At 71.2% G+C, this 57,671-nt stretch carries 43 protein-coding genes and 1 tRNA gene (2 of these 44 only partly in view); 25 read left to right on the top strand and 19 right to left on the bottom strand.

The genetic code is table 11. The annotated features are described in order from the left end of the window. From OV090_RS23000 to OV090_RS22990, 3 genes are all read right to left on the bottom strand, one after another. On the bottom strand, positions 1–639 hold the 5' portion of the coding sequence (locus OV090_RS23000) for a divergent polysaccharide deacetylase family protein (RefSeq protein ID WP_267706297.1). It extends 273 nt beyond the left edge of the window; 639 of the gene's 912 nt are visible here — the first part of the coding sequence; it begins with the start codon at positions 637–639; its stop codon lies off the left edge, out of view. Between the two features lie 42 nt (positions 640–681). Next, on the bottom strand, positions 682–2,070 hold the full coding sequence (locus OV090_RS22995; protein ID WP_267706295.1) for a S41 family peptidase: 1,389 nt from the start codon (positions 2,068–2,070) through the stop codon (positions 682–684). 133 nt (positions 2,071–2,203) lie between these two features. Then, entirely contained in the window at positions 2,204–5,842 is a 3,639-nt protein-coding gene (locus tag OV090_RS22990) for a vitamin B12-dependent ribonucleotide reductase (protein WP_267706293.1), read from the bottom strand. Positions 5,843–6,577: 735 nt separating this feature from the next. Here OV090_RS22990 and OV090_RS22985 point away from each other — a divergent pair. Next, positions 6,578–7,108, top strand: a complete 531-nt coding sequence (locus OV090_RS22985) for a hypothetical protein (protein WP_267706291.1) — start codon at positions 6,578–6,580, stop codon at positions 7,106–7,108. A gap of 428 nt (positions 7,109–7,536) precedes the next feature. On the opposite strand, the gene OV090_RS22980 is transcribed toward OV090_RS22985, so the two are convergent. Both OV090_RS22980 and OV090_RS22975 read right to left on the bottom strand, forming a co-directional pair. Then, a tRNA-Asp gene (locus OV090_RS22980) sits at positions 7,537–7,613 on the bottom strand. 141 nt (positions 7,614–7,754) lie between these two features. Further along, a complete protein-coding gene (locus tag OV090_RS22975; RefSeq protein WP_267706289.1) occupies positions 7,755–8,798 on the bottom strand; it encodes a class I SAM-dependent methyltransferase in 1,044 nt (347 codons plus the stop codon). A 108-nt stretch (positions 8,799–8,906) separates the two neighbouring features. On the opposite strand from OV090_RS22975, the gene asnB reads away from it, so the two are divergent. Continuing rightward, the gene (asnB, locus tag OV090_RS22970) at positions 8,907–10,784 is read left to right on the top strand and encodes an asparagine synthase (glutamine-hydrolyzing) (protein WP_267706288.1); all 1,878 of its coding nucleotides are present in this window, start codon (positions 8,907–8,909) and stop codon (positions 10,782–10,784) included. A gap of 74 nt (positions 10,785–10,858) precedes the next feature. Here the strand turns inward: asnB and OV090_RS22965 are convergent, their stop codons facing one another. Beyond that, entirely contained in the window at positions 10,859–14,407 is a 3,549-nt protein-coding gene (locus OV090_RS22965; RefSeq protein ID WP_267706287.1) for an AAA family ATPase, read from the bottom strand. 111 nt (positions 14,408–14,518) lie between these two features. Then, positions 14,519–15,826, bottom strand: a complete 1,308-nt coding sequence (locus OV090_RS22960) for a DNA repair exonuclease (protein ID WP_267706285.1) — start codon at positions 15,824–15,826, stop codon at positions 14,519–14,521. 906 nt (positions 15,827–16,732) lie between these two features. Between OV090_RS22960 and OV090_RS22955 the strand changes: the two genes are divergently transcribed. Both OV090_RS22955 and OV090_RS22950 read left to right on the top strand, forming a co-directional pair. After that, positions 16,733–19,714 (top strand): carboxypeptidase regulatory-like domain-containing protein, encoded by a 2,982-nt coding sequence (locus OV090_RS22955; protein WP_346660373.1) that lies wholly within the window; start codon positions 16,733–16,735, stop codon positions 19,712–19,714. A gap of 127 nt (positions 19,715–19,841) precedes the next feature. After that, positions 19,842–22,754 (top strand): carboxypeptidase regulatory-like domain-containing protein, encoded by a 2,913-nt coding sequence (locus OV090_RS22950; RefSeq protein WP_267706283.1) that lies wholly within the window; start codon positions 19,842–19,844, stop codon positions 22,752–22,754. 99 nt (positions 22,755–22,853) lie between these two features. On the opposite strand, the gene OV090_RS22945 is transcribed toward OV090_RS22950, so the two are convergent. From OV090_RS22945 to OV090_RS22930, 4 genes are all read right to left on the bottom strand, one after another. After that, the gene (locus tag OV090_RS22945; RefSeq protein ID WP_267707145.1) at positions 22,854–23,801 is read right to left on the bottom strand and encodes an acyl-CoA desaturase; all 948 of its coding nucleotides are present in this window, start codon (positions 23,799–23,801) and stop codon (positions 22,854–22,856) included. Between the two features lie 62 nt (positions 23,802–23,863). Further along, on the bottom strand, positions 23,864–24,613 hold the full coding sequence (locus tag OV090_RS22940) for a response regulator transcription factor (RefSeq protein ID WP_267706281.1): 750 nt from the start codon (positions 24,611–24,613) through the stop codon (positions 23,864–23,866). A gap of 101 nt (positions 24,614–24,714) precedes the next feature. After that, the gene (locus tag OV090_RS22935; RefSeq protein WP_267706279.1) at positions 24,715–25,674 is read right to left on the bottom strand and encodes a HAMP domain-containing sensor histidine kinase; all 960 of its coding nucleotides are present in this window, start codon (positions 25,672–25,674) and stop codon (positions 24,715–24,717) included. A 10-nt stretch (positions 25,675–25,684) separates the two neighbouring features. Beyond that, entirely contained in the window at positions 25,685–26,533 is an 849-nt protein-coding gene (locus tag OV090_RS22930; RefSeq protein ID WP_267706277.1) for a hypothetical protein, read from the bottom strand. A gap of 29 nt (positions 26,534–26,562) precedes the next feature. On the opposite strand from OV090_RS22930, the gene OV090_RS22925 reads away from it, so the two are divergent. Together OV090_RS22925 and OV090_RS22920 are read left to right on the top strand one after the other, a co-directional pair. After that, complete coding sequence (locus OV090_RS22925) at positions 26,563–27,165, top strand: tRNA-(ms[2]io[6]A)-hydroxylase (RefSeq protein ID WP_267706275.1); 603 nt, start codon at positions 26,563–26,565, stop codon at positions 27,163–27,165. Between the two features lie 7 nt (positions 27,166–27,172). After that, the gene (locus tag OV090_RS22920; RefSeq protein WP_267706273.1) at positions 27,173–27,646 is read left to right on the top strand and encodes a VOC family protein; all 474 of its coding nucleotides are present in this window, start codon (positions 27,173–27,175) and stop codon (positions 27,644–27,646) included. A gap of 27 nt (positions 27,647–27,673) precedes the next feature. Here the strand turns inward: OV090_RS22920 and OV090_RS22915 are convergent, their stop codons facing one another. The 3 genes from OV090_RS22915 to OV090_RS22905 form a co-directional block, all read right to left on the bottom strand. Beyond that, the gene (locus tag OV090_RS22915; protein WP_267706270.1) at positions 27,674–30,385 is read right to left on the bottom strand and encodes a bifunctional diguanylate cyclase/phosphodiesterase; all 2,712 of its coding nucleotides are present in this window, start codon (positions 30,383–30,385) and stop codon (positions 27,674–27,676) included. A gap of 397 nt (positions 30,386–30,782) precedes the next feature. Continuing rightward, positions 30,783–31,190 (bottom strand): response regulator, encoded by a 408-nt coding sequence (locus tag OV090_RS22910; RefSeq protein ID WP_267706268.1) that lies wholly within the window; start codon positions 31,188–31,190, stop codon positions 30,783–30,785. A gap of 113 nt (positions 31,191–31,303) precedes the next feature. After that, a complete protein-coding gene (locus OV090_RS22905) occupies positions 31,304–32,134 on the bottom strand; it encodes an MBL fold metallo-hydrolase (protein WP_267706266.1) in 831 nt (276 codons plus the stop codon). Positions 32,135–32,217: 83 nt separating this feature from the next. Here OV090_RS22905 and OV090_RS22900 point away from each other — a divergent pair, with 83 nt between their 5' ends. The 8 genes from OV090_RS22900 (at position 32,218) to ttcA (ending at position 37,838) form a co-directional block, all read left to right on the top strand. Beyond that, positions 32,218–32,988 (top strand): arginyltransferase, encoded by a 771-nt coding sequence (locus OV090_RS22900; protein WP_267706264.1) that lies wholly within the window; start codon positions 32,218–32,220, stop codon positions 32,986–32,988. 276 nt (positions 32,989–33,264) lie between these two features. Then, entirely contained in the window at positions 33,265–34,038 is a 774-nt protein-coding gene (locus OV090_RS22895; protein WP_267706262.1) for a GntR family transcriptional regulator, read from the top strand. Further along, positions 34,025–34,714 carry a sterol desaturase family protein gene (locus OV090_RS22890; RefSeq protein WP_267706260.1) on the top strand — a complete coding sequence of 230 codons (690 nt, stop codon included), beginning with the start codon at positions 34,025–34,027 and terminating at the stop codon, positions 34,712–34,714. Before OV090_RS22895 ends, OV090_RS22890 begins: the two co-directional genes overlap by 14 nt. Before the next feature lie 67 nt (positions 34,715–34,781). Further along, entirely contained in the window at positions 34,782–35,465 is a 684-nt protein-coding gene (locus OV090_RS22885) for a succinylglutamate desuccinylase/aspartoacylase family protein (RefSeq protein WP_267706258.1), read from the top strand. 118 nt (positions 35,466–35,583) lie between these two features. Next, on the top strand, positions 35,584–36,171 hold the full coding sequence (locus OV090_RS22880) for a hypothetical protein (RefSeq protein WP_267706256.1): 588 nt from the start codon (positions 35,584–35,586) through the stop codon (positions 36,169–36,171). Between the two features lie 106 nt (positions 36,172–36,277). Then, positions 36,278–36,523 (top strand): DUF1244 domain-containing protein, encoded by a 246-nt coding sequence (locus OV090_RS22875; RefSeq protein WP_346660396.1) that lies wholly within the window; start codon positions 36,278–36,280, stop codon positions 36,521–36,523. Beyond that, positions 36,520–36,945 (top strand): secondary thiamine-phosphate synthase enzyme YjbQ, encoded by a 426-nt coding sequence (locus OV090_RS22870; RefSeq protein WP_267706252.1) that lies wholly within the window; start codon positions 36,520–36,522, stop codon positions 36,943–36,945. Before OV090_RS22875 ends, OV090_RS22870 begins: the two co-directional genes overlap by 4 nt. After that, positions 36,942–37,838 carry a tRNA 2-thiocytidine(32) synthetase TtcA gene (gene ttcA, locus OV090_RS22865; protein ID WP_267706250.1) on the top strand — a complete coding sequence of 299 codons (897 nt, stop codon included), beginning with the start codon at positions 36,942–36,944 and terminating at the stop codon, positions 37,836–37,838. Before OV090_RS22870 ends, ttcA begins: the two co-directional genes overlap by 4 nt. Positions 37,839–38,052: 214 nt before the next feature. On the opposite strand, the gene ssb is transcribed toward ttcA, so the two are convergent. Then, the gene (gene ssb / locus OV090_RS22860) at positions 38,053–38,706 is read right to left on the bottom strand and encodes a single-stranded DNA-binding protein (RefSeq protein ID WP_267706248.1); all 654 of its coding nucleotides are present in this window, start codon (positions 38,704–38,706) and stop codon (positions 38,053–38,055) included. Positions 38,707–39,124: 418 nt separating this feature from the next. Between ssb and OV090_RS22855 the strand changes: the two genes are divergently transcribed. The 4 genes from OV090_RS22855 to OV090_RS22840 all read left to right on the top strand — a co-directional run bounded on the left by OV090_RS22855 (position 39,125) and on the right by OV090_RS22840 (position 44,725). After that, positions 39,125–39,712: a hypothetical protein gene (locus OV090_RS22855; protein WP_267706247.1), complete on the top strand. Its 588-nt coding sequence runs from the start codon at positions 39,125–39,127 to the stop codon at positions 39,710–39,712. A gap of 25 nt (positions 39,713–39,737) precedes the next feature. Next, positions 39,738–40,826: a M50 family metallopeptidase gene (locus OV090_RS22850; protein WP_267706246.1), complete on the top strand. Its 1,089-nt coding sequence runs from the start codon at positions 39,738–39,740 to the stop codon at positions 40,824–40,826. Positions 40,827–41,011: 185 nt separating this feature from the next. Next, positions 41,012–43,399 carry an excinuclease ABC subunit UvrC gene (gene uvrC / locus OV090_RS22845; protein ID WP_267706245.1) on the top strand — a complete coding sequence of 796 codons (2,388 nt, stop codon included), beginning with the start codon at positions 41,012–41,014 and terminating at the stop codon, positions 43,397–43,399. A 15-nt stretch (positions 43,400–43,414) separates the two neighbouring features. Beyond that, the gene (locus tag OV090_RS22840) at positions 43,415–44,725 is read left to right on the top strand and encodes a hypothetical protein (protein WP_267706244.1); all 1,311 of its coding nucleotides are present in this window, start codon (positions 43,415–43,417) and stop codon (positions 44,723–44,725) included. Between the two features lie 241 nt (positions 44,726–44,966). Here OV090_RS22840 and OV090_RS22835 read toward each other — a convergent pair whose 3' ends face one another. After that, a complete protein-coding gene (locus OV090_RS22835; protein WP_267706243.1) occupies positions 44,967–46,223 on the bottom strand; it encodes an MFS transporter in 1,257 nt (418 codons plus the stop codon). Positions 46,224–46,336: 113 nt separating this feature from the next. Between OV090_RS22835 and OV090_RS22830 the strand changes: the two genes are divergently transcribed. The 3 genes from OV090_RS22830 to OV090_RS22820 all read left to right on the top strand — a co-directional run bounded on the left by OV090_RS22830 (position 46,337) and on the right by OV090_RS22820 (position 49,961). Next, positions 46,337–46,762 (top strand): ribonuclease III domain-containing protein, encoded by a 426-nt coding sequence (locus tag OV090_RS22830; RefSeq protein WP_267706242.1) that lies wholly within the window; start codon positions 46,337–46,339, stop codon positions 46,760–46,762. Between the two features lie 65 nt (positions 46,763–46,827). Then, positions 46,828–48,375: a hypothetical protein gene (locus OV090_RS22825; RefSeq protein WP_267706241.1), complete on the top strand. Its 1,548-nt coding sequence runs from the start codon at positions 46,828–46,830 to the stop codon at positions 48,373–48,375. Between the two features lie 8 nt (positions 48,376–48,383). After that, entirely contained in the window at positions 48,384–49,961 is a 1,578-nt protein-coding gene (locus OV090_RS22820; RefSeq protein ID WP_267706240.1) for a hypothetical protein, read from the top strand. Positions 49,962–50,014: 53 nt separating this feature from the next. Here the strand turns inward: OV090_RS22820 and ybaK are convergent, their stop codons facing one another. Genes ybaK through OV090_RS22805 form a run of 3 tightly spaced genes read right to left on the bottom strand, consistent with a single transcriptional unit; the run spans position 50,015 to position 53,938 of the window. After that, positions 50,015–50,488: a Cys-tRNA(Pro) deacylase gene (gene ybaK, locus OV090_RS22815; RefSeq protein WP_267706239.1), complete on the bottom strand. Its 474-nt coding sequence runs from the start codon at positions 50,486–50,488 to the stop codon at positions 50,015–50,017. A gap of 7 nt (positions 50,489–50,495) precedes the next feature. Beyond that, on the bottom strand, positions 50,496–51,998 hold the full coding sequence (locus OV090_RS22810) for a PQQ-dependent sugar dehydrogenase (RefSeq protein ID WP_267706237.1): 1,503 nt from the start codon (positions 51,996–51,998) through the stop codon (positions 50,496–50,498). Positions 51,999–52,042: 44 nt separating this feature from the next. Beyond that, positions 52,043–53,938, bottom strand: a complete 1,896-nt coding sequence (locus tag OV090_RS22805) for a serine/threonine protein kinase (RefSeq protein WP_267706235.1) — start codon at positions 53,936–53,938, stop codon at positions 52,043–52,045. 140 nt (positions 53,939–54,078) lie between these two features. Between OV090_RS22805 and OV090_RS22800 the strand changes: the two genes are divergently transcribed. From OV090_RS22800 to OV090_RS22785, 4 genes are all read left to right on the top strand, one after another. Continuing rightward, entirely contained in the window at positions 54,079–55,308 is a 1,230-nt protein-coding gene (locus OV090_RS22800; RefSeq protein WP_267706233.1) for a trypsin-like peptidase domain-containing protein, read from the top strand. Between the two features lie 21 nt (positions 55,309–55,329). After that, the gene (locus tag OV090_RS22795; protein ID WP_267706232.1) at positions 55,330–56,298 is read left to right on the top strand and encodes an Hsp33 family molecular chaperone HslO; all 969 of its coding nucleotides are present in this window, start codon (positions 55,330–55,332) and stop codon (positions 56,296–56,298) included. A 95-nt stretch (positions 56,299–56,393) separates the two neighbouring features. After that, on the top strand, positions 56,394–57,302 hold the full coding sequence (locus OV090_RS22790; protein WP_267706230.1) for a pseudouridine synthase: 909 nt from the start codon (positions 56,394–56,396) through the stop codon (positions 57,300–57,302). 190 nt (positions 57,303–57,492) lie between these two features. Further along, positions 57,493–57,671 carry the 5' end (the start) of a hypothetical protein gene (locus tag OV090_RS22785; RefSeq protein WP_267706228.1) on the top strand. It continues 187 nt past the right edge of the window, so only the first 179 of its 366 coding nucleotides appear in the window; the start codon lies at positions 57,493–57,495; its stop codon lies beyond the right edge, outside the window.

The following is a 57,671-nucleotide window of genomic DNA, read 5'->3' as shown; positions in this document are numbered from 1 at the left end:
GCTGTGCGCGGTCGTCCGCGAGTCGAGGAAGAACAGGCCGCGCGCCCGCAGCTCGGGCATCAGCGCGTCCATGGCGGCCCGGTCGGCGGTGAGCCGCGAGCCCATGTGATTGTTGATGCCGACCGCGACGGGGACGCGGTCCAGCGCCGCCCGCAGCGCCGCCCGCAGCTCGTCGGCCGAGGCGCCGAGGCGGAGGAATTGCTCCCGCGCCTCGGGACCGGCGGTCATCTTGCCGGCGTCGAGCGGCTCGCTCGGGAGATGAAGGAGGATCTCCCGCGGCCGGCGACGGTCGCCCCGCAGCCGGAGCTGGGCGCCCACGGCAAAGACCCCACCCGGGACGATGCTGAAGGTCAACGGGAAGCGCAGCGCGAGCAGCTGGTCGAAGTAGTGCAGCTCGCGGCCGATGTCGTCGATGACGATCGCAAGGTGGCCGCGCGCTGCGTCCCAGGGGATCTGCAGGTCGCCGCGCGAGTCCTGCCAGCGACGCGTGCGCGCGACGGTCTCGTCGACCTGGCGCTGGAAGATCGCCTCGTCCTCGGCGGCCGCGAGCGGGGCGAGCGGCGGTGCGGGCGCGAGCCAGAACAACGCCGCGGCGAGCACCCACCACGCGACCAACGAGGCGCGCGCCCACGACGGCATCGCGGTGGGCCGGAGCGACGGAGCGCCGGGCGAGTCCAGGCGCTACCTCCGCCGACCGCCGCGCGCCGGCACGCGCACGAGGCCGCGCAGGTGCTGCACTGCGACGCGCAGCTGGGCGTCCTCGGCCGCGGCGCGCACTGCCTCGCTGTCGTCCTGCATGGAACCGGCGGGGTAGCCGAAGTCCTCGGGCTTGAGGTGTCGCGGCTGGGCGCGCTCGGGCTCGAGCTCGGGCTGGCTGTCCTTGTAAGGTCGGAAGTCGGCGCCGACGACGACGTCGGGCTGGATGCCGCTGGCCTGGATGAGGCGATCGTTGGGGGTGTAGTAGAGGGCGATCGTCAGCTTGAGCAGGGAGCCGTCGCCGAGTTCGAAGGGGGCCTGGACGGAGCCCTTGCCGTAGGTGCGCTCGCCGACGATGAGGGCGCGCCGGTGATCTTGCAGAGCGCCGGCGACGATCTCCGAGGCGGAGGCGGACGACTTGTTGACGAGCACGACCAGCGGGAGCTTGGACCAGGCCTGGCCGGGGACCGCGCGGGCCTCGTCGAGGAGCTCGCCGCGGCGGCCGCGGGTGCGCACGATCGGGCCCTCGTTGACGAAGAGATCGACGATGTGGATCGCCTGGTCGAGCAGGCCGCCGCCGTTGTCGCGCAGGTCGAGGACGACGCCAGCGAGGCCGTCGCGCGACTGGTCGCGCAAGGTGGCGAGCGCGGCCGCCAACTCGCGGCCGCTGGTCTCGGAGAAGTCGCGCAGGCGCACGTAGCCGAGGCCCTCGCCGAGCGCCTTGCTGGTGACCGCGGGGCTGTCGATGTACTCGCGGGTGACGACGACGTTGCGCACGCTCGGCTTGCCGGGCTTGCCGTCGACCTTGGGCGCGGGCCGCTCGAGGGTGAAGGTGACCTTCGTGCCAGGTGCGCCGCGCATGGCCATGATGGCGCGCCGCAGGTCGAAGAAGTGGCTGATCGGCTTGCCCTCGATCGAGGGGATGAGGTCACCGACGACCACGCCGGCGCGCTCGGCCGGACCCTTGGCGACGACCTCGCGGACCTCGAGGACGTAGCGCGCCTGCGGCTCGGTCTCCTGGCGCAGGATGACGACCATGCCGACGCCGCCGAAGCTGCCCTCGATGTCCTCGCGCAGCAGCCTCGCCTCGCGCGGCGGGAGGAACTCGCTGTGCGGGTCGAGCTCGGCGACCAGGCCGGCGATGGCGCCGTAGATCAGCTTCTCGCTGTCGACCGGGCGGACGTAGTGGTTCTCGAGGATGGTCAGCGCCCGCGCGAACATGTCGAGCTTGCGGTAGCGCGAGTAGTCGGCCGGCGCCGACTGGGCGACCTGCGCGCCGGGCTGGGCGATGGCCGATTGGACATATCCCGAGAGACCTGCCCCGAAGAGCATGCCCATCCCGACGAGCGCGACGGCGCGGAGCTTGGCTGTCATGGTGCGTCCCTGCGCGGCGACCTGGCCGTCATCATCGGCCAAGAGTACCGCCCAGGGCCCGGCGGGCAACAGTGGTGCAGCGACGCGATGCGCGGATCCCGCTGGGAAGCAAGATCCGCGCACGGCGGGCGGTTCAGGAGCAGCCGCTGGTGGCGCCGCAGCTGACGCACTTCAGGCACGAGCCGTTGCGGACCATCGTGAAGCTGCCGCACGAGCCGCAGGCGTCGCCTTCGTAGCCGGACATGCGGGCGACGCGGACCTGCTCGCTGACGCTGGGGGCGGCGGCGGCGGCCGGGCGCGGCTTGGCGGCGCGGGCGGGTTCGGCGGTGGCGGTGCGGTCCTCGACCTCGATCGCGTGGCGCTTCTGGCCGGGGACGGGGCCGCGCGGGAGGTTGGCGCTGAGCTTGAGCGGGCCGGGGGTGACGATGCGCTCCGAGACGACCTCTTCGTCCTGGAACTCGACGTTCTCGTTCTGGCTCTGGTCGCCGAGCGTGTCGGGCTCGAGGTCCTCGGGGTTGACGTGGGCCAGCTCGTTGCGGTCGAGGTAGGTGACTGCGAGCTCGCGGAAGATGTAGTCGATGATCGAGGTCGACATCTTGATCCGCGAGTTGCCGACCACCGGGCCGGCGGGCTCGAAGCGGCTGAACACGAAGGCGTCGACGTACTCCTCGAGCGGGACGCCGTACTGCAGGCCGAGGCTGATGGCGATGGCGAAGCAGTTCATCAGGCTGCGGAAGGCGGCGCCCTCCTTGTGCATGCCGATGAAGATCTCGCCGAGCGAACCATCCTGGTACTCGCCGGTGTGGATGTAGACCTTGTGGCCGCCGATGGTCGCCTTCTGCGTGTAACCGCCGCGGCGGTCGGGCATGCGCCGGCGCTTGGCGAGGTAGCGGTGGACGATCTTCTCGGTGACCTTCTCGATCACCTGCGGCTGCGTGGTCGCCAGGGCGTCGCCCATGTCGTCCTCGGCCTCCACCGCGAGCGCGGAGCTCAGCGGCTGGCTCAGCTTGCTGCCGTCGCGGTAGAGGGCGTTGGCCTTGAGCGCGTACTTCCACGAGGCGACGTAGACGCTCTCGACCTCGCGCACGCTGGCGTCGCTCGGCATGTTGATGGTCTTGCTGATCGCGCCGGACAGGAACGGCTGGGCGGCGGCCATCATGCGCACGTGCGCCATCGGGGCGATGTAGCGGGTGCCGTAGCGGCCGCACTTGTTGGCGCAGTCGAACACCGGCAGGTGCTGGGCGCGCAGGTGCGGGGCGCCCTCGACGGTCATGGTGCCGCACACGAAGTCGTTGGCGCGCTGGATGTCCTCGGCCGAGAAGCCCAGGCCCTCGAGGATGTTGAAGGTCGGGTCGTTGAGCTGGGCGTCGCTGAACTCGAGGACGTCGCGGCAGAAGCCGTCGCCGAGGACGTAGCGGTTGAAGACGAAGCCGATCTCGAAGGCGCCGGCCAGCTCCGACTCGATGCGCGCGAGCACCTCGTCGGTGAAGCCCTTGCGCTTGAGGTCGGTGTGGGAGATCCGCGGGCTGCCGACGAGGGTGCCGGCGCCCTTGCAGTAGCGGACGATGTCGGCGATCTGCGTCTCGGTGTAGCCGAGAGTGGCGAGCGCGGCGGGCACCGACTGGTTGATGATCTTGAAGTAGCCGCCGCCGGCGAGCTTCTTGAACTTCACCAGGGCGAAGTCGGGCTCGATGCCGGTGGTGTCGCAGTCCATCAGCAGGCCGATGGTGCCGGTCGGGGCGATGACGGTGACCTGGGCGTTGCGGTAGCCGTGCTGCTCGCCGAGGCGGAGGGCGGCGTCCCACTCGGCCTGGGCGGCCTTGAGCAGGTAGCTCGGGCACACGTGCTGGGCGATGCCCATCGGCGCGATCGACAGGCCCTCGTACTCGGCGCGGGCGGCGTTGTAGGCGGCGCGGCGATGGTTGCGGATGACCCGCAGCATCGGCTCGCGGTTGGCGGCGTAGCCGGGGAACGGGCCGTGCTCGCGCGCCAGCTCGGCGCTGGTGCTGTAGCAGGCCGCGGTCATCAGGGCCGTGACGCCGCCGCAGATCGCCACCGCGAGCTCGCTGTCATAGGCGATGCCGCGCAGCATGAAGTAGGTGCCGAGGTTGGCGTAGCCGAGGCCGAGGGTGCGGTACTTGTAGCTGCGGACCGCGATCGCCTCGCTCGGGAACTGGGCCATGAGCACCGAGATCTCGAGCACCATCGTCCACAGCTTGCAGGCGTGGCGCACTGCGTCGACGTCGAGGTCGAGGTCACTGGCGCCGCTGCTGCGCGAGAGGAACTTGGCCAGGTTCAGCGACGCCAGGTTGCAGGCCGTGTCGTCGAGGAACATGTACTCGGAGCACGGGTTCGACCCGTTGATCCGGCCGTCGTTCGGGCAGGTGTGCCACTCGTTGATGGTGGTGTCGAACTGCAGGCCGGGGTCGGCGCAGGCCCAGGCGGAGAAGGTGATCTTGTCCCACAGCTCGCGCGCCCGCACGGTGCGGTGGACCTTGCGGTCGCTGCGGCGGATGAGGTCCCAGGTGCTGTCCTCTTCGACGGCGCGCAGGAACTCGTCGGTGACGCGCACCGAGTTGTTCGAGTTCTGGCCGGAGACGGTGGCGTAGGCCTCGCTGTCCCAGTTGGTGTCGTACTCGGTGAACTCGATCTCGCGCGCGCCCTGCCTGGCGAGGGCGATCGCCCGCTGCACGTAGCTCTCGGGGATCTCGGCGGCGCGGGCGTTGTGGATCGCCTTGCGCAGGCCCTTGTTCTTGCGCGGGTCGAAGCGGTCGTCGCCGGTGAGGGCGACGTCGTGACATGCCCCGAGGACCAGGTTGAGGTGGCGGCTGCACAGGCGGCTGCCGGCGACCAGCGCGGCGACCTTCTGCTCCTCGATGACCTTCCAGTCGATGAACTTCTCGACGTCGGGGTGGTCGACGTCGACGATGACCATCTTGGCGGCGCGCCGGGTGGTGCCGCCGCTCTTGATCGCCCCGGCGGCGCGGTCGCCGATCTTCAGGAAGCTCATCAGGCCGCTGCTGCGACCGCCGCCCGACAGCGGCTCGCCCTCGCCGCGCAGGGTGGAGAAGTTGGTGCCGGTGCCCGAGCCGTACTTGAACAGGCGGGCCTCGCGGACCCACAGGTCCATGATGCCGCCGGGGCCGACGAGGTCGTCGCCGACCGAGGAGATGAAGCAGGCGTGCGGCTGCGGGCGCTCGTAGGCGTTGTTCGAGAGGGCGAGCTCGCCGGTGGCCGGGTCGCAGTAGCTGTGACCCTGGGCCGGACCGGTGATGCCGTAGGCCCAGTGCAGGCCGGTGTTGAACCACTGCGGGCTGTTCGGCGCGACGGCCTGGTCGGCGAGCATGGTGGTCAGCTCGTCGTAGAAGACGCGGGCCGAGTCCTCGTCGCTGAAGTAGCCGTGCTTGAAGCCCCAGTAGGTCCAGCAGCCGGCCAGGCGGTGGAACAGCTGGCGGCTGTCGGTCTCGCCGACCATGCGCTGCTCGGGCGGCAGGACGGCGAGCGCGTCGGTGTCGGCCTCGCTGCGCCACAACCACTCGGGCACGCCCTCTTCCGCGACCTTGCGCAGGCGGGCGGGCACGCCCGCCTTGCGGAAGTACTTCTGCGCCATGATGTCGACGGCGACCTGCGACCAACCCTGCGGGACCTGGATGTCGCTCGCTTCGAACACCACCGTCCCGTCTGGGTTGGTGATCCGCGAGCTACGGCGCTCGAAATCGACGCCGGAGAAAGGACGGGGTTGATCCTTGGTGAAGAGCCGGGACAGCTTCATGACGGGGCGGACTCCGGGGGCAGGAGGCTGAGTTGTCGGGGGGGGGGCGGGAAATGCGCGACCGGCCAATGCGAAAGCAAGACCGGCCAGCCGCGACCAGGCTCCGCGCGCACCCAGGGCCGGGGCGAGCGAAGTCGAGCAGCAGGGGCGAAATTGTAAAGTCGGGCAGAGATGGACCGAGGAGCACCCGGATGCAAGCCGGACGGAAGCGCTCCTCGACCCCCACATCTTGTGGGTGAGGGGCCTTGTAGCACGACATGTTGGGGCAGAGAACTTCCGCGCTCCGCGCTGTTTCGCCGTCAGCAGGCTCTAGGGAGGGGGCTTGCGGCCCTCCCGCATCCACAGGAATTCCGCAGTCGAGCCCGCCTGTCCTGCGCGAATCTGGAATGGTGTTTAGTCGAGCGGGGAGGTGCCTCGAAGCGTTCGCGCGGTCCGCACAAGGCGGCGGGCTCGCCGAGCGGCGAAAACAGCGCTGAAGTTGTCCACATGGGCTGTGGGGGCGCCGAGACTCGTACCTGTAGGGGCATTTACGTACATTCCCGGGCGCGGCTTCACGCCCCTGTGCGGAGGCGGTGAAGAGATCTCTCCGCGCGCAGGTGAATCCCGGAGGCGGTTGGGACAATGATTCCCCGATGTCCGGCCGATCGCGGCTTGCGCGGGCCGATCGGATGAGCAATACCCGCCGAAGCGCGCAGCGCCGGCTGGAACGCCCGCAGCGCCCGATCTGGAACATCCATGACACGTGAAGCCAGTGCCATTTTCCGCGCCGAAAGCGGCGCGCTCGAGCGGCTGAGCGCGCTCGAGACGCTCAAGGGCCTCAAGAACCGCGACACGGTGTCGCTGGGGGACCTGGTCCACTTCCTCGAGGCGCGCGGGCTGTGGGCGCAGTTCGGGAAGATCACCCTCGGCGACCTGCGCGACGGCTTCGGCCCGCCGCCGGAGCCCGTCGCCGCCGAGCCCGAGCCGACGGGGCGCAAGAAGAAGCGCCGGATCCTCGAGGAAGAGCTGGCTGAGGTCGAGGCCGAGGCCAAGGCGCTGAAGAAGGAGAAGGAAGAGGCGCCCGAGGACGGCGGCCTGTCCACCGACGAGGTCGCGCGCCAGGTGCTGCCCTTCATCGAGGGCAACGGCGACGTGACCATCGAAGACATCGCCGAGTACTCGCGCATCGATCGCAAGGTGCTGCGCCACCACCTCGGGGCGCTGGTCAAGCAAGGCCGGGTCGAGCGCATCGGCGTCGGCAGGCACGCGGTCTACTCGACGCTGTGAGCCGCGAGCGCCGGCGCGGGGCGTCGGCGCTGGGGTTTTAGAGAGTAAGAGGCAGGCCGGCTCGGATGGGCCGACGCCGGCTCGCGGGCGAGCTGGCATGCGGTGGGTCTGCGCCGGGGACCTGCGGCGCGAGGTTCGTCTCGGGGAGCAGGGTCCGCGAACTCGGCGCGAGGCCGCGTCCGGGCGGTGTCCCTCGGCGGCGAACTTCGGCCGCTTCTGGGGCAGTGCGTCCTCGATGGTGAACTTCGGCTGTGGGCGCGTCGGGGCGGCGCAGGGTTCTCGGCGGCGGATTTCGCCGCGAGGGGTCCGTCTCGGCTGCGGCGGCGGACTGTGGCTGGCCAGCTCGTCGCTCCGGGTCGGCTCGTGGCGCGCGACCAAAACAAGAAGCCCCGAAACCGGGTGGTTTCGGGGCTTCGCTTCAGTTTCTCTGGCGGGGCGGACGGGGCTCGAACCCGCGACCTCCGACGTGACAGGCCGGCGTTATAACCAACTTAACTACCACCCCTGAGCCCTCGCGCCGTTCGGTGCGAGGGGCCAGGAAGATGCTCCGGTTCGGAGCGGAAGTCAAGCACGATCCGAGGGTCCCAGCACCCGAAAGCGAGGGCGGCAAAGCCCGGGTGAGGACGGGGAGATTGGGACCTGCTTTTCAGGTCGCGTGGGCCCGGGCGACGACCACGAGGTTCGCACCCCAGGCGCAGTGGGCTCCGAACACGCCTTCGAGCCAGGGGCCGAGGGCGCTGTCGAGGTTGTCGAGGCCGCGGACGACCAGGGGCCCGGCGAGGCGCTGCCAACGCCGGCCCTGTTTGGAGGACTGGAGGCGATCGCCGGCGACGCCGGCGACGGTCGGGGCGGCGGGGCCGGGCCGGAGCTGGCGTCGGAGCTCGAGGGCGAGGTCGGCAGCAGTGAGCAAACTCGGCGCGAGCGAGGTGCCGATCTGCGGGGCGCTCCACAAGATCTCCGGCTCCAAGCCGGCGCGGGTGAGGGCGGCGGTGAAGGTGGCGCGCTCGAAGAAGCTGATGTGATCGCCGAGCTCGAGCGGGCGGAAGCGGCGGCCCCACAGCGGTCGCAGGAGATCGCCCCAGTTCGGGACCTCGATCACGGCCAGGCCGCCGGGGGCGAGGTGGCGGCGGATCCACACCAGACCGCGCACCGGCTCGCGCAGGTGCTCGAGCACGTGGGTCATGGTGATGAGGTCGAAGCGGCCGAGGCCCAGGTCGGTGACCTCGATGTCGAGCGCGTGGACCTCGTGGCCGGCGGTCTGGGCCTGCGCGCCGGCGGGGGAGCGCTCGATGCCCTCGGTGCGGTAGCCGAGCTCGCGCAGGACGTCGAGGAGGAGGCCGGTGTCGCAGCCGATGTCGAGGGCGCGGGCGCCCGCGCGGGGGCGACCGAGGCGGCCGCCGCTGAGGCGGTCGTAGAGCTCGACGTTGCGGCGCTTGCGGTCGATGTCGCGGGCCGACGGCTGCGTGGGCGACTGGCGCTGCCTGGCGCGCGTGCCGTAGTAGGACTCGCTGAGGTAGGTGGCGGCGTAGTGGCCGGTGGCGTGGACGAGGTCGCAGCCCTGGCAGCGGACGACGCCGATGCGGTGGACCTCGGGGAGGAGGGGGCGGGCATCGCGGGCGCCGCAGACCGGACAGGAATCGACGGGTTCGACGGTGGGGGCGTCGGTGGGGGCGTCGGTCGCGGCGGTCATGAGGCGGCCTTCAGGCGAGTCGGGCCATAGTATGCCAAGCTCGCCCCTGATGCCGCCCTGGCGACCCGAATCTGGCCGACGCGCGCGCGCGCAGGGGGGCAGGTCCTGATGTGCGGGCTCGCCGGCATGGTGGGGGCGTGCGACGCGGCTCTGGTGGCGAGCATGACCGCGGCGCTGCGGCACCGCGGGCCCGACGGCGACGGCGTCCACCTCGAGCCGGACCTCGGGCTCGGCCATCGCCGCCTGGCGATCCTCGACCTCGCCGGCGGGGCCCAGCCGATGGTCGACGCCAGCGGCGACCTCGTGATCGTCTACAACGGCGAGATCTACAACTTCGCCGCGCTGCGGGCCGAGCTGCTGGCGGCCGGCGTCCCGCTGCGCACGCGCGGCGACACCGAGGTGTTGCTCGAGCTGTGGCGGCGCGAGGGCCCGGCGGCGCTGCAGCGGCTGCGGGGCATGTTCGCGTTCGCGGTGTGGGACCGGCGGACCCGCGAGCTCCACCTCGTGCGCGACCGTCTGGGGCAGAAGCCGCTCTACTACTCTCAGGTCGCCGGGGGCGTGCTGCTGTTCGCGTCGGAGCCGAAGGCGCTGCTGCAGTGCCCGGCGGTCGACCGCTCGCTCGACCTCGCCGCGCTCGACGGCTACCTCGAGCTCTACTATGTCCCGCCGCCGCGCTCGATCTTCGCCGGCATCAAGCAGCTGCCGCCGGGGCATCGACTGACCTGGCGCGAAGGACAGGTGACGATCGCGCGCTGGTGGGACTGCGAGCCGCGGCCGCCGGACCCGCGGCTGCAGAGCGTGGAGGCGTGGGCCGAGGCGGTGGCGCCGACGCTGGCCGAGGCGATCGAGCTGCACACGGTGTCGGACGTGCCGGTGGGGGCGTTCCTGTCGGGCGGGCTCGACTCGTCGACGATCGTCGCTGCGCTGGCGCGGCGCGGCTCGGCGCTGCAGACGTTCTGCGTCGGCTACGGGCCGGAGGGGGCGAGCTACGAGGAGCGGCACCATGCGCGCGCGGTGGCGCGGCACTTCGGGCTACAGCACCACGAGCTCGAGCTGAAGATCGACATCCTCGACGACCTGGCGGCGATGGTGGCCGGCTTCGACGAGCCGTTCGGCTCGTGGACTGCGCTGCTGGCGTATCACCTGTCTCGCTTCGCGCGGCAGCGGGTGACCGTGGCGCTGGCGGGCGACGGCGGTGACGAGGTGTTCGGCGGCTATCCGCGCTACCGGGGGTTGCGGATCTCCGAGCACCTCGGGCACGTGCCGCCGACGGCGATCGCGCTGGCGGGCCGGGCGCTGCGGGTGTTCGGCGAGCCCACCACGGCGCTGAGCCTGCGCCGCTGGGGCCGGCAGTTCCTCGACAGCCTGGCGCTGCCGCCCGGCGAGCGCTACGCGGCGTGGGTCGGCAAGGGCTCCGAGTCGGCGCGCGACCGGCCCTACGCGCGCGAGACGGCGCGGCGGATCGCCGAGGTGCGGGCGCCGAACTTCATCGCCGAGGCCTTCGATCGCCCCGTCTTCGGCGACCTCGTGGCGCGGGCCTGGTACGCCGACATCCACGGGTTTCTGCCCGAGAACGTGCTCCGCTGCACCGACCGCATGAGCATGGCCCACGGGCTCGAGGTGCGGGTGCCGTTCTGCGACCACGTGCTGCTCGAGCAGATGGCGCCGGCGCCGTCGTCGATGCGGGTGACCGCGCTGGCGTCGAAGCGGGTGCTGCGGGCGATCGCCGGCAAGTGGCTGCCGCCCGCGGTGCTGCAGCGCAAGAAGCTCGGCTTCTCGGCGCCGTTCGGGGCGTGGCTCAAGGCGGCCGAGGCGCGCATCGTCGCCGACTGGCTGCACCCCGACGTGATCAAGCGGCGCGGGCTTTTTGATGTCAACGGGGTGGCGCGCATCGTCGGCGAGCACCGCCGCGGCACCCGCGATCACGCGCTGCGGATCTGGTCGCTCATCGTGCTCGAGCAGTGGCAGCGCATGTATTTTGATTAGATAGCTGACCGATCGGGCATGTTTTCCAGAGCATGCCCGATCGGGCATGTCTCCCGGGGCATGTCCGAAAGAGCTCAGGCCTCGGCGGCGCGCGAGAGGGTGGCGGCGGGCGGGTCGGGGAGCTCGACGATCTGCAGGGCGGCGCCGGTGTCGGTGGTCTGGCGCGCGAGGTGCATCAGGTGGCGGTGGCAGGTGAGGAAGAGGATCTGGGTGGTGCGGGCGACGTCGCGGAGGGCCTGCAGGGTGGTGGCGGCGCGGTCCTCGTCGAAGTTGACGAGCACGTCGTCCATCACCAGCGGGAGCGGCTCGTTGCGGTCGCAGTAGTCGAGGACGTAGGCGAGGCGGAGGGCGAGGAACAGTTGCTCGCGTGTCCCGAGGGACAGCTCGCTCGGGAGCCGCAGGCGACCCTCGCGGCCGACCGCGGCGAGGGTGCCGGCCTCGGGCTGGGGGACCACGCGGAGGTGGCGGCCGCCGGTGATCGTGGCGAGCAGGTCGGAGGTGTAATGGAGGATCGCCGGCTGGTTCTCGCGGGCGTAGCGGTCGGTGACGCGCGCCAGCACCTGCTGGGCCAGCTGGACCAGGACGTAGCGGTCGACGTGCTGGGTGAGGTCGGCGTGGAGGGCCTCGCACTCGGCGTTGAGGCGTGCGGCGCGGTCGCCCCCGAGGTGCTGCAGCTGGTTGTCGAGCTTGCCCTTCTGCTCGACCGCGGTGGTGCGCCGCCGATCGAGGTCGGAGATCCGCCGGGCCAGGTCGTCGCGCTCGGCGAGCAGGGCCTCGCGCCGGGCGGCCTGCAGCTCGGCGTCGTAGCTGTCGCGAGCGGGGCCGTCGCCGAGCGCGCGAGCCAGCCGCAGCGCGAGCTCGCTCTGGCGCTTGTGCAGGCGGGCCCGCTGGAGTGCCCGTTCGGACATGTCCAAGAGTTCAGCCGTGTCGCGGGCGCCGGCGCGGGTGGCCAGGGCCGCGAGCTCGGCCTGGGCGGCGGCGCGGAGCTCCGCCAGAGCGTCGCGCTCGCGCTGCCGGGTCTCGGCCTGCTCGCGGGCCTGGGCGGCGGCGGCGGCGGCGGTGCGGGCCTCGGCGAGGCGGCGGCTGAGGCGGTCGACGGTGTGCTCGGGCGCCATGTCGTCGGCGGGGCGGCCGAGGCGGGCGAGCAGCGCGGCGTACTCGGCGTCGAAGCCGGCGAGCAAGGCCTCGCCGCGGGCCAAAGCTTCGCGGCGGGCCTCGAGGTTGACTAGCTTTTGGGACATGTCCTCGAGGGCATCGATGCGCGCGAGCGCGGCGTCGGGCTCGAGGTCGGCGGGCAGGCCGAGGTTGACGAGCAGCGCGGAGAGGGCGGCGCGGATGTCGGCGAGCTCGCGGGTGAGGGCGGCGTGGGCGGCGTGGCCGCGGCCGACGGCGCTCTCGAGGCCGGCGAGGCGGGCGGAGGCGGCCTCGAGGCGGGCGCGCGCCGCCAGGGCGCTGCGCTCGCGGTCGCGGAGGCCCTGGGCGAGCGCGGGCAGGCTGGCGCCGGGCCAGGCGAGGCGGCGCTGCAGGCGGGTGGTGAACTCCTCGAGCGCGGGGCGGAGGCGGCGGACGACCTCTTCGCGGCGGAGCTGCTCCGCGGCGAGCTCGCGCAGGTTCGAGGCGTCGCGGTACCACGGGATCATCGCCGCCGGTGGCCCGGGCACGATCTTGGTCGGGCGCCACAGCGCGGCCCACTCGGCGGCCCAGCGCTGCTCCGCGCGGGTGGCCGCGGCGACCCGCTCCTGCGCACGGGCCACGTCTTGCTCGGCGCGATCGATCTGCCGCTGCAGGCCTGTCTTTTTGGCCAGCTGATCGGCGGCGTCGCGCAGGCGATCGGCGAGGTCGTCGGCGTCGGCCTGGGCGCGTTCGAACCGGCGCGTGAGCTGCTTGCGCGCGGCGGCGGTGTCGGGCCCGAGGTCGGCGTCGGCGCCGGCGAACAGGGCCCCGAAGCCCTCCTGGGTGTGCAGGCGGCGACGGACCTCGTGCCAGACCTCGTCGCGGCGGGCGCGGGCAGTCGCGAGGGCGTCGGGGTCGGGCAGGTCGGCGGCGGCGAGGGCCTCGAGCTCGGCGCGGGCGCGGGCGAGCTCGTCTTGCTCTCGGGACAGGTCCGAAAGGGCAGCCCGACGCTCGCGCTCGAGGTCGAGGCCGCGGGCGTGGTGGTCGTCGAGCTCGGCGGGGCGCGGCAGCGGGGCGGCGGCGAGGTCGGCGGCGGCGAGGGGTGGGTGCAGGCGCAGCAGGCCGAGGTCGAGGTCGGCGCGCAGGCGGGTGAGCGCCAGCTCCTCGCGCTCGAGCTCGGCGCGGCGGGCGAGGGCGTCCTCGAGCTCGGCGAGCAGGGCGCTGTCCTCGAGGTCGGGCGCGGCGGCGGCGAGCTCGGCCACGCTGGCGCGCAATGCCGCCAGCTCGGCCTCGTCGTCGGCGAGGCCGCGGGACGACAGCATCAGCTCCTGGCGGGCGCGCTGCCAGCGGGTGGCGAGGGCGCGCAGGCGGTCGAGCTCGTGCGGCTGGATGACCCATCGGACATGGTCCTCAGGGCGTGTCCCGGGGGACATGGTCGAAAGGATAGACTCGAGCGCGTCGGTCTCGCGGGCCAGGCGCTCGCGCTCGCGCGGGACGACGAGCCGCTGCTCGGCGACTGCCTCGACGCGGCGGACCAGCCGCTCGACGGCCGCGGCCTCGGCGAGCAGGGCCGGATCGGCGGCGGGCTGGTCGGCGCGGGCGAGCAGGCGCGCGAGCTCGGCGTCGAGGGCCCGCAGTTGGTTGTCGGCGGTGGTGAACTCGGCGTGACGCTGGCGGGCCCGCTCGGCGGCCGGCTCGTCGAGGTCGGTGCGCAGCGACGGGTCGGCGAGGGCGCGGACGAGGCCGAGGTGCTCGTGGAAGTCCTCGAACACGCCGAGCAAGGTGCGCAGCCGGGCCTCGCGCTCGCGCAGGCGGGCGAGCTCGTGCCCGGCGGCGTCGGCGTCGTGGCGCGCAGCGGCGAGGTTGGTGGTCAGCGCGGCGTACTGCGGCTGGGCGAACATGGCGTCGCGCAGGGCCAGCTTGGCGTCGCGCAGCTGGGTGAGGCCGCGGTTGATCGCGGGGTTCTTGCCCTTGGCCTTGAAGAGGCCCTCGCTCTCGTTCTGGAGGCCAGCGAGGGCGCCGCGGATCCTCTCGGCGCTGCCGCCGAGGGCGCCGCCGCCGAGCAGCTCGGAGAGGCCGGCGACCTGGAGGACGTCGGAGCCCTGCTGCAGGTCGGCGTGGGTGAAGCCGAAGATCGCCCGGTAGAGCTCCTCGGTGATGGCGCCGAAGTAGCGCGCGAAGCGGGCGCCGTCGAGCGGTACCTCGCCGGCGTCGCTGTGAAGGCTGCCGGCCAGCGAGTCCTTGCGCTTCTTGAGGCGGGTGACGTGGAGGCGCTGGCCGGCGCTGTCCCGAAGGACAGCTCGCAGGGCGATCGCGCGGTAGTCGTACTCGAAGGCGTAGGGGGTGCGGTCGTCGACGCCGAACAGCAGGCCGTGGAGGGCGCGCAAGAGGGTGGTCTTGCCGGCCTCGTTGGGGCCGTAGAGGACGACGAGACCCGGCCCTCCGGGCAGGTCGATGTCGAGCGATTCGAAGTGACCGAAGCGCTCGACGGTCAGGCGCTCAAAACGCATGGCGAGATCGATGCAGAGGCGTCGGGAGCCCGATTCGTGGATGGCGCTTCGGACATGTTCCGAAAGACATGCGACCCAGCCCGGGCGATGGGCTCGCGGGGGCGCGCCGGGTCACCGGACCTCGGGGTGCTCGCTCGCGCGGATCGGGGCCGGGTCTTGCGCGGGGAGGTGCGCGGCGGGGCGCGGGTGCGGGTAGTCAGGGGCGAGGAGGCCGAGGAGGAGGGCCTCGACCTCGGAGAGGCGGGCGGTGAGGTGCTCGGGGTCGTCGGGGCGCAGGCCGAGGTAGGGTGCGACGAGCGAGCCGAGCGGGGCGAGGGCAGGGCCGTACTCGGCGAGGCGCTGCGGGTCGGCGGCGAGGGCCTCGAGCTCGTCGCGCAGGGCTTGATGGAGCGCCAGGAGCTCGCCGTGCTCGGTCTCCGCGGGCGGCCGGGTGCGGAAGCGGACTTGCTCGATCCACACGTCGCCGAGGTCGGCCGCGATCGCCCGGGCCTGGGCGGCGAAGGGCTCGGGGTGGGCGGCGAGGCGCGCGTGCAGGTGCGTGGCGCCGTCGACGAGGACGCGCGCGAGGACGGGCCGACCGCCGGCCTCGAAGACGATCTGCTGCAGGCGCATGCGCAAGGTGCCGAGCAGGTCGTCGGTGTCGGCGGCAGTAGCGGCGGCGAGGGAGATCTCGGCCCAGCGGAGGACGTCGAGGTCACGGTGGGCGACGCTGCGAATTTTTAAATTGTCGATGTCGAGGACGGTGCAGCCGCGCGCGCCGGACTCGTGGGCGTGGCGGCCCTGCAGGTTGCCGGGGTAGACGACCCACGGGTCGGCGTGCAGGATGCTGCGCTTGTGGACATGTCCCAAAGCCCAGTAGTCGTAGCCGCGGCGCACGAGCTGCTGGACGGTGCACGGGGCGTAGTTGCTGTGCTCGGCGGCGCCGATGGCGTTGGTGTGGAGGACGCCGATGTTGACGAGGTCGCGCCGGCGGTCGGGGTAGAACTCGGCGAGGTTGTCCTCGACGCTGCGGTTGCCGTAGCTCTGGCCGTGGACGGCGAGGCCGAGGCCGGGCAGCTCGAGGGTGCCGGCGGCCTCGGCGGGGAAGGTGTGGACGTGCTCCGGCAGAGGGATGTGGCGCGCGAGCACGGACTCGGCGTCGTGGTTGCCGCGGACCATGACGACGCGGGTGCCGACGTCGCGCAGGCGGGCGAGCTCGCGGACGAAGAAGAGGCCGGTGTTGAAGTCGCGCCACTCGCCGTCGAACACGTCGCCGGCGAGGATCAGGAGAGCAGCCTGGTCTTCGAGACAGGTGTCGACGAGACGGCTGAAGGCGCGGCGGGTGGCCAGGCGGATGTCGTCGACGGGCGCGCCCTCGATGCGACCGAGCCCGCGGAGCGGGCTGTCGATGTGCAGGTCGGCGGCGTGGATGACCCTCATCCCCGGTGACGGTGGCACCTTTGATCGCCCGGTGCCAGCACGGCCGCGCCCGGGCGGCGCCGCCGCGGTCATGGATCGAAGCCGAGGAAACTGGGGGCCAGAGCTCCCTGGGGGCCGATCTCGCAGCCTGGGCCTCTCGGCCGACGAGATGTTTCTTCGCATCGCGGCGGTGAAATTCCCCGACGTCCGCGGGGCGGCGCAGACGCCGTGGCAGAAGGTCAGGCAGAGCCGCAGGAAGCCGTCGCAACGAGGCGATAGCATCGCGTCGGGTCGTGAGATCGTGAGTCCCCCTCCTGCGTACGTCCCCAAACCTGGGAACATCTGCGGGCCCTCGGGCGTAGCGGAAAAATCACATGTCCCGAGTGACACGTCGCCGAGACGAGAGACGCGCGTGCTGAAGGCCGAAGATCCACGGAAGAGACAGTTCGGGATGAAGGCCTGGTCGCGACGAGGCGGCGAGGACGACGAGGCGGCGCTGAAGCGCGCATGGTTGCGGCCGGCCGCGGGGACGGGGCGAGACGGACGGGGACAGCGGGTCAGCGCTGCGTCCGAGGAGCGCGTCCGCGCGAGCAGGCGTGCGGCGCCGAGGGGCGGGCGAGCTCTGCCGGTTAGCGAGGCGCGGTCGCGTGAGGTGATCGGCGCGTCGAGGCGCTGGTTCGCGAGCGACCGGGACCGGCGAGGCGAGGCCGCGATCGACATCGCGCTCGCGGGTGGGGCGCGTGGGCGTCGAGTCGGCTGTCGCGAGCAAGACCCGAGCACGCGCGGGCCAGGTCGTGAGCGTGGACCTGCGACCCTCGATACCGGGGGAGTGATTCGCGGCCAGTGCCGCCGGGGACGGCGGCGCGCGGCGATGATATGTTTTTTAGGACATGCTCCTGCGGGCATGTTTGAAAGGATAGGTAGCGCGTGAGCAAGGGCGAGACGGCGCGAGGATCGGGGCCGGTATGGCTGGTGGTCGTGGGCTTGGCGGGGGCCGCGTTATGGTGGTGGCGTAGCGGAGCCGAGAGCGCGACGGAGCCGGTGGGGGCGGGGCCTGGTGATGCGCCGGCGCAGACGATAGCGACGAGCTTGCCGGAGGTGCGGCCGGAGCTTTTATTAAATCCGCGCTTTGCCGACCGGGCGACGGTCGCCGGGACCGTTCGAGACCCGCGAGGGCAGCCGGTGGCCGCTGCGCAGGTGTGCGCGGCCAACCATGCGGAGGAGCTGGCGTCGAAGGACAGGGAGAAGCCGGTCTGCACGAAGACCGAGCGCGACGGCCACTACCGCCTCGAGGGGCTGTTCCCGGTGCGCCACGTGATCCTGGCGAGCGCCCCCGGCTTCGCGCCGGGCAAGTACCAACATGGGGAGGGCGCGAGCCGGCGCGACTGGATCGAGCTGCGGCCGAAGATGGAGGCGCTCGGCATCGACATCGCGCTGGAGGACGGGGGCGTCGAGGTCCACGGCTTCGTCAAGGACCTGAGCGGCGGGCCGATCGAGGGGGCTCAGGTAGCGATCGACGCGGCGTTCGCCTGGACTGCGGTGGACGGGTCGTTCTCGGCGTGGGTGAAGGAAGGGCCGATCTTCGCCATGGCGACCGCCGACGGTTATGCGACGGGCCACGAGGATGGTGTGGCGCCGGGTCACGAGTTCGAGCTGTTCCTGACGCCCGAGGCGGTGCTGATCGGCAAGGTGGTGCGCGCGGGCGAGGGCGGCGAGCCGGTCGAGGGCGCGCTGGTGCGAGCGATGTCCGGCGGCTGGGGCTTCGGGCCGAAGTCGGCGTACACCGACGCGAACGGCGAGTTCCGCCTCGAGGGGCTCGAGCCCGGCGCCTACAAGCCGCGGGCCGAGGCCGACGACGCGCTCGGGCTGGCGAAGGAGCAGGTGATCCTCGGGCTCGGCGAGACTTCGGCGCCGATCCTGATCGAGGCGCACCCGGCGTTCACCATCGAGGGCAAGATCGTGACCGAGGGCGGCGGGAGCTGCGACGACGGCAGCGTGAACCTCGAAGACCCGGCGCAGGGGCGCGACGAGTGGATGTCGATCGAGAGCGGCGGCACGGTGCGCAAGCGCGGGGTGCTGCCGGGCGACTATCAGGTCAACGTCCGCTGCCGCGGGTACGTGTCGGCGGAGCGCTACGAGCGGATCAAGATCGTCGACAAGAGCGCGACGGGGCTGCGCTGGGACGTGTCGCGGGGGCAGTCGATCCGCGGGGTGGTGGTCGACGCGAGCGGCAAGCCGGTGGCGAAGATGGGCATCAGCGCGTCGCTGAAGCCCGATCCGAGCAAGCCGCGGGAGCACCAGACCGCGAACGTGTGGGGGCCCGAAACCGACGCGCAGGGGCGCTTCGAACTGTCGGGGTTGCTGCCGGGGAGCTACGACCTGTCGGTGGAGGCGTGGCGGAACCCGCGGGCGACGCCGGCGAAGCCGACGGTGGTGGAGGTGCCGAAGGGCAAAGACGCGACGGGGATCCGCATCGAGATGCCGGCCACCGGCGAGGTGCAGGGGTCGGTGCGCGATCCGAAAGGTCAGCCGATCGGCTCCGTCAAGGTGCAGGCCAACGACGGCGTGCACTGGCAGTCGACCACGGCGAAGGACGACGGGAGCTTCGTCTTCAAGCACATCGCCGCGGGGGACTACCGCGTCTATGCGCAGATGAGCTGGTTCGAGGGGGCGATGCGCTCCCCGGGGACGGGCGACGACGACGTGCAGGGCGAGCGCGTCGAGGTGCGCGACGGCAAGGTCGCGACCGTGAAGCTGGTGGTCGAGAGCGCGTCGGGGCGGATCTCCGGAGTGGTGCGCGACGAGGACGGCGGGCCGGTGGCCGATGCGTTCGTCGAGTCGTCGCGCGAGTCGGACAGCGCGACGAAGTCGGCGGGCGCGGGGGTGCGTCAAGGTCGCTGGGGCGAGTTCTTCGAGAAGCCGAACCTGACCGACCAGGACGGGAGGTTCACGCTTGAGCGGCTGCCGACCGGGAAGCACACGCTCCGCGCGCACCGCAAGGGCGGCGGCGAGGCGATCGTCGAGCACGTGGAGCTGGGCAGCGAGGTGGTGCTGACGATCGCGTCGCCGGGGCGGATGTCGGGCACGGTGCAGGTGCGCGGCGGGGCGGCGCCGGAGGAGTTCACGATCGCGATCATCGACGAGACGACCGGGTATCGCCGCCACGACAGCTTCTTCCGCACCGGCGGGGCGTGGAGCGTGCCAGACTTGCCGGCGGGCAATTACAAGGTGTCGGTGACGGCGGGCGGCGGCACGGCCGAGGCCCACGCGACGATGACCGCGGGCAAGGACACCAGCGGGGTGCGCATCGAGCTGGCGCCGAAGGTGTCGGTGCGCGGGACGGTGGTCGACACCGACGGCAAGCCGATCGCGGGCATGCAGGTGTACGTCAGCGCGCCGGGCGTCTGGTCGTCCAGCGGAGACGACGAGGACAAGCGCAACGTGACCGACGAGCAGGGTCGCTACGAGGTGTCGAACGCGCCGAGCGGGAAGGTGCAAGTGAACGTGTACCCCCGCAGCTGGGGCAGCGACGAGTTCTCGTGGACGTCGATGCCGGTGATGCTGTCGTCCGATGCGTCGGTGACCGAGCTGGCGCCGATCAAGGTGGCGCGCCGGCGCGTGAAAGAGGGCGACAAGTCGGGCGAGCTGGGGATCAAGATCAAGGAGCCGGAGCCGGGGGCGGACCCGCTGACGCGGCAGCTGGTGGTGGCGTACGTGCGCCCGGGCAGCCCCGCGGCCACAGCGGGGGTGCAGATCGGCGACCAGATCACCAGCGTCGAGGGGCAGGACGTGACCGGGGCGAACGCGTATCTGTACCATGGGCTCACCAGCGTGCTCGAGGGCACGACCGTGACGCTGGGCCTGGCGAACGGAAAGAGCGTCCCGGTGACGGCCGGCAAGGCGCCGTGAGCGAAAATCATATATCTTGAAGGTCATGTCACGAGGGACATGTCCTTCGTGACATGTGGTGCGGAGATGCGGGCTCGCGTGGGGATGGCCCGAAGACTTGTCGATGCGCGAGCGGAGGAGTGACGAGATGCGCGGGAGAGTCGTCGTCGGTGTGAGCCTGGTAGTGCTCGCGGGGGTGCTGTGGTGGTTGCGCGGGGAGAAAGAGGAAGCGTTGCGCCCCGCGGCGAGCGAGGTCGGGGAAGCGCCGGTCGAGGCGGTGACGGTGGCGCGGGTCGAGGCGGCGGTGCTGCAGTTCGATCCGCGACTGGGGGCGCGGGCGTCGATCGCGGGATTCGTGAAGGACTCGCGCGGGACGCCGATCGCGGGGGCGCAGGTGTGCGCGCTGGCGAGATCCGAGCGGGTGACGACGGACGAGCGGCGCCGGCCCGACTGCGTGACGAGCGGACGCGACGGGCACTACCGGATCGCGGGGCTGTTCCCGGTGCGTCACGAGGTCGTCGGCTCGGCGCCGGGGTTCATCCCGGCCCTGCACGCGCAAGGCGAGGGCGCGAGTCGGCGCGAGTGGGTCGAGCTGCGGCAGGGGATGGAGCTGCTCGGGGCCGACATCGTGCTCGAGGCCGGCGGCGTCGAGATCCGCGGGGTCGTGAAAGATCTGAGCGGCGGGCCGATCGAGGGCGCGCAGCTCCTCGGCAATCTCCAGCCGGTCGTCGTCACCGGGCCCGAGGGCGAGTTCTCGATGTGGGTGAAGCCGGGCGAGCTCGCGGTGCGGGCCATGGCCGACGGCTACGCGGAGGGTCGCGACCACGGTGTGGCGCCGGGGCACTTCTACGAGGTGTTCATGACGCCGGAGGCGGTGCTGGTCGGCAAGGTGGTGCGCGCGGGCAGCGGTGAGCCGCTCGCGGACATGCAGGTGTCGAGCGGCGGCGGCTCGTACGCGACGACGATGACCGACGCGCAGGGGATGTTTCGCCTCGATCGCTTGCAGCCTGGCGGGTACAAGCCGAGCGCGGTTTCCGACGAGACGTACGGGCAAGCGGAGGAGCTGGTGATGCTGGGGCTGGGCGAGACGTCGGAGCCGCTGGTGATCGCGGCGCACCCGGCGTTCTTCGTCGAGGGCCGGGTGGTGATCGAGGGCGGAAGCAGCTGCGAGTCCGGGACGGTGGTGCTGCGCGACGGGGCGAGCGGTCGTTCGGTGCGCGGGGCGATCGATGGCGGGCTGCTCCACCTGCGAGCAGTGCGACCGGGCGAGTACGGGGTCGAGGTGCGGTGCGCCGGATATGTCTCCGAGGAGACGTACGAAAAGGTGAAGGTGGTGGACCGCAGCGTGTCGGGGCTCGAGTGGAAGGTGCGGCGGGCGCAGACAATCCGCGGGGTCGTGGTCGACGCGCGTGGGCGACCGGTGCCGCAGATCCGGGTGAGCGCGGGGGCGAAGCCCGACCCGAGTCGGCCGCACGCGCAGCGGACCTCGGCGTACGGCGGCAGCACGGACGCGAGCGGGCGGTTCGAGCTGGCGGGGCTCTTGCCGGGCAAGTACGAGGTAGAGCTGTCGGCGTGGGATCCGCCGCGCTCGACGCCGAAGCCCATGGAAGTGACCTTGCCCGAGGGACAGGACGTGGAAGGGCTGCGGATCGAGCTGCCAGCGGCCGGCGAGGTGCGGGGGACGGTGCGCGACGCGAAGGGCCAGCCGGTGCGCGGGGCGTCGGTGTCGCTGGCCGGCGGAAGGAATGGGTTCGGGGTGACGGTCGCCGACGACGGGACGTTCCGCATCGAGAACGTGGGGGAGGGTGAGTACCGGGCCGAGGTGGAGAAGGGCTGGGAGAAGCTGCGCGCGCCGGGGACGAGCGACGACGACGTCCAGGGCGAGAAGGTCGAGGTGCGCGCGGACGCGGTGGCGACGGTGAACCTGGTGGTGGCGAGCGCGTCGGGGAAGATCACGGGAGTGGTGCTCGACGAGCACGGAGCGCCGGTGGCGGACGCGTTCGTCGGGGCGGCGCGCGAGGCGGAGCGCGCGGGCGCGGCCCAGGGCACGGCGTCACGCGAGACGCGATGGACGTTCGGCAAGCAGCCCAACATGACCGACGCGGAGGGGCGCTTCACGCTGACCGACCTGAGCGACGGGAAGCACACGCTGCGGGCGCACCGTCGCGGCGGCGGAGAGGCGATCGCGGAGCACGTGGCGATCGGGAGCGAGGTGACGCTGACCCTGGCACCCGCGGCCCGGCTGGCGGGGACTGTGGTGTTGCGCGGTGGCGCGGCGCCGGAGGAGTTCTCGGTGGTGATCCAGGAGGCGGCGGGCGGATATCGCCGCAACGATTCCTTCTACCGCACGAACGGGGCGTGGAGCTTCCCCGAGGTGCCGGCGGGCGAGTACAAGGTGCAGGTCAGCGCGGGGGGCGGAACCGCGGAGACGACGGTGAAGGTGGCGGTCGGGGAGGAGCTGTCGGGGGTGCGCATCGAGCTGGCGCCGAAGGTGACGGTGCGTGGGACGGTGGTCGACCTCGAGGGCAAGCCGGTGCCGGGGCTGACGGTCACGGTGTCGGGTAGCGGCAGCTCGAGCGCGCAGGACGGCAAGGCCAACGTGACCGATGAGTCAGGTCGGTTCGAGTTCCGCAACGCGCCGACCGGGCTGGCCCAGATCTACGTGTCGCCGGCGAACAGGAGCGAGTTCGACTGGAGCTCGCTGCCGGTGACGCTGTCGGGCGAGGCAGCGACGGTCGAGCTGCCACCGATCCGCGTCGCGCGGAGGCGGACGGCGCCCGGTGAGTACGGGGGTGACCTCGGCTTCACGACCCACGAAGCGGCGCCCGGCGCCGATCCGCTGAAGCGGCGGTGGGTCGTGGCCCACGTGCGGCCCAAGAGCCCGGCGGCGCTGGCGGGCATGGCGGTCGGCGACGAGATCGTCAGCGTCGACGGCCAGGACGTGCAGGGGGCGAACAGCTATCTGTTCCCGACGCTGACGCAGGCGCCGGCACAGACGACGCTGACGCTGGGCCTCGCGCGCGGGGCGAGCGTGCAGCTGACGGTCGGAGCGCGGCCCTGAAGTTTTCTAAAAAGCGCGCGGCCGGCTCGAGTCTCGCGAACCCGACCCTCGGGACAGGTCTCTCGCGTGCGCGCGAGACCTGTCCGATGGGACAGATGTTCAGGCCTGGTCGGGGAGGGCGGCGTCGAGGGCGTCGCGCAGGTCGGTGGTCGAGGCCTCGCCGGGCGCCGCGGGGCCCTGGCGGCGGCCCTCGGCGAGGATGGTCTCGGGGACAGGTCGCAGGTCCCACACGAGGCCGACCCAGCTCATGGCCTTGAGGATGTAGTAGGTGATGTCGATCTCCCACCAGTAGAAGCCCTGGCGGGTCGAGCCCATGTAGTGGTGGTGGTTGTTGTGCCAGCCCTCGCCGAGGGTGATCAGCGCCAGCAGCCAGTTGTTACGGCTGGTGTCGGTGGTCTCGAAGCGGCGCTTGCCGAACACGTGGGCGAGCGAGTTGATGGTGAAGGTGCCGTGCCACAGCAGGGTGGTGCTGAGGGCGAAGGCGATGAAGAGACCCGAGGCGCCCATGGTGAGGTAGACGAGGGTGCCGAGGACGGTCGGGGGGACGAGCCAGTACTTGTCGAGCCAGCGCAGCTCGGGGTACTTGGCGAGGTCGCGGACCTTGTTGTAATCGCAGTTGCCGGCGTTCTTCTCGTAGATCCAGCCGATGTGCGAGTACCAGAAGCCGCGCTGGATCGGCGAGTGGGTGTCCCACGGCAGATCGCTGAATTTGTGGTGGTTGCGGTGGTGCGCGGCCCACCACAGCACGCCGCGCTGCGAGGCGGTCTGGGTCAGGAAGGCGGCGATGAACTGTACGATCCGGCTGGTCTTGAAGGTGCGGTGCGAGAAGTAGCGGTGGTACCAGCCGGTGACGAAGAACATGCGCCCGAAGTAGAGGGCGAAGCACATGGCCCAGTCCTGCCAGCGAGTGCCCGTCCAGATGGCGGCGAGCGGGAGCAGATGGACGATCGCCACCGGGCCGATGCTCCGCCAGTCGTAGCCCGGGCGCTCCGGCGGCGGGAGGTCGCGGTACTTCTCGGGGATCGGGATCGGCGAGTCGATCTGCATTCGCACCGGTCAAGGTGCCGGAGATGCCGGAACGACGCCTGTCCTCGAGCGGTCAATCCGTGTCACGGTTTGGTCACCGGGCTCGGGACCACGAATTTGTAACCGGTTCCACGCACCGAGACGAAATACACGGGATTCACCGGGTCGGGTTCGAAGTGGCGCCGTAGGCGCATGATGAAGTTGTCGACCATCCGCGTGTTGGGATAGTTCGCCAGCTTCCACACCTGCTCCTGCAGCTCCTGGCGCGAGAGCACCCGCCCAGGATTGGCCGCGAAGTAGCGCACGAGGTCGAACTCGAGGCGAGTGAGCTTGACCTCCTGTTCGCCCATGCGCGCCTCGCCGCGCTCGACGTCGATGACTGCGTCGCCAAAGCGGATCGGGGCGCCCGTGGCCAGATCTTGCGCAGGTCGCTCTTGCGGCGGGCGTTGCTCGCGCTCCCACGAACGCCTGCGCAACAGCGAGCGCACCCGGGCGAGCAGCTCGCTGAGCTCGAACGGCTTGACGAGGTAGTCGTCAGCGCCGACCTCGAGACCCCGCACTCGATCGTCGGTGGAGTCCCGAGCGGTGAGCATGAGGACCGGGGTGAAGTTGCCTCCGTCGCGCAACTTCTTGCATAGCTCGAAGCCGTCGGTGTCAGGGAGCATGACGTCGAGGACGATGGCGTCGTAGCGCGCCGCGAGCAGCAGCTCCGCGGCCCTCCGCGCGGTGCTGGCGAGGTCGATGGCGTAACCCTCGAGCTCGAAGTTCAACTTGAGCCCGGCGGCGAGGTGCTGCTCGTCCTCGACGAGGAGGACTCGGGGCGAGGTGCTCACTCGACGTCCTCCTCGAGTGACTCGGCGAAGCCGCGCGGTCTCCAGAAATCTTCAGGGCGCTGGGAAAACATGCTGAATTTCGCCGTCGGCTCCGAAGACGTTCACGCCGAGCGGAGGTGCATGGGGAGGGTGATGCGGAGGGTGGTGCCCTGGCCGGGGCCGGGGGAGAGGGCCTCGGCGCGGCCGCCGAGGGAGCGGACCAGGGCGGAGACGACGTAAAGGCCGAGGCCGGTGCCGCGGCGCTCGCGGACGGCTTCGTCGGGGACGCGGTAGAAGCGCTCGAAGACGCGGCGCAGGTGCGTGCGCGGGATGCCGATCCCGCGGTCGCGGACCTCGAGCGCGACCTGGCCGCGGGCCTCGACGGCGTCGGCGCTGACGACCACGGCGACGTCGTCGCCGCTGTACTTGATCGCGTTGTCGATGAGGTTCTCGAGCACGGCCGCGAGCGCGACCTCGTCGGTGACGATCCGCAGCTCGGGGGCGATGTCGACGCGGACGACGTCGTCGGCCAGGTGCGCGCGGCGAGTGACGCCGGCGGCGCAGCGGCGCGCGAGCTCGGCGAGCGAGATGTCGGTGAGGTGCTGCGACGGCCGGACCTCGCCCGCGAGCCGCGTGGCGGTGAGCACCCGGTCGATGAAGGCGGTGAGCCGCTCGACGTCGTCGTGCATCATCCGCCGCAGCCGCTCGTGCTGGGCGCCGGGCAGGTCGGGCCGCGCGAGCGTCTCGAGGCACAGCTTGAGCGCGGCGAGCGGGCTCTTGAGCTCGTGCGTGACCGAGTCGATGAAGCTGGTCTGCCGCCGGACCTCGCGGATCTCCCGGACCAAGAAGACCGTGAAGAGGACGATCACGAACATGATGACCACCAGCGAGCCGATGCCGGCGGCGAGCAGCCACCAGTTGCCGCGCAGGTCGGCCACCAGCTCGGGGTTCTGCAGCACGAGGTAGCTCCAGCCGACCAGCAGCGCCAGGCACAGGGCGACGGCCCCGGAGGCGAGGATGATCGGCAGGGAGATCGACCGCGTGACGCGGGCGAGCGCCATGGTACGTGTCCCTCGGGTCATGGCGGATGGCTCATGTTCCCGAGGACATGTGCGAAAGTTGCAGCGAGCCGGCGGCGCTGGGGCTGCCGCCGCGGCCGCGCGCGGCGCCAGGGTCGAGCTCGACGCGCTCGATGGCGGCGCCCACCGGGGTGCAGTAGTCGAGGACGCTGTCGTCCTCGGGGTCGCACGCGGGCGCGGGCTCGGCGAGCCGTTGCACGGGGGTGCAGGCGACGTCGGCGACGGCGAGCGGCGGGAGGGCGCGGCCGTCGGCCAGCAAGAGGCGCACGCCCGCGGTCCCCGCGGCGACCGGGGCGCTCCACCACACGCGCACTGCGGCAGGGGCCTCGGCGCCGGGCTGGGCGGGGCAATCTGTCCCGCGGGACACGAGCTCGGCGGCGACGGGGAAGGGCGGAGCGTCGGCGGCGACGACGTCGGCGGACTGGCCGTCGAGGTCGCGGCCGTCGGCGTCGAACAGCTGGCCGGCGACGGTGACGCTGACGAGCTCGCGCTGGGGCGCGGGGACGACGAGCTCGAGGGCGCGGAGCTCGTCGCGCTCGCTGGCGGGGGCGAGGCTGGCGGCGATCGGGACGCGCCGGGTGCCGTCGCGGGCGAGGACGACGAAGCGGCTGGGGATCAGCGCGGCCGGGTCGAGCGGGCGAGTAAAGACGAGGTAGACGAGGGTGCCGACCGGGACGCCGAAGTACTCGCGCTCGTCGCCGGTGGGCGGGGGCTGGGCGTGGGCGGAGAGGATCCGGGTGGGCGTGCCGAGCGGGCGCACGGCCGCGGGCGCGCCGCCAGGAGGCTGCGGCGGCATGTCGGGCGGGGCGACGGCGCAGGCGGCGAACGCGAGGGCGGCCGCGACACGGAACAGGGCAGGCACGCGAGCGCCAGGGTACACTGCCGCCGCCGATGCTGCACCTGGCCGCGCCGACCGATGAGCGCTGGGCCGCGCGAGCGCGCGAGCACCTGCCGGAGATCCTCCTCGACCACGCTCACTGCGAGAAGAAGGCGGCGTCGACGGCGTTGTCGCTGATCTTCCGCTACCCGGAGCGGCCGGCGATGGTGGTGCCGCTGTCGCGGCTGGCGCGCGAGGAGCTGGCCCACTTCGAGGAGGTGGTGGCGGTGATGCGCGCGCGCGGGCTGGAGTTCCGCCGCCAGACGCCGAGCCCCTACGCGGCCAAGCTGATGGCGGCCGCCCGCACGCACGAGCCGATGCGCCTGCTCGACACGCTGCTGTGCTGCTCGCTGATCGAGGCCCGCAGCTGCGAACGGATGCGCCTGCTGGCGGAGGTGCTGGACGACCCGGGGCTGGTGAAGCTGTACCGCGGGCTGCTCGCGTGTGAGGCGCGGCACTTCCACAGTTACGTGGAGCTGGCGCGGGAGCTGGAGCTGGTTCCTGAAGCGGAGCTGATGGCGCGGCTGGACACTCTGGCTGAGCACGAGGCCGAGGTGCTGCGCGGCGACCCGGGCGAGCCGCGGCTGCACAGCGCGGTCGACCCTGCGCTAAAGTGACGCCCGCATGACCAGCGAACACCGCCCGTTCCGCGTCCTCGGGGTCCAGCAGATCGCAGTCGGCGGCCGCGACAAGTCGGCGCTGCGCCGCCTGTGGTCGGACCTGCTCGGCCTGCCGATCGTCGGCACGTTCCGCAGCGAGCGCGAGAACGTCGACGAGGACATCGCAGTCGCCGGCACGGGGCCGTGGCAGGTCGAGGTCGACCTGATGCAGCCGCTCGACCCCGACAAGCGACCCCGCGTCCACGAGCCGGCCCTCAATCACGTCGGCCTGTGGGTCGACGACCTCGAAGCGGCAGTGACCTGGCTCTCGGGACAGGGGGTCCGCTTCGCCCCCGGCGGGATCCGCCGCGGCGCGTCGGGCCACGACGTGTGCTTCATCCACCCGCGCGGCGACGACGGCAGCGCGCCGATCGGCGGCGAGGGCGTGCTCATCGAATTGGTGCAGGCGCCGGCCGAGCTGATCGCGGCCGGGCGCTGAAGGACATGTCCCGAGGGACAGCCGCGGTCACGGCTTGCAGTCGCGCGAGATCATCGACTCGGCGACGCCGCGGTTGACCGGGCGCGAGAAGTAGTAACCCTGGCCGAACTCGCAGCCCATCTCGGCCAGGAGGTCGAGCTGGGCCCGGGTCTCGACGCCCTCGGCGATCACGCTCATCCCGAGGTTGTGCGCCAGAGTGACGATGGTGCGCACGATCTCCGCGTTCTCGCCGTCGGGGCCGATGTTGCTGATGAAGGAGCGATCGATCTTCAGCGCCGACATCGGGAAGCGGTGCAGGTAGCTGAGCGAGGAGTAGCCGGTGCCGAAGTCGTCGACGTAGGAGTGGACCTGCTCGAGCCGGAGCTGCTCGATCAGCTCGGAGGCAGTCTTCGGATCTTCCATGATCACGCTCTCGGTGATCTCGAGCTTGAGGCTCGACGGGACGAGCATGCTCTCGTGCAGGGCCTTGGCGATCAGGGCCGGCTGGGCGAACTGCTTGCCCGACAGGTTGACGCTGATCGACAGCGCCTCGCGGTGGGGATACTTGGCGTGCCAGCGCTGCATCTGGCCGCACGCCTCGCGCAGGACCCACTCGCCGATCGGGATGATGAGGCCGGTCTCCTCGGCGCAGCCGATGAACTCGCCGGGCAGGACCAGGCCGCGCGTCGGGTGGTTCCAGCGCAGCAGCGCCTCGAAGCCGCTGATCTGGCCGCTGACGAGGTCGATGACGGGCTGGTAGTAGACCTCGAACTCGCCGCGCTCGATGGCCCGCCGCAGGTCGCTCTCGAGCGTGAGCTGGGCGACTGCCTCGGCGTGCATGTCGGCGTCGAACAGCTCGTAGCGGCTCTTGCCGCGCCGCTTGGCCCGGTGCATCGCGGTGTCGGCGTCGCGCAGGATGTCCTCGGTGCGCTCGTAGCCGAGCGCGCTCCAGGTGATGCCGACGCTGATCGAGGTGTAGACCTCCTGATCGCGCAGGGCGAGCGGCTGCTTGAGCTGGCCGAGGATCCGGTCGGCCACGCGGATGGCGTCGCTGGCGTCCTGGACGTTGGGCAGGAGCACCCCGAACTCGTCGCCCGACAGGCGCGCGAGCAGGTCGTCGGGGCCGACGCAGTCCAACAGCAGCCGCGCGACCGAGATCAGCAGGCGGTCGCCGGTCGAGTGGCCGAGGCTGTCGTTGACGTTCTTGAAGCGGTCGAGGTCGAGGCACAGCACCGCGAACGCGGCCCGGCCCTGGCGCACGCCCTGCAGCGCACCCTCGAGCTTCTCCATGAAGGCCTGGCGGTTGGGCAGGCGCGTCAGCGGGTCGTGCAGCGAGTCGTGGCGCGAGCGCTCCTCGCGGGCGCGCAGGGCGATCTCGGCGCGGCGGCGGCGGGTGATGTCGCGGGCGACGACCTGGACGCCGGTGACCTCGCCGTCGAAGTCGCGCAGCGGGACGACGGTCGACGAGAACCACCCGTTCTTGCCGCGGACCTCGATCATCTCCTCGACCGACACGCCGATGCCGCTCTCCATGACCTGGGCGAAGCGGGCGAGGTAGGCCTCGGCCAGATCGGGCATGTCGGGCGCGAGGTCGCCGAGGCTCTTGCCGATCAGGCTGTCGACGGTCGACGAGAAGAGGTCGGCGATCAGCTCGTTGGCGTGGAAGATGACGCCGTCGCGATCGAAGCAGAGCAGGAAGACGTCGCTGGCTTCGACCAGCAGCTGGTACTTGATCTCGCTCTCCTGCAGGGCGCGCTCGATCTTGCGGCGCTCGCTGATGTCGACCAGCGTGACCATGATCGCCGCGCCCTGGTCGTCGTCCTCGACCGGGACGGCGGCGAGTTGGGTCCACAGCAGCTCGCCCCTGGCGGTGCGCAGGCCGACGGTGAGCGGCGGCTGCGGCTTGTGCTGCTCGAGGCAGCGCCGCAGCGGCGAAGCGGAGGCGAGCGGGTGGCCGTCGTCGCGCAGGGCGCCGCGCTCGAGGTCGTCGATCGTCAGCGCGGCGAGGGCCTCGGCGCTGTGACCGAGCAGCCGCTGCGCGGTGGTGTTCGACATGACGATCGCGCCGCGGGCGTCGAGCTGGAGGATGCCGGTCGGGACGGCGTCGATGAGGCGCAGCAGCGCCGGCGCGACCAGCGGGCGCGCGCCGACGGCGGGGTCGCCGAAGTGACGCGCGAGCCCCGGGGCCTCGCGCAGCAGCCAGGCGTGCGTCTCGACCAGCGGCGGGTCGACGCGCTGCGCCAGGTCGGGGTGCAGCTCGAACCACGCGGCCCGCCCGCGCGCGTAGGCGACCAGCGCGGTCCAGCGGGCGTACAGCGCCGGCGTCAGCGCCCCGGCCAGCGCGGCTCGCCCGTCGGCGCCGCCCTGCGGGTCGGCGGCGAAGGCCAGGCCGCAGGTCATGAGCCTGTCGTGAAGGACAGGGTCTTCAGGCCATGTCTCGAGGTGCAGGTGCTGGACGCCGAGCGCGTCGCGGGCGGCCGGCAGCTGGGTGATGAAGGCGCGAGGGTCGTCGAGGGCGGCCAGCACTGCCGCGGGCGCGAGGCCCAGGCGGGTGAGCGCGAGCGCGTGCTCGACGAGGCCGGCGCCGGCCCGACGCAGGGTCAGGAGGAGGGTGAGCTCCTTGAAGACGGCCGGCAGCGGGCACTCGAGGTAGGCGTGTCTGGCGGCGTGCCACAGGTCGGCGAGGGTGTCCGGACAGGCGAAGGCCGGCTCGAAGAAGGCCGGCAAGTAGCCGAAACGCTGCTCGATCTGCGCGCGCAAGGCGGCCAGGCGGCCCCCGGCCCCGGCCTCGCTCTGGGGTTCGAGCCCGCTCTCGGCGGGCGATCCGGCATGTGCGTGCGCGTCCGTGATCGCAGTTCTCCGCGGGAAAACCCCGCCAAAAGAGCGTTACAGGGGCGCGCGAGGGGTGTCAATTGCAGGACGCGTGAGAAGGCGGTCCGGACGCGGTTCTATCGCGGTTTTCCGGGCCCATCCGTCCCGATTTTCCGGGAGATCGGTGCGCGGACGAACGCGCAGGTCTGCGGACGGGTGACCGCGGCGCGCCCGATGACATGGCGGAAAGGACAGATGCGAACGCGCCGTCGGTCGGGCCTGCGAGCCGGCATAGCGAGAGCCGGCGAGGCGCCGACGGACGACGCTGCGTCCGCGGAGTCGGTGATCAGCCGGCCCGGCTATCGCTGGGATCGCCGGCGCCGCCCTCAGGGTCAGGCACGAAGCGGTTGATCTTGGAGAGCAGCCGACGCAGGTCGATCGGCTTGGTGTCGTAATCGTCGCAGCCGGCCTCGAGGGCCTTCTCGCGGTCGCCGGACATGGCGTGCGCGGTGAGGGCGATGACGGGGATATTCGCGGTCGCCTCGTGCTCCTTCAACACCCGCGTGGCGTACCAGCCGTCCATGTCGGGGAGGCTCAAGTCCATCAGCACGATGTCGGGCTTCTCCTTCTTCACCATGGCGACACCCTCGCCGCCGTCGACGGCGACGAGCACCTCGTAGCCCTTGCGACGCAGTCGCCTGGAGAGCATGTCCCGGCTGAGTTCGTTGTCCTCGACGATCAAGACCTTGGGCATAACCGGGTCCATCCTAACACCAGCGGCCGGCGAAGGGCGACCGCGCGACGCGCCGGGCGACTGCGCGCCGCCAAGCTCGCGTCTGGTAAGCCCGTGTACGGCGGCGCGCCCGTTCAGGTCAGGATGAACTGTCCGTCGGGCTCACGCCGGACCCGGCCCTCGCCCTCGAGCTTGCGCAGGTGGGCGTCCAGGGACCGCTCGGCCAGCCACCAGATCTCCCGCGGGGTGTCGCCGTAGGCGCCGGCGAGCAGCTCGGGCATCCGCGTGGCACCGGCGTCGAGGGCGGCGAGCACCCGGCCCTCGCGCTGTCTGCGATGGGTGATGTAGCGCTCGAGGCACTCCTGCGGCGCCGTGATCACGGGCCCGTGGGAAGGAACGAGGGCCGTCGGCCGCGCCGCCCCCAGGCGGGCGAGCGAATCGAGGTACGCCGACATGTCTCCCCCGTCGGCAGGGTCGATGAGGATCGTCCCGATGCCGGCGACGAGGTCGCCGGCGTAGGCGATCCCGGTGCGCTCCTCGCAATAGGCGAGGTGGCCCGGCGCGTGGCCCGGCGTGAACAGGGCTCGAAGGACATATCCGTCGTCCAGCTCGAGCCGGTCGCCGTCGGCCAGGGTCACGTCGACGGGGAAGTCGACCCGGGCCGCCGTGAGCGAGTGGGCGTAGATCGGCGCGCCCCACCGCTGCGCGAGCTCGAACGCGTAGCCGATGTGATCGCCGTGGTGGTGCGTGACGAGCACGGCGACGATCTCCGCGCCCGCGCCGGCTCGCTCCGTGAGCAACGCATCGAGCGCGGCCCGCTCAGTCGCAAACGGCGTGGCCGGCTCGATGACCGCGAGGCGCCGCGTGCCGACGATCAAAGTGTTGGTCGCAGTCGCCGGCGGCAGCGTCGGCGTCTCGTACGGGACCCGCCAGACGCCGGGGTCCAGGACTTCAGGCTCGGCCATGAGACGCGAGTGTAGTGCCCAGTCCGCCCAGTACAAACCGATGGCGCGCCTCGCGGCGCCGAGGACCCGTATACTGACCGATGATGCGCTGGCGCCCCCGCTTGCTCGCGGCCGACCCGCCCGAGCTGCTGGTATACGACGAGGCGACCGTCTGCCCCTATCTCCAGGGGCGCGACGCTCGAATGCCGCTCCGCGTGCCGACGCGGATGCTCACCCCGCAAGAGTTCGCCGAGCGCCTGCGGGTCGGCGACCGCCGCCAGGGCGTCCTGCTCTACCGCACCTCCTGCCCGACCTGCCAGGCCTGCGAGCCCATCCGCATCGACGTCGACCGCTTCGTGGCCGACAAGACCCAGCGCCGCGTGTACCGTCGCGGTCTCGGGCGCATCGAAGTCGAGATCGGTCCGCCCGAGCTCACCCCCGAGAAGGTCGCGCTCTACAACCGCCACAAGGCCGAGCGCGACCTCAACGCCGACGGCCACGACATCGACGAGGTCGGCTACCGCGCCTTCCTGGTCGACACCTGCTGCGAGTCGTTCGAGCTGCGCTACCGCGTCGATGGCCGCCTGATCGGCGTCGCAGTCGTCGACCGCGCCGAAGACGCCCTGTCCGCCGTCTACTTCTACTTCGACCCCGACTTCGAGCCGCTGTCCCCCGGCGTGTTCTCGATCATGAAGCAGCTCGAGCTGTGCCGCGCCTGGGGCCTCCGCTACCTTTACCTCGGCCTGTACATCCGCGAGTGCCCGTCGATGGCCTACAAGGCCCGCTACCTGCCCCACGAGCGCCGGATCGCCGGCCGCTGGCGCCGCTTCGAGCGGGTCGGCGCGGCCGTCGAGGCCGTGTCTGAAGAGACATGACGCAAGAGACAGGCGACGCGCCGCGCTCGCCTCGCCCGCTGCTCCGAGCGAAGCGAGCGCACTGACGGTCTCCCCGTCCCTGCGCGCCGGCCGAGCGCCGCAAGTCCTGCGTGAGCGGGCTGCCGGACAGCCGCGCCCTTGCCGTTCACGGCCATCGACTCGGCCGCGAACGGCCGAACGGACTTGCGGCCGCGAACTCATGCGCATTCTTAAACTGGTATGACCAGTTGACCATCGAATCTCGACATGACATGCTGAGCGCATCAGGCATCGCTCATGCGCCTCAAGCCCGTTGCCCGAAAGTCCCTGTCCGACGCTGTTTTCGAGCAGCTATCCCAGGAAATCGTGCATGGCCGTATGCGCCCGGGCGCGCCGCTGCCGAGCGAGCGCGCGCTGTGCGACGTTCTGCGGGTCAACCGGGGGGCGGTGCGTGAGGCGCTCAAGCGGCTGTCGCAGGCGGGGCTGATCGCGATCCAGCACGGCGGCGGCACGCGGGTGCTCGATTTCAAGCAGACCGCCAGCCTCGACCTCCTCAATCGCCTTCTATTTCACCACGACGGCACGGTCGACCTCCGCGTCGCCCGCAGCGTGATGGAGATGCGCGCCGCGATGGCGCCGGACATCGCCCGCCTGGCCGCGTTGCGGCGCAGCGCCGGCCAGGTCCTGCAGCTCGACGAGATGGTCGCCGCCATGGCCGCGCAGCAGCAGGACCTGCTCGCGCTCCAGGTCCTGGCGTTGCAGTTCTGGGACCTGCTCACGGTCTGCAGCGAAAATATCGCCTACCAGCTCGCCTTCAACGGCCTGCGCCACAGCTACGAGGGCATGCGCGAGGCCCTTGTCGAGGTGATGGGCGAGGAGCTGCGCGACCTCGCGGCCTACCGCCGGATCGCCGACGCAGTGCGCCGCAAGGACGGCGAGGGCGCCGGCCAGAGCGCCCAGGCGCTGATGCAGCACGGCTCGCGCGGCATCTTGCAGCTGCTCGCGGCGCTCGAGAGCTCAGGCGACGATCAGGCAGCCAACGGAGAGGAGGACGACGATGACGAGCAATGAGCACGAACCAATGGGCGGCAAGAACCCCACGCTGGGCCAGGCCGCGCGCGCCTTCTTCACCTTTCACAGCCCGCGGATCTTCGCCGTCATGTGGCCGCTGCTGGTCACCACGCGCCTCGCCGTCGGCGACTTCGGTTGGGCCGACTTACTCGTCGTCCCGATCCTCCTGGCGGCCCAGCCCTTCGTCGAGTGGCTGATCCACGTCTACATCCTCCACTTCAAGCCGACCACGGTGTGGGGTCGCAAGTTCGACCTGCAGATCGCCAAGTTCCACCGCGCCCATCACCGCGACCCGTGGCGCCTCGAGCTGGTCTTCATCCCCCGACGCGCCGGTTGGCTCGGTCTGGCGATGTTCTCCGCCCTGTGGTTCATGCTCGCGCCCACGCCGCAGATGGCCCTCACCGGCGTCGTCGGCAGCGTGACGATGGCCTTCCTCTACGAGTGGACGCACTACCTCACGCATACCGGCTACAAGCCGCAGGGCGAGTTCTATCGCCGGATCTGGCGCTACCACCGCCTGCACCACTTCAAGAACGAGCACTACTGGCAGGGCGTCACCACCCACCTCGGCGACCGGATCCTCGGCACCATGCCCGACCACACCGCGGTCCCCAACTCGCCCACCTGCCGCACTCTCGGGATCGAGGCGCCGACCGACCTGCCTGGCCCGCCGTGACCGACATGTCCTTCGGGACAGCCGCGGCCTCTTGCCCTGGGGCGCGCCCGTGAGGCACCCTCGCGGCGTGTCGCGTCTGTCGCCCGGGGTCCACTGGTTCTCGCCCACGCTGCCGATCCACGTCTTCGACGCCGCCGAGCCGGGCCCGGTCGCCCTGATCCAGGCCGGCATCCACGGCGACGAGGTCGCCGGCGTCCACGCGCTGCAGGAGCTGCTCGAGGAGCAGATCCGTCCCGCCCGCGGGCGCCTGATCGTCGTCCCGATCATGAACCCGCCGGCTTACCGCGCGCGCCAGCGTTGCGCCCCCGGCGGCCTCGATCTCAACCGCTGCTTCCCCGGTGACGCCGACGCGCCCGAGCGCGAGCGCCGGCTGGCCCGCCGCTTCATGGACCTCGTGCTCGCCGAGCGGCCGGCGCTGATGGCCACGCTGCACGAGAGCCACAAGCGCTATCACCCCGACGTGAAGCCGTCGTTCGGTCAGACTCTGGTCTACGGCGTGGAGCCGATGCCCGCGATCATCGGCCGCACGATCGACCGCTTGAACGCGCGGATCGCCGGCGAGGACGAGCGCTGGGCCCCGCAGTACTACCCTGTCGCGACGTCGTCCACGGAGGTCATCGTCGACGCCACCGGCTGTGTGGGGATCTGCGTCGAGACATGGATGGGCCTGCCGGAGCCGCGGCGGATCGAGCTGCAGCGCCTCGTGGTCGAGCTGCTGCTCGATGACCTCGGTGTGCGTCCGATGGCCTGAAACGCCGCCCCGCGCGCGTTCTGCCCCAGGCGTGCGCCCCGCTGCCACGGGCCTTGCGCGGGGGAGCCTCACGCCGGTTTTGTCGTGCCTCGCGCGGGTCTGCGGTAGATTTTGGCCAGTGCTCGAGTCCGCCACCGAGACCTTCACCGCCCCGGCCGCCCCCTCGTTACCGACGAGCCCGCTCGCCGCCCACGCGGAGGAAGTCTTCGAGGCCACCAGCCCCTACGACGGCGACGGCTTCCGCAACCACTGCCGGCGCCTGTTCCTGTTCACCGAGATGCTGCTCGCGCGCGAAGGCACCCCGCTCGCGCGCGACCTCGCCTACGCGATCGCCATGTGCCACGACCTCGGGATCGTCAGCCGCGGCGACACCGGGCGCACCTACCTCGAGCGCAGCCGCAGCCTGTTCGCCCGCGAGATGTCCGACTTCAAGCTCTCCGCCGCGCAGGACGTGGTCCACGAGTGCCTGGTCTACAACCACCGCTTGCTGCCGGTGCCGAACCTGTCGCCGCAGGCCGACGCGTTCCGCCGCGCGGTCCAGATCGAGCACACCCGCGGGCTCCTCCGCTTCGGCCTGCCGAAGGCCCCGGTGGCGGCAGTGTTCGCCGCCTACCCGCGCGACAACTTCGACCGCGTGCTGCTCGACTTCACCTGGCGGACCCTGCGCCACGAGCCGCTGACCCTCGTCAACGGCATCTTCTTCTGAGCTCACCCGCGCTGTCCTGGTCGACCGGCCATGTCTTCCGCGACATGGCCCCCGGGACATGCACGAAGTACCCTGTACGAGAGGACATGTCATGACGAGCGAGCGCCTGACCCCGGAGCAGACCGAGCAACTCGAGGCTGCCGCGTTCCGCAGCCTGGTGGCGCACCTGCGCGAGCGGACCGACGTGCAGAACATCGATCTGATGAACCTCGCCGGCTTCTGCCGCAACTGCCTGTCGCGCTGGTACCAGGAGGCCGCGACCGAGCGGAGCATCCCGCTGACGCAGGACGAGGCGCGTGAGCGCGTCTACGGCATGCCGTACAGCGAGTGGAAGGCGAAGCACCAGAAATGACGCTGTCGCTCGCATCCCACGAGCTCGAGGTCGCCACCCGCGGGCGCGGCCTCGTCGACGTCACCTCCGAGGTGCAGGCCTTCGTGCGCGACAGCAAGCTGCGCCACGGCCTCGTCACCGTGTTCATCCACCACACCAGCGCCTCGCTGCTGATCACCGAGAACGCCGACCCCGAGGTCCACCGCGACCTCGAGCGCCTGTTCCACCGCCTCGCGCCCGACGGCGACCCGCTGTTCCGCCACGACGCCGAAGGCCCCGACGACATGCCCGCCCACGTCCGCAGCGCGCTGACCCAGACCTCGCTGTCGATCCCCGTGCAGGCCGGTCGCTGCGCCCTCGGCACCTGGCAGGGCATCTACCTGTGGGAGCACCGCCACGCCGCCCACCGCCGCCGCCTCACCCTCACCCTCATCGGCTCGTGACCGACTCGACCGACGACACCGTCGCCGCCTCATCGGCGCCCGAATCCCGCGAACTCCCGCCGAGCGGCCGCTCCTCGCGGCGCCGCCTGCTCGCGCGCGCGATGGTCAAGACGATCGCCAGTTACGAGCTGATCGGCGCCGGCGACCGCGTGATGGTGGCGGTCTCCGGCGGCAAGGACAGCTACACGCTGCTCGACCTGCTGTGGGAGGCGAAGGCGCGCGCGCCGTTCCGCTTCGATCTGGTGGCGGTCCACCTCGACCAGGTGCAGCCCGGCTACGACGGGGCGCCGCTGCGCCGCTGGCTCGAGCGCTTCGGGGCGCCGTTCGAGATCTTGCGCGAGGACACGTACACGCCGGTGGTGGCCCACACGCCCGCGGGCAAGGCGTTCTGCTCGATGTGCTCGCGGCTGCGGCGGGGGATCCTGTACACCGCGGCGGAGCGGCTCGGGTGCAACAAGATCGCCCTGGGCCACCACCGCGACGACAGCCTCGAGACGCTGCTGCTCAACCTGTTCTACGCCGGCCGCCTGCAGGCGATGCCCGCCGGCTACACCACCGACGACGGCCGCTTCCGCGTGATCCGCCCGCTCATCGAGTGCGCCGAGGCTGACATCGCCGCGCACGCGAGCGAGGCCGGCTACCCGATCCTCCCGTGCAACCTGTGCGGCTCGCAGGACAACCTCCGCCGCGACAAGATGTCCGCTCTCATCACCCAGCTCGAGCAGGACAACCCCGACGTCCGCTCGGTGATGCTGAGCGCGCTCAAGAACGTGGCGCCGTCGCACCTGCTCGACCCCCGCCTGCTCGCGCGCGGCGAGCCCGACGAGGTCGCCGTGCCCGACGTGCCCCAGCCCGCGAAGCCAGGCCCGCGCCGCCTCACCGTGCTGCCCTGAGCGGGCGGAACCGCGCCGCCTGGCAGCGGGCTGTCTTTCGGGACAGCCCCGCGAGCTCGCGGCCAGCGGGGGTCGTGAGGCATCAGCCACGCGATTGACCCCGGCGCTTCAGGCGAGCCTCAGCGGTCTTCGTAGACATGTCTCTCGGGACCTGGCACGCGGGACATGCTCCTCGCGCCAGGCCCTCGGGGCCAGCTCCGCCGGCTGCGGCGGCTCAGAACGGGATGTCGTCGTCGCCCGGGTCGGACGGCATATAGTTGTTGTCGTACGGCTCGTTGCCGGGCCCAGCACCACCGCCGCCTTCGTCGTCGAAGCCGCCGCCGCCGCCGCCGCCAAAGCCGCCGCCGCCGCCGCCAGCACCACCGCCGCCGCGGTTGTACCCGCCGCCGCCGCGATTGCCACCAGCGCCACCGCCACCGCGGTTGCCGTAGCCACCACCACCGCCGCCGCCGCGGCTACCACCACCGCCGCCGCCACCACCGTAGCCGCCGCCGCCACCGGCACCGGCACCGCCCTCAGCACCACCGCCGCCGCCTTCACCGCGGCCGCCGAGGAACTGGACCGTGTCGGCCACGATCTCGGTCGTGTAGTGCTTCTGGCCCTCTTTCTCGTACGAAGAGGTGCGCAGGCGGCCTTCGACGTAGACCTCGCGGCCCTTGGTGAGGAAGTTGTTGCAGTGCTCGGCCTGCTTGCCCCACACCGTGATCCGGTGCCACTCGGTCTCCTCGACCATCTCGTTGTTCTTGTTCTGGTACTTGCGCGAGGTCGCGACGTTGAGCTTGCAGACCGGCTGCCCGTTCTGCATGTAGCGGAGCTCCGGGTCGCGGCCGAGGCGGCCGAGGACGATGGCTTTGTTGACGCCAGCCATGAGATTGCTCTGGTTCTTCCTGTGGTCGCACGAGGCCCGTGAGGGGCGGTCACGAGCGGCGCGCGGATGATACGCGAAACTGCCCCCGCGGGGAGGTCGCTCGGTGCGGCTGCCTGTTTGCAGGTGCCGCGAAGAAAGTCGAGCCCGCCGTGTCGCCGCAGTGACCCCTGCGCGCGCTCGGGCGCGGCGCATCGGCAAAGTGCGCCCGAGCGCTTGACTTTGCGCACGATAGTTCGGCCCGCGGATCGTCGCGACTCGGGCTCGCCCTGAAGTACATGGGTCCGCCCCCGAGTGGGGACACCGCGATCCCTGATTCCTCCGCGTCCGCCTGGCCGCCAACCGGTGATTTGTTGACGATGAGCGGCGTTCGGAACTATTACCGGGCATAGTGAGGGAGTACTCCCCCACGCACGCCGCCATGCAGTTGTCGCTCAGCGTCATCCTCTTGCTACGGAACCGTGAACCGGCCGTGACCCAGATGGTGCGGCGGGCTGTCGACGTGGTGCGGAGTCTCGGGGCCAAGGGGCGGCCGTTCGAGCTGCTGGCGGTCGACCAGACCTCCGTCGACAACACGCTCAGCCTGCTGAGCGTCCTGCACGCGCGGATCCCCGAGCTGCGGATCCTTCAAGACGTGCGTCAAGGCATGGCGGTGATCGAGGCGGCGCGGGCGGCCCGCGGAGACCGGTGGTTGCTCGTCGACCGCGTCGTCGACCCCCAGCTGATGACCTGGGGCTTGAATCAGCTGGAGAGCGGCAAGCGAGCCGCGATCGTGCCGGGGGAGATCCTCGCGGTCGAGGCCAAGCTCGGCGCGCAGGTGCTCGGCCACCTCTCCGGCGGGCTCGTTTCGGCCCAGCAGGCCGTCGAACACGAGCTCGCGGCGCGCGGCCAGCGGGCGGCGTGGAGCCCCGCGCCCGACCGCGGCGTCGCCGAACGCGCCGCGCTGTTCGTGCGCCAGCGCCTGGGATGGGTCGGTTTGAGCCAGCTCGACCGCCCGCTCGGGACCTGAGCTCGCCCGCTGCTATAGTCCCGCGGTGGCCACCCTCCTCGCCATCGTCGCGCTCTCGCTTTTAATCATCGTTCACGAGTTCGGGCACTACATCTGCGCGGTCGCCACCGGCATGAAGGTCGACCGCTTCAGCGTGTTCGGCATCGGTCCGGTGGTCGCGCGGCTCGGCGTGTGGCGCGGCACCGAATTCGTCATCAGCGCGATCCCCTTCGGCGCCTACGTGCACATCGTCGGCATGGAGGCCGACGACGCGCCCTCGCTCGCGGTGGCCGAGGGCGGCCGTCCTGGCGAGGTCCCCCAGCACGACCCGAACGACCCCACCCTTTACCGCAACCGCCCGATCTGGGCCCGCATGCTCGCCATCCTCGGCGGTCCGCTGGCCAACTACCTCACCGCGATGGTGCTCGGCTTCGTCGCCCTGACCATGGTCGGCAACGAGGTCCCGCTGTCGATGCGCGTCGACAACGTGGTCGAGCCGGCGGCCCAGACCGCGGGCCTCTTGCCTGGCGACGAGCTGTACAAGATCGCCGGCGAAGACATCACCGGCCGCGGCACGCAGGACAAGATCCTCACCACCACCGCCGCGCACAAGGGGGAGACCGTGCCGATGGTGGTCCGCCGCGACGGCCAGGAGGTCGCGCTCGACTTGCCGCTGACCGCCGAGGGCAAGATCGGCATCCAGATGTCGCCCGGTGACGTCACCCGCGAGACCCACCCGGTCGGCATCGCCGCCAAGACCGCCGTGCTGTTCCCGATCAAGTTCAGCGCCTTCCAGCTCGACGCGCTCGGCAAGTGGGTCACCGGTCGCATCGAGGGCAAGATGAGCGGCCCGGTCGGCATCGTCCGCGAGATCGCCAAGTCGGCCGAGCGCGGCATCGAGGCCTTCCTCGAGATCGCCATCAAGATGAGCACCCTGCTCGGCCTGTTCAACCTGCTCCCGCTGCCCGCCCTCGACGGCGGCCGCTTCGTCTTCCTGTTGTGGGAGGCCGTGACCCGCCGGCGCGTCACCCCGCGCATCGAGGAGACCGTCCACGGCATCGGCATGCTGGCCCTGCTCGGCCTCATCCTCTGGGTCACCATTCGCAACGACCTGTTCTCGCACCTCTTCGGCTGAGATGGCCCATGGCCGCGCGTCAAGGACGACCCCCGCACAAACCCGCCGCACCCCCCGCCGACGCGCCGCCGCCCCCCGCCGGTCCTCCGGCTGAAGGTGCTTTGGGACAGGGCCCTGAGGGCATGTCCCGAGAGCCAGATCCAGGCGACGCGCCCGCCGGCGCTTCGGGACAGGCTCCTGAGGGCATGTCCAAAAAGCCATACCCGGACGACGCCTCCAAGCCGCCGACGACCGAGGCGTACACCCCGGAGACCGAGGACGTGCTCGAGAGCTTCGAGGTCGCCGACGGCGGCGCGGGCGACCTCGACGCGCCGGGGCGGTTCGTCAGCTCGGCGCGGACCGAGGCGCTGGCGGCGATCCAGGCCGACGCGGAGTGGCAGCCGCGCGCGGGCTCGCCCGAGGAGCTGGCGGAGATCGTCGAGCGCCTGCCCGACCTGCCCGGCGTCTACATCATGCGCGACCGCAAGGGCGACGTCGTCTACGTCGGCAAGGCCAAGCGGCTGCGCGCGCGCGTGCGGCAGTACTTCAACGGCACCGACCCGCGGCTGTTCGTGCCCTACCTGGCGCACACGCTCGGCGACATCGAGACGGTGGTGACCTCCAACGACAAGGAGGCGCTGCTGCTCGAGAACAACCTCATTAAAAAGTACAAGCCGCGCTTCAACGTCAAGCTGCGCGACGACAAGCAGTTCCTGGTCCTGCGCCTCGACCCCAAGGCCAAGTGGCCGCGGCTCGAGCTGGTCCGGCGCATGCGTCAGGACGGCGCCCGCTACTTCGGCCCGTACCACTCGGCCCAGAGCGCCCGTCACACGCTGAAGGTCGTCAACCGCTACTTCAAGCTGCGCACCTGCACCGACTACACCCTGACGCACCGCAAGCGCCCGTGCCTGCAGCACCAGATCGGCCGCTGCCCGGCGCCGTGCGTCTACCCGGTCGATCGCGACGCCTACGGCCTGCAGGTCAAGGGCGTCGGTCTGTTCCTCGAGGGCCGGCACAAAGAGCTGGTGGCCGGCCTCACCACGCAGATGGAGGACGCCGCCGGCGCGCTCGAGTTCGAGACCGCCGCGCGCCTGCGCGACCAACTGTCGGCGATCAGCACCAGCCTCGAGCGCCAGCAGGTCGTCGGCTCGGCCGCGCTCGACCAGGACGTCATCGGCATGTACCGCGAGGGCGGCCAGGTCGAGTTCGTGGTCATGCACGTACGCCAGGGCAAGCTGCTCGGCACGCGCACCTTCTCGGCCCGCGGCATGGAGCTGCCCGACCCCGACGTGCTCGGCAGCTTCCTCGTCGCCTACTACGACGACGCGCCGACGATCCCCGACGAGATCCTCCTGCCCTCCGAGCTGCTCGACGACGACGAGGCGCCGCTCAAGGCGTGGCTGCGCGAGCACAGCGGCCGCAAGGTCGCGCTCCTCGTGCCCGAGCGCGGCGACCGCAAGAAGCTGCTGCTCCTGGCCCAGCGCAACGCCGCGTCCAACTTCACCTCGCGCCGCAACCGCGCCGAGGACAGCGAGCAGGCCCTGCGCACCCTGCAGCAGCGGCTCGGCCTCACCCGCCTGCCGCGCGTGATCGAGTGCTACGACATCAGCCACATCCAGGGCCAGGACACCGTCGCGTCGATGGTCGTGTTCGTCGACGGCGCCCCGGCCAAGAAGCGCTACCGCAGCTTCAAGATCAAGGGCCTCGGCGGCCTGGCCCAGGGCGACCGCCAGAACGACGACTTCCGCAGCATGTACGAGGTGCTCGGACGCCGGCTCAAGCGCGCGAATGTCGGAGAGGACATGTCCGAAGAGCCAGATGAATTCGCCGAGGCCGAGGCCGAGCCGACGCTCGACGCGCTCGACGAGGTCGTCGAGAACACCTGGGCGCTGCCCGACCTCCTGGTCATCGACGGCGGCAAGGGCCAGCTCGGGCGGGTGATCGCCGCGTTGCACGACCTCGGGGTGCCGATCGGCGAGGGCGGGGTCGACGTCGTCTCGCTGGCCAAGGAGCGGCGCCAGGGCCTGGGGCGCGGCAAGGCGGCGCTGCAGCGCCTGCGCACCTTCAAGACCTACGCCGACGCCGCGGCCGCGCTCGACGCGGCCGGCACGCTGACGGCCGAGGACGCGCCTGCGCCGGTGGAGCCCGATCCCGAAGCGCCGCAGCTCCCGGGCCAGAGCTACCAGGACTACGTCGTGCGCACGCCCGACGACGACCCCGAGGAGTGGGAGGTCAAGCCGGAACGCGTGTTCGTGCCCGGCGCGAAGGATGCGATCCGCCTGCGCCCCGGCAGCTCCGAGCTGTACTTGATGACGCAGATCCGCGACGAGGCCCACCGCTTCGCCATCACCCACCACCGCAAGCGCCGCGGCAAGCGGGCCCTCCACAGCGCCCTCGACGACATCCCCGGCGTCGGCCCGGCGCTGAAGAAGGCGCTCATCCAGCACTTCGGCACGGTCGCGGAGATCCGCAACGCGGCTCCGGCGCGGCTGACGGAGGTGAAAGGCGTGGGCACGGCGCTGGCGCAGCGGATCCACGAGGCTCTGAGCGAGGGTGGGACCGCAGCGAGTGCGCCCCCGCGCGGCGAGTCGTAGTACCGTCGTCGCCGCATGGCCGTCATCAGCTTCGACTGCCCCAACTGCGGCGCCAAGCTCCAGCCCGACGACAGCAAGCGGAGCGCTCGTTGTCAGTACTGCGGCGCCAACTTCGACCTGCCGCGCACCACCGCGGTGCAGCCGCAGCACGTGCGCGCCGGCACCCAGGCGGCCCCCAAGGTCGTCGGCGCGCTGGTCAGCGGCGTGGCGACGATGGTGGTGCTCGGCGTCGCCACCTCCTATCTCGTGATGTCGCCGGCGACCTCGTCCTCGATCACGCAGGCGCTGGTGCCCACGACCCCGGGCGCCCCGGCCCAGACGCCGACGATCGGCGGCCCGCCGGTCAAGGCCGACCCGATGCGCAACGAGGCCGACTTCATGTGGGACGAGGTCGGCGGCCCGCCGATCGTCGTGACCATCGACGGCAAGGAGCACATCGTCGGTCGCCTGCGCGTGCGCCCCGACGACCAGCTCCACGTCGCAGTGTTCGCGGCCGACGACGGCGTCCAGCGCTACCGCGTCGGCCCGTTCGGCAGCTACGGCGAGGCCTACCGCGCGACCCACTTCAGCGTGGTCGGCGAGCGCCTGTTCGTCACCGACTTCCGCGGCAAGCTCAAGGCGTTCGACCTGGCCAGCGGCAAGTCGGTGCAGGAGATCGCGCTGACCGATCGCGCCGAGCGCTTCTGCCTGCTCGATGAGACAGCCGAGAGCCCGCGCCTGTACCTCGCGCTGGTCGACCGGCGCCAGTTCCTGGTCGACGTGGCCACGCCGGCGCTCAAGGAGGAGAAGCTGCCGCGGACCTGCGAGGCGAAGAACGTGTGGAGCCCGCGCGGCGGAGATCCATCGCTGTCGACGAGCGAGCGACTGCGCCGCGCGCCGAAGGTCGAGGGCGTCGACGTCTCGGGGGTGCACCTCGACGGCACGCTGGGGGTCGCGCGCGGCGTGAAGTCGCCGGGCACCGCCTATCCGATGGTCTTCGGCTTCGACCCCGCGTCGCGCGAGGTCCGGTGGAAGAGCCCCGTGCCCGCGGTCGACCTCGCCTCCGTGCGCGAGCGCGACAACGAACAGGACATCCTGGCCGGGGGTCGCTACTTCGGCACCTACGGCGAGGGCCCCGAGCACTGGCACCTCGTCGCCTTCGACGCGAAGACCGGCGATCGTCTGTGGGACAACAAGCTGCGCAGCATTTTCGCGGTCGACTGGTTGCGCGGCATCGAGGCCACCGCGAACCATGTCTTCCTGGTGCGCATGAGCTCCGTCGAGGTCTACGACGCCGCAACCGGTGCGCTCAAGGCCACGATCGGCGACGAGAGCTACGACGGTTGACGCCGTACGTCGCCTGTCGCAAAGGCCACATGAGGTCCGGCGGTGCCTTGTCGCTGCCGCGCGCGGTTGCTAGCATCGATGATGCGCAGAAGCAGCGCGAAGTAGATAGCTGAGGGACGGACACTGCGAGGGCCCGCGCGGGCGCCGGACGGAAGTCGGACGGTCGCGCCCGGCCTGCGGCCCACAAGGACATAAGGACATGTCCTTGTGGGCAGCGATTGTTCGCTACCACGGCGCTACGCTAGGGCTGGCCCTCGACGAATTTTTTGATGTCCTTCTCGGCGGTGCGCACTGCGATGAAGCAGCAGGTCGCCGCGAGGATCAGCGTCGACGACGTCACGAGGAACGTCTGCTGCGAGCCGTAGATGTCGGCGACCTTGCCGAACAGCGGCGGCGCGGCCATGTCGCCGAGGAAGTGCAGGATGAACACCGCCAGCGCGTAGGCCATCGCCCGCTGCGTGCCGGGCACGACGTTGGCGATCTGGGTGTTGACCGACGGCATGCACAGGAACAGGCAGGTCGCGCCGACGCCGAGCGCGGGCAGGAAGATCGCCCGGCTCTCGGTCGAGAAGCCGATGAAGAAGGCCGGCAGCGCCAGGGCGTAGGCGATGCCGGCGAGCAGGGCGTAGGCGCCGCGGGTGCGGCGGGCCAGGCGGTCGCCGAGCAGGCCGGCCAGGCCCGAGCCGATGAGGCCGCCGACGAGGCCGATCACCCCGAGCGCCAGCGACGCCTCGACCTTCGTCATGCCGCGCTCTTTCTGGAAGAACTCGATGCTGTAGTGGAGGATCGGCACCAGGATCATCACCGCGAACGCCTGCGCGAGGATGATCAGCATCAGCGTCTTGTTGCGCAGCAGGGCCAGGTACGACTTGACCCCAGAGACATGTTCTTCGGGACCTGTCCCGGACTGTCCGGCGCGCGGCGGCTCGGCGAGCATGGCGATCAGGATCGCCACCAGCAGCCCGGGCGCGCCGGCCACGAAGAACGCGTTCTGCCAGCTGCCCGAGTAGTGGGTGACGAGGCCGCCGATCAGGTAGCCGGCGGTGCCGCCGAGCGGCATGCCGAGGAAGAACAGGGCCAGCGCGCGGCCGCGGACGCGGTCGGAGAAGTAGTCGGCGACCAGCGTCGGGCCGATGACGAGGCATCCGGCCTCGCCGACGCCGATCAAGAAGCGCGACAGGAACAGCCCCGTCTTGCCGGTCGCCAGGCCCGAGCCGATCGTCGCCAGCGACCAGATGAACACGCACGCGGCGAAGATCATGGTGCGGCGGTAGCGTCCGGCCCAGTAGCCGATCAGCGGCGCGAACACCATGTAGCCGAGCGTGAAGGCGGACCACAGCATGCCGAACTCCGCCTTGTCCATGGCGAAGGCGCCCTTGATCTCGACCTCGAGCGCGCTCACCACCTGGCGGTCGGCGTAGTTGAGGAAGTTGGCGAAGAACACGACCGCGAGCGCGTACGCCAGATACCGGGAGGAGAAGCGGGGGCGCTCGGCCATGGGCGGCCGGAGCATAGCGCTGCCCGGCAGCGTCACCGACGCCGACCCGCAGTTCGTACGTGCAAGGGCTCACGCGCGGGTGTGCGCGCCTCTGGACTATCCTGCGCCGCGCCATGGACCTGCGCGGCAGATCGATCCGCACCCTCGCCTGGCTCGGCGACGCCGAGTTCGAGCGGGAGGTCCGACTTCGCCTCGCGCTGCGGGGCGACTACCCGACCGACCGGCTTCACGCCATGAAGGCCCGGATCGTCTGCGCCGAGGCGCAGGCCGAGCTGCTCGCGGCCATCGAGCCCGAGCTCGACGACGACGAGGCCGGGGTCGTGCGGCGCGGCCGCAACGTCAATCTCAAGGCCTCCGGCCGCGGCGTGCGGGACGTGCGGGCTTACCGCGCGGCGACCGGCCTCGAGGCCTTGGTCGCTTACTGGTGTTTCGGCGACCCCGCGGTGCGCGGCCGCTTCGAGGCGCTGGTGGTGCCTCGCCTGGAGGCGGCGATCGACGCGGTATTGGCGTCCCAGGCGGCCGTACGCAGGTCTTCGTAGCCTGGCGGCGGGGGCGATGATATTTTGCCGTGGGGCGGCCCGGGCCGGTCCTGGAGGCATTGTACATGCACGCGCTGGCGCGCACGGCCGCGGCGGGGCTCGTCGTTGCGAGCCTGTCCTGTCGGACATCCGAGAACCCGGCCGCGACCGAGACCACCGGCGACACCGGCACCGCGAGCGGCGGCGAGCCGAACGACGGCTCGCGGGCCACTCTGGTCCACACCTACGGGCTCACCACGCTCGCGGCCTTCGAGGAGACCGAGCCGTGCGTGCAGTGGACGCTGCACAACGACCAGCCGCTGTACGTCAACGCCGTCACGCTGGTCAACGACGGCGGCTTCCACCACAGCAACTGGCTGACTGTCCCGGAGGACAAGTTCACGGGCGAGGACGGGTTCTTCCGCTGCTCCGACCGCGGCTACTCCGAGCTCGAGGCCGCGCTCTCGGGCACCGTCGTGTTCGCCCAGTCGACCCAGTCGCGCAGCGAGGTCCAGCAGCTCCCGCCCGGCGTGGTCATCAAGATCCCGCCGCGTCACAAGATCATCGCCGGCGTCCACCTGCTCAACCTCGCCAGCGTCGCCATCGAGACCGAGCTGCGCATGGCCCTCGACATCATCCACCCGCGCGACGTCGAGGTCCTGGTCGCCCCGTTTCGCCTGACCTACTACGACCTCGACATCCCGCCGAACCGGCGCAGCCGCTTCACCGGCACTTGCAAGATCAGGGCGCCCTACGTCGGCGCGGTCGGCGGCGAGTTCGACCTCAAGCTCTACCACGTCCTGCCGCACACCCATTACCTCGGCGACCACTTCCGCCTCGAGAAGTTCGACGCCGACGGCAACAGCGAGGTCGTGTTCGAGAAGACCGGCTTCAACGCCGACGCCGGCGGCAAGGCGTTCGATCCGCCGCTCGACCTCAACGGCAGCGAGGGCCTGCGCTTCTCGTGCGGCTTCGACAACTGGCGCGACGTGTCCATCGGCTGGGGCATCGGCGACCAGGAGATGTGCGTGATGCTCGGCCTCGCCGACAGCCGCGCGATCATGGACATCAGCGTCCTCGTCAACTCGAAGCCGACCGGCGTCGAGGGCGACGTGCTGCTCCACGAGGGCCCGTGCCAGGCGCTCGCCTTCCCCGAGAACGGCGCCCAGACCGAGCCCACCGCGGAAGAGAAGGCCGGGCCGCTGTACGTCCCGCCGGGCGACCCCGGCGACGTCGACCTCGAGCCGCTCAAGCAGTGCGTCGACGCCGATCCGAGCACGCCGTCCAAGGGCGCGCCGAGCCTCCGCGGCATCGCCGGCGCCATCTTCGCACCGGGCTGCGTGTTCTCGTCGTGTCACGACGCCAAGCAACCCGCGGCCGGCCTCGACTTGCAGTCGCCGGGCCTGCACGAGCGCTTGCTCGCGCACGAGGTCGCGGCCCGGGTCGATGTCCCGCTCGTCGCTCCCGGCGACGCCGAGGGCAGCTGGCTGTACCGCATCGTCTCGCGCTGTGACCCGACCGACAGCGAAGGCCAGACGGTCCGACACATGCCCTACAACGCGCCCACCCTGCTCACCGACGGCGCCGTCGCGCTGATCCGCGCGTGGATCAACGCCGGCGCCGAGAATAATTGAGTACTGCCATGACCCGTCGTTCGCTCGTCGTCCTCGCCCTCGTGTGCGGCTGTCTCCGACCTGGCTCTTCGGACAGCGAGGGGACCACCACCGCGACCACCTCCGAGACGGCGACCGGCACCACCGGCGACCCGACGCCGCCGCCGTCGACTACCGGCGAGCCGGCGACCGAGACCGCGACGGTGGTCCACAGCTTCGGCAGCTACTTGATGACGCCGTACCTCGAGATCGAGCCGTGCGTGCAGTGGACGCTGCACAACGACGAGGCGATCTACGTCAACGCGGTGACGCTGGTCAACGACGGCGGGTTCCACCACAGCAACTGGTTCGCGGTGCCGGAGGAGGTGTTCCCCGGCGAGGACGGGTTCTGGGACTGCGCCTCGCGCAGCTACAACGAGATCACCGCCGCGGTCGAGGGCACGGTGCTGTTCGCTCAGTCGACCCAGTCGCGCCAGGAGGTCATGCAGCTGCCGGCGGGCGCGGTCATCAAGATCCCCGCGCGGCACAAGATCATCGCCGGCACCCACCTGCTCAACCTCGGCAGCACCGACCTCGACTCCGAGCTGCGGATGGCGCTCGACATCATCCACCCGCGCGACATCGGCGCGGTGCTGGCGGCGATGCACCTCGACTACCGCGACCTGGCGATCCCCGCGAACAAGCACAGCCGCTTCACCGGCAACTGCTCGTTCAAGGCGACCTTCGAGAAGTCGACCGGCCAGCCGTTCGACATGAAGCTCTACTACGTGCTCCCGCACTACCACTACCTCGGTGAGTACTTCGGCCTGCAGGTCCTCGGCGGCGCGCGCGACGGCGAGTTCCTGTTCAAGCTCGACGGCTTCAACGGCGGCGCCAACGGAGCCGCGTTCGACCCCCCCGTCGACCTGTCCGACGCCGAGGGCCTGCGCTTCGCCTGCGGTTTCAATAACTGGCTGGGCAAGGAGATCGGCTACGGCATCGGCGACCAGGAGATGTGCATGATGCTCGGCCTCGTCGACGCGCGGGTGATGATCGAGTCGCGCGTCAGCGAGGGCTCGCAGCTGGTCGGCGTCGACGACGACGTGGTGCTGCACGAGGCCGAGTGCGCCAACTATGCCGTGTTCAAGAACCCGGCCCAGGGCCCGCCGACGCCGGAGGAGATCGCCCGGCCGCTCTACGTGCCGCCGACCGATCCGGGCGACGTCGACCTCGATCCGACCAAGAGCTGCAGCGACAGCGCGTCGACTGCCGCGCCCGACACGCCCACCACGCTGGCCAGCGTGCGCGACTCGATCTTCAACCCGAGCTGCACCTTCTCGTCGTGCCACGACGCCTCGGCCCCCGCCGCCGGCCTCGACCTGCAGACGGCCGAGGGCCTCGGCGCCCGCCTGCTCGCCCACGAGGTCGTCGCCGACACGCCCGACCCGCTCGTCACTCCCGGCGACCCGCAGGCGAGCTGGCTGTACCGGCTGGTCGCCGAGTGCGAGCCGCAGAACGGCAACGGCGCAGTGGTCCGCCACATGCCTTTCAACGCCCCGACCCTGCTGCCCGACCCGCTGGTCGCCAAGCTGCGCGCGTGGATCGAGGCCGGCGCGCTCGACGACTGATTCTTCTGGGAAGATGAGACATGCCCGAGAGGGCATGTCCCATCGCGCATGTCCTAAACGTCCTGTACGAGCGGACAGAGAGTCGCCCGGGTCGCGCGCACGTAGTCATCGGGGTGCAGCACGATCTGCAGCCCGCGCGTCCCCGCCGACACCGCGATCTTTTCAAAGAGAATCGCGGTCTCGTCGAGGTAGACCGGATAGTCTTTCTTGCCGGCCAGGGCCGTGACCCCGCCGCGGACGTAGCCGGTCAGCGGCGTCACCTCGCGCAGGGCGACCAGCTCGATCCGCCGGTCGCCGCTGGCGCGCGCGAGCGCCTTGAGGTCGAGGTGGCCGTCGCCCGGGACGACCGCCAGGCACACGCCGTTGCGGTCGCCGCGGGCGATCAACGTCTTAAACACCTGCTCGGGCGGCAGGCCGACCAGGGCTGCGACCTCGGCCGCCTTGAGGTGCTCGGCATCGACCGGGTAGGGCCGCAGCTCGTAGTCGATGCCGAGGTTGTCGAGGATCCTGGCGGCGTTGGTCTTCACGTTCGCGTCACTGCGGGACGACCCGCAGGATCTTGCCGTCGACGGGGGCGTTGAAGCCGTCGAGCTGGACGACGGTGAACAGAACGTCACCGAAGCCGTTGCTGCCGGAGCCGAGGATTCTGTCCTCCTGGCCGGCGACGTTGCCGAGGAGCTCGACGTTGGTGCCGTCCCAGTTGAGGGCGTAGACCCCGCCGGAGCAGTAGTCGCCGTAGAAGTAGGTGCCGTTCCACTCGGGCACCTCGCAGCTGCGATAGACGGTGCCGCCGGTGATCGAGCAGCCCTCGCCGTGGTTGTACTCGGCGATCGGAGTGGTGAGGCCCTGGTCGTTGACCTCGTTGACGCCCTTGCCGTCGTCGCAACCGCCGTTGAAGCAGTGGTTGCCCTCCATCAGGCTCCAGCCGTAGTCGGCGCCGGCCGCGACGACGCTGACCTCTTCCCACTGGTTCTGGCCGACGTCGGCGGCGTACAGCGTGCCGTCCTCGTCGAAGGAGAAGCGCCACGGGTTGCGGAAGCCCCACGCGTAGACCTCGGGCGCGAACTCGGGGTCGTTCACGAACGGGTTGTCGGCGGGCACCGTGTAGTCGAAGCCGTCGAGCATCTCGCACTGGCCGCACGGCTCGTTGCTGTCGGGCGTGCCGTCGGGCTCGACGTCGATGCGGAGGATCTTGGCGTGCAGCGACTGCTTGTCGCGGCCGGTGTCGAACTGGTCGTCGGCGCCGCCGCCGTCGCCCATGCCGATGTACAGCATGCCGTCGGGCCCGAACTCGATCATGCCGCCGTTGTGATTGCTGGCCGGCTGTGAGATGGCGATGACGAGCCGCTCGGACGCCGGGTCGACCTTGTTGGGGTCGTTGGGGTCGAGCTTGAACTCGGCCACGTACGTCGGCCCGGGGCCCTGCCACATGCCCGGGTTGTAGTTGACGAAGATCCGCGGGTCGGCGGGGAAGTTCGGGTGGAAGTCGAAGCCGAGCAGACCCTGCTCGGGGCCGATCTGGTTCGGCACCTTGTTCTTGACGTCGATGTCGAGGAAGCTCTCGTCCGGGGCGGTGTTCTGCCCGGGCTCGAGGATCTTGATCCGGCCGCCCTGCTCGAGCACGAACAGGCGCTCGGGGTCGCTGGGATCGGCGCGCACCTGGAGCGGGCGGTCGAAGCCGGTGGCGACGACCTCGAGCGCGAAGCCGGGGCGACCGGGCACCGGGGTGTAGGGACACGCGGGCTCGCCGGTGGTGGTCGAGGTGCCGTCGGTGGTCAGGTCGACGGTGGTGGTCGACGTCGGCGGGGTTTCGGTGGTGGGACCGGCGGTGGTCGGATCGACCGTCGAGGTGGCGGTCGCGGTGCCGTCGGTGCTCGTGCCGGTCGTCGTCGAGGTGTCCGTGGTCCCGGCGGTGCTGTCGGTGGTGGGACCGGTGGAGGTCGAGGTGTCGGTGCCGGAGGCCTTGCTGTCGTCACCGCACGCGAGCAGCGTGACGCAAGGGAGAAGGGTGAGGCGGACGAAGTTCTGCCAAGACATGGCGGGCAGCCTAACACACGCCTGGGCGCGCCTGCGCGCCGCACTCACTTGAGCGCGACGCAGGTGACGTCGATCTTCGGCGTGTTGGGAGCGACCTCTTCGACCGCGCCGGTGTTGGTGTCGACGACCTTGACTCGACCCGCGCTCATCTCGCTGGTCCACACCTTGCGATTGGCGAGCTTGGGGTTCTTGCGGAACTTCAGCACCTCGCCGCTCTTGGGCAGACGCCAGGTCTTGAGGCCGGCCTCGGTCGAGCTGTCGCAGTGCTCCTTGGCCTTCTCCCACAGCATCTTGCCCGGCAGACGCAGGCCGGGCACGTCAGCGTCGCTGATCAGCTCCTTCGGCTTGGGCGTCGGCTTCTTGGTGTCCTCTTTCTTGTCTTCCTTGTCTTCTTTGGTGTCGGGCGGCGTGTCGACCTTGGTATCGGGCGGCGTGTCGACCTTGGTATCGGGCGGCGTTTCGACCTTGGTGTCGGGCGTCGGCGGCGTTTCGACCTTGGTCTCGGGGGTCGGCGTCGTCTTGGTCTCGGTGCCCGCAGTGCCGGCGCTGACGACCTCGGGCGGAGGCGGCGGTGTGACGCTCGCCTTCGGCTTCATCATGATGAACACGCCGACTCCGGCGCCGCCGAGCACGAGCAGCACCACGAGGATGAGGACGCCCTTGCCGCCGCCGCTGCTCGTCGGCATCGGCGGCTGGGTGCTGGTCCCCTCGCCGCGGCCGAGCGACCACGACTCCTCCGCGGCGGGGCCCCGGCTGAGCTCGCCGGACCAGGTCGGCTTGTTGCTCGCTGGCTGGAAGGTCGGCGGCTGCGAGCTCGGCGGACCGCCGGTGATGAGAGTCGCCACCGGCGGCGCGAAGCCGGGGTTCGACGTCGGCGGCGGCCCGCCGGTGATCACGGTCGAGGCCTGCGGCGGCGGCACGGACGACGGCGCGCCCGTCATCGGCGCCGAGGTCATCGGCGGCGCGTGGGTGTGCGAGGCCATCGCCGGCAGCGGCGCGCCGAGCTGCTCGAACGGCGCGAGCGCGGCCGACAGCTCGGAGCACGAGGCGAAGCGGTCGTTCGCCTCCTTGGCCAGGCAGCGCTCGACCACGGCGACGAGGCCGGGCGGCACGTGCGGCGCGAGCTGGGCGATCGGCGCCGGCTGCTTGGTCGAGACCGCGACGAGGATCGCGGCCATCGTCGCGCCGCTGAACGCGTCGGCGCCGGTCAGCGCCTTGTACAGGATCGCTCCCATCGCCCAGATGTCGGTGCGGTGGTCGACCCCGGCCGCGCCCTCGGTCTGCTCGGGCGACATGTACTCGGGCGTGCCCATCAGCACGCCGGCGCTGGTGCGCCCGCCGCCCTCGGTGCCGCCCTGCGAGAACTTCGAGATGCCGAAGTCCATGAGCTTGACCAGCAGGTGCCCGGGCGAGGGCTCGTGGAGGAAGATGTTCTCGGGCTTGAGGTCGCGGTGGACGATGCCGACCGCGTGCGCGGCGTCGAGGCCGATGAGCGCCTGACGGAGGATGAGCACCGCGAGGCCGGGGTCGACCTGACCTGTCTGTTGGACCAGCTCACCGAGCGAGCGCCCGTTGAGCATCTCGAGCACGATGTAGGGCCCGAGGACGCTCTGGCCGAAGTCGTAGATGTCGCAGATGTGCGGGTTGCCGATCTGCCCGGCCGCGGTGGCCTCGTTCTTGAAGCGGTCGAGGATGCCCGGGTTGCCCGCGAACTCGGGGTGCATCAGCTTGATGGCGACCGCCTTGCGCACGCGGATGTTCTGCGCCCGCCACACGGCCCCCATGCCGCCGGCCCCCAGCAGCTTGGTGAACCTGAATTTGCCGTCCAGCAGCCTGCCTTCGAGCGGCAGGACCTTCCCCGCGGTCGGGCACACGAACACGTCTTCCGGGTGCGACTGCTGGCAGAAGGGGCAAGGGACTGGCGCGGCGGCACCGTTCATGGTCGGCAAGGTATATCACGGCGCTGGGCGAAACCCGCCTGCGCGGCTTCGGCCTGCACATAAATGCAGCCCTCACGGCCGTCAGCGGGTGCAGCAGGCCCTTGCGGACGCCGGGCGGGCGCCTAAAACAGAGCCCAGCCATGGCCGCCTCACGCCGTACTTTGCTGTCTTCGTCCCTGGTCCTCCTCGGCTGCCTCACGGTGTTGCCGGGCATGACCGAGTGCCAGGCTGCAGCGCCGCCGTCGCCCCAGTCCGAGACGGTCGCAGTGTCCGCCCCCGCGCCGCGAGAGATCGCCCCGGACATGGGCGCGCACGCCACGCTGACGGGGCTCGCAGCCGCACCAGCGCAGCCGCAGGCGACGCCCGAGGTCAAGGCACCGTCGCCGGCCGCGCGCCTCGAAGCTGAACAAAACGTCATCGACGTGTTCCGCGCCGCCGCGCCCGCCACCGTGTTCGTGACGCAGAAGCGGCTGGTCCGCGACTACTCGATGCGCGCGCTCGAGGTCCCCGCCGGCTCGGGCACCGGCTTCGTCTGGGACACGCAGGGCCACGTCGTCACCAACTACCACGTGGTCGACGCCGGCCGCGCGCGCGGCACCTACAGCGTCACGCTCTACAGCCAGAAGACCTACGACGCCCAGCTGCTCGGCGGCGATCCCAACAAGGACATCGCGGTGCTCAAGCTGATCGACTGCGACGAGCCGCTGACGCCGATCCGCGTGCTCCCGCAGGGCGGCCCGCTCGAGGTCGGTCAGACCGCGATCGCCATCGGCAACCCGTTCGGCCTCGACCACACGCTGACCACCGGCGTGGTCTCGGCGATCGGCCGCGAGGTCCAGGGTTACGGCGGCGTCACCATCCGCGACATGATCCAGACCGACGCCTCGATCAACCCCGGCAACTCCGGAGGCCCGCTGCTCGACAGCGGCGCCCACCTCATCGGCATGAACACGATGATCTTCAGCAAGACCGGCAGCAGCGCCGGCATCGGCTTCGCGGTGCCGGTGGCCACGGTGCGCCGCGTGGTCCCGCAGATCATCGACAAGGGTCGCGTCGAGCACCCCGGCCTCGGCATCGAGCCGCTGGCCGACGCCTACGCCGCGCGCGTCGGCGTCAAGGGCGTCGTCATCACGCGCACGGTCGCCGGCGGCCCCGCCGCCAAGGCAGGCATCCGCGGGCTGTCGCAGGACCGCACCGGCGAGATCTTGCTCGGCGACATCATCGTCGGCATCAACGAGCACAAGGTGAAGAACTACGACGACCTGTACAACGCCCTCGACCGCTACAAGGTCGGCGACGAGGTCGAGGTCAAGCTGGTCCGCGAGGGCGCGCCCGCCAGCGTGCGCCTCAACTTGATCGACCTGCCCTGAGCGGCGCGCTACCCTCTCGCCGTGGACGTGCTCCTCCGCGCAATCGCCGCTGCGCCCGACTCCGACTCGCCCGAAGTGCCGGCGATGCGCACTCTGGCGGCCGTCACCACCGACCTGGTCCAGGAGTCGTGTCGTCGCCACGGCATCCGCGGTCTCGAGGCGATCGCGCTGGGTCGGGCGCTCACCGCCGGCTGTCTGCTGACCACGCTGACGAAGTCACCCGCGGAGCGCCTGCGGGTCGACGCCCGCTGCTTCTCCGACCTGCCCGGGGCGGGCGGCGGCGACGGCGAGCCCGGCGGTTTCCTCCTCGACGCCCGCGGCGACGGCACCGTGCGCGGCTGCCTGCGCCGCGGCTTCGGCGACTCGCCGCTGCAGGCCACGCTCGAGCGCGCGATGGGCCGCCTGCCGCTGTCGCCGTTCCTCGGCCGGCGCGGCGCGCTCACCGTCACCCGCGACTTCGACCTGTCCGCAGAGACAGACTCGCGCTACCAGGGCACCGTCGAGCTGGTCGCCGGCGAGGTCGACCTCGACCTCGAGCACTACCTCAACACCAGCGAGCAGGTGCCGTCGCTGCTGCGCTGCGAGGTGCTGCTCGACGCGGCCGGCGGGGTGCTGCGCGCGGGCGGGATCCTGTGCCAGACGCTGCCCGGCAACGACGGCGAAGTGCTGGCGCCGCTGCGCGAGCGGCTGGCCGGCGAGGCGCTGTCGTCGTTTCTGCTGCTGCCGCGCGCGCCGGCCGAGCTGCTACGCTTCGCCCTCGGCGACGCCCCGTTCGAGGTCGTCGGCGAGACGCCGCTGGCGTTCCGCTGCAACTGCGGGCCGGCGATGGCCCGCGACATCGCCGCCATGCTCGGCGCCGACGACATCGACGCCCTCGCCGGCGAGCGCGAGGTCACCGAGATCCGCTGCTCCTACTGCGGCGAGCGCTACCTCCTCACCGCCGCCGACCTGCGCGAGCTGGCCGACGAGCTGCGCCTCCGGCGGTCGTAGGCCATGTCCATGCAGTCACGTCCTCTCCAGCAGGCCTCGTCGCATCTGGCTCTCCGACCATGCCCGAAGGGGCATGTCTTGAAGGGCATGTCCGTATGAACGGGTCCGAAGAGCCGACGCAGCCGGGGCCGGCCACGCAGTCGGCGGAGCGAGTGCGGGTGCGGGTGATCTCGATGGAGGACGGGATGACCCTGCGCCAGCTGCTGGGCCGGCGCCTCGGCCTGGGCGTCACGCGGGCGTCCGACCTCATCCGCGCCGGCGGGGTCTACATCGGCAACGTCCGCACCTGCATCCCGACCCTGCGCGTGCGCGAGGGCGAGCGGGTCACCATCTACGCCAGCGCGTCGAGCGTCGAGCCGCTCGCGCCCGAGAGCCTGGTCGTCGTCCACCGCGACGAGCACTGCGTCATCGTCGACAAGCCTCACGGCGTCCCGGCGGCGGCCACCCGCGAGGGCAGCCGCGGGGCGGTAAGTCACGCGCTGGTCCAGCTGCTCGCGCGCGACGGCGTCCTGCGGCCCTACGTCGGCCTCGTCCACGCGCTCGAGCCCGGCGCGGCCGGCCTGGCGCTGTTCACCGCCCGCGGCCAGGAGCGGTCGAGCTTCCTGCCCAAGTTCAGCGAGCTCGACATGCTCCGCGTCTACCGTGCCAGGCTTTCAGGACATGTCCCGGAGGTCATGGTCTGCGAGACATCTCTGGTGAAGACGAGCGCAGGCGTCCGCCTGGCGCGCCCCGAGGACCGCGAGGTGATGGCGGCGCGCACGGAGTTTCGTCCGCTGGCCGCGGAGGACGGCGCGACGCTGGTCGAGGTCGAGCTGCGGCGCGGGCCGACCGAGCAGATCTCGCTGCACGCGCAGGCGCTGGAGCGGCCCATCGTCGGTCGCGCGGCGGCCGGCGAGGTGCTCGAGCTGGCGTGCGTGCGTCTCGCCTTCACTCACCCGCTGACCGGCGTCGCGGTCGACGTGCGCGCCGAGCCGCCGCCCTGGGCCAATCCGGGCGCGGATTGAGCCCGGCTTGCCGGTCATCGAGGTCGGGTCGCTGCTGGCGCTTCTCGGTCCGTCCGGCGATGTCCTCGCTCGCGCCCGCTCGTCCTCGGCCGGCATCGCGGGTCGAGCGAGCTGGATGAGCCCGCTCGAGACTCCCAGCGTCGTCACCGCCGGCGCCGGCTGTTATCCTCGGCGCAAGGACGCAAGACTGATGGATCTCAAGACGATCACCGCCACCCTCGCTCTCCTCGGACTTGGCGCGGGCGCGTGCGGCGGCGAGGCGAAGAAGGACGCCAAGGAAGCCGCCCCCGCCAAGGCTGCCGACCCCACGCCGGCCGACGTGAAGCCGGCCGACGCGAAGCCGGTCGACGCGAAGCCGGTCGACGCCAA

Source organism: Nannocystis sp. RBIL2, assembly GCF_026626745.1.
Classification (GTDB): Bacteria; Myxococcota_A; Polyangia; order Nannocystales; family Nannocystaceae; genus Nannocystis.
Note: the sequence above shows the minus strand (reverse complement) of the source record. Positions and strands in the feature narration are given on the sequence as shown.

Excerpts from the sequence above, each read along its gene's own strand:
- OV090_RS22945 (WP_267707145.1), bottom strand. The coding sequence starts at position 23,801 with ATGCAGATCGACTCGCCGATCCCGATCCCCGAGAAGTACCGCGACCTC.
- OV090_RS22895 (WP_267706262.1), top strand. The coding sequence starts at position 33,265 with ATGCGCCTCAAGCCCGTTGCCCGAAAGTCCCTGTCCGACGCTGTTTTC.
- OV090_RS22790 (WP_267706230.1), top strand. The coding sequence starts at position 56,394 with ATGAACGGGTCCGAAGAGCCGACGCAGCCGGGGCCGGCCACGCAGTCG.
- OV090_RS22975 (WP_267706289.1), bottom strand. The coding sequence starts at position 8,798 with ATGACCGCCGCGACCGACGCCCCCACCGACGCCCCCACCGTCGAACCC.
- ssb (WP_267706248.1), bottom strand. The coding sequence starts at position 38,706 with ATGGCTGGCGTCAACAAAGCCATCGTCCTCGGCCGCCTCGGCCGCGAC.
- OV090_RS22985 (WP_267706291.1), top strand. The coding sequence starts at position 6,578 with ATGACACGTGAAGCCAGTGCCATTTTCCGCGCCGAAAGCGGCGCGCTC.
- OV090_RS22925 (WP_267706275.1), top strand. The coding sequence starts at position 26,563 with ATGCTGCACCTGGCCGCGCCGACCGATGAGCGCTGGGCCGCGCGAGCG.
- OV090_RS22820 (WP_267706240.1), top strand. The coding sequence starts at position 48,384 with ATGACCCGTCGTTCGCTCGTCGTCCTCGCCCTCGTGTGCGGCTGTCTC.
- OV090_RS22950 (WP_267706283.1), top strand. The coding sequence starts at position 19,842 with ATGCGCGGGAGAGTCGTCGTCGGTGTGAGCCTGGTAGTGCTCGCGGGG.
- OV090_RS22825 (WP_267706241.1), top strand. The coding sequence starts at position 46,828 with ATGCACGCGCTGGCGCGCACGGCCGCGGCGGGGCTCGTCGTTGCGAGC.
- OV090_RS22920 (WP_267706273.1), top strand. The coding sequence starts at position 27,173 with ATGACCAGCGAACACCGCCCGTTCCGCGTCCTCGGGGTCCAGCAGATC.
- OV090_RS22890 (WP_267706260.1), top strand. The coding sequence starts at position 34,025 with ATGACGAGCAATGAGCACGAACCAATGGGCGGCAAGAACCCCACGCTG.
- OV090_RS22965 (WP_267706287.1), bottom strand. The coding sequence starts at position 14,407 with ATGCGTTTTGAGCGCCTGACCGTCGAGCGCTTCGGTCACTTCGAATCG.
- OV090_RS22835 (WP_267706243.1), bottom strand. The coding sequence starts at position 46,223 with ATGGCCGAGCGCCCCCGCTTCTCCTCCCGGTATCTGGCGTACGCGCTC.
- uvrC (WP_267706245.1), top strand. The coding sequence starts at position 41,012 with ATGTCCAAAAAGCCATACCCGGACGACGCCTCCAAGCCGCCGACGACC.
- OV090_RS22840 (WP_267706244.1), top strand. The coding sequence starts at position 43,415 with ATGGCCGTCATCAGCTTCGACTGCCCCAACTGCGGCGCCAAGCTCCAG.
- OV090_RS22905 (WP_267706266.1), bottom strand. The coding sequence starts at position 32,134 with ATGGCCGAGCCTGAAGTCCTGGACCCCGGCGTCTGGCGGGTCCCGTAC.
- OV090_RS22810 (WP_267706237.1), bottom strand. The coding sequence starts at position 51,998 with ATGTCTTGGCAGAACTTCGTCCGCCTCACCCTTCTCCCTTGCGTCACG.
- OV090_RS22935 (WP_267706279.1), bottom strand. The coding sequence starts at position 25,674 with ATGACCCGAGGGACACGTACCATGGCGCTCGCCCGCGTCACGCGGTCG.
- OV090_RS22830 (WP_267706242.1), top strand. The coding sequence starts at position 46,337 with ATGGACCTGCGCGGCAGATCGATCCGCACCCTCGCCTGGCTCGGCGAC.
- asnB (WP_267706288.1), top strand. The coding sequence starts at position 8,907 with ATGTGCGGGCTCGCCGGCATGGTGGGGGCGTGCGACGCGGCTCTGGTG.
- OV090_RS22855 (WP_267706247.1), top strand. The coding sequence starts at position 39,125 with ATGCAGTTGTCGCTCAGCGTCATCCTCTTGCTACGGAACCGTGAACCG.
- OV090_RS22870 (WP_267706252.1), top strand. The coding sequence starts at position 36,520 with ATGACGCTGTCGCTCGCATCCCACGAGCTCGAGGTCGCCACCCGCGGG.
- OV090_RS22960 (WP_267706285.1), bottom strand. The coding sequence starts at position 15,826 with ATGAGGGTCATCCACGCCGCCGACCTGCACATCGACAGCCCGCTCCGC.
- OV090_RS22805 (WP_267706235.1), bottom strand. The coding sequence starts at position 53,938 with ATGAACGGTGCCGCCGCGCCAGTCCCTTGCCCCTTCTGCCAGCAGTCG.
- OV090_RS22910 (WP_267706268.1), bottom strand. The coding sequence starts at position 31,190 with ATGCCCAAGGTCTTGATCGTCGAGGACAACGAACTCAGCCGGGACATG.
- OV090_RS22900 (WP_267706264.1), top strand. The coding sequence starts at position 32,218 with ATGCGCTGGCGCCCCCGCTTGCTCGCGGCCGACCCGCCCGAGCTGCTG.
- OV090_RS22800 (WP_267706233.1), top strand. The coding sequence starts at position 54,079 with ATGGCCGCCTCACGCCGTACTTTGCTGTCTTCGTCCCTGGTCCTCCTC.
- OV090_RS22995 (WP_267706295.1), bottom strand. The coding sequence starts at position 2,070 with ATGACAGCCAAGCTCCGCGCCGTCGCGCTCGTCGGGATGGGCATGCTC.
- OV090_RS22990 (WP_267706293.1), bottom strand. The coding sequence starts at position 5,842 with ATGAAGCTGTCCCGGCTCTTCACCAAGGATCAACCCCGTCCTTTCTCC.